The sequence below is a fragment of the Vreelandella titanicae BH1 genome, assembly GCF_000336575.1.
Lineage (GTDB): Bacteria > Pseudomonadota > Gammaproteobacteria > Pseudomonadales > Halomonadaceae > Vreelandella > Vreelandella titanicae.
The window spans coordinates 170481-227864 of the sequence record NZ_AOPO01000006.1 but is presented as its reverse complement, the minus strand read 5'-3'; the positions used below and the strand labels follow the sequence as shown (position 1 = coordinate 227864).

49 protein-coding genes and 2 tRNA genes (2 of these 51 running past the window's edge) are annotated in these 57384 nt (G+C 56.3%); 28 read left to right on the top strand and 23 right to left on the bottom strand.

The window, feature by feature from the left end; genetic code table 11:
- A protein-coding gene (locus tag HALTITAN_RS13480; protein WP_039859434.1) for an acyl-CoA thioesterase crosses the window boundary here: on the bottom strand, window positions 1-597 show its 5' portion. The gene continues 222 nt to the left of window position 1, outside the view; the window shows 597 of its 819 coding nt (coding positions 1-597); the start codon lies at window positions 595-597; its stop codon lies beyond the left edge, outside the window.
- A gap of 113 nt (window positions 598-710) precedes the next feature.
- Here HALTITAN_RS13480 and tadA point away from each other — a divergent pair, with 113 nt between their 5' ends.
- Window positions 711-1181, top strand: a complete 471-nt coding sequence (gene tadA / locus HALTITAN_RS13475) for a tRNA adenosine(34) deaminase TadA (RefSeq protein WP_039859433.1) — start codon at window positions 711-713, stop codon at window positions 1179-1181.
- Between the two features lie 10 nt (window positions 1182-1191).
- Here the strand turns inward: tadA and mltF are convergent, their stop codons facing one another.
- On the bottom strand, window positions 1192-2655 hold the full coding sequence (mltF, locus tag HALTITAN_RS13470) for a membrane-bound lytic murein transglycosylase MltF (protein ID WP_009287436.1): 1464 nt from the start codon (window positions 2653-2655) through the stop codon (window positions 1192-1194).
- Between the two features lie 208 nt (window positions 2656-2863).
- Here mltF and purL point away from each other — a divergent pair, with 208 nt between their 5' ends.
- Window positions 2864-6814, top strand: coding sequence for a phosphoribosylformylglycinamidine synthase (gene purL, locus HALTITAN_RS13465; RefSeq protein WP_009287435.1), 3951 nt, complete (start codon window positions 2864-2866; stop codon window positions 6812-6814).
- Window positions 6815-6912: 98 nt separating this feature from the next.
- On the opposite strand, the gene HALTITAN_RS13460 is transcribed toward purL, so the two are convergent.
- The gene (locus HALTITAN_RS13460; RefSeq protein WP_027958654.1) at window positions 6913-7152 is read right to left on the bottom strand and encodes a hypothetical protein; all 240 of its coding nucleotides are present in this window, start codon (window positions 7150-7152) and stop codon (window positions 6913-6915) included.
- Window positions 7153-7267: 115 nt separating this feature from the next.
- Here HALTITAN_RS13460 and radD point away from each other — a divergent pair, with 115 nt between their 5' ends.
- From radD to nadA, 7 genes are all read left to right on the top strand, one after another.
- The gene (gene radD, locus HALTITAN_RS13455) at window positions 7268-9103 is read left to right on the top strand and encodes a DNA repair helicase RadD (protein WP_009287434.1); all 1836 of its coding nucleotides are present in this window, start codon (window positions 7268-7270) and stop codon (window positions 9101-9103) included.
- A 100-nt stretch (window positions 9104-9203) separates the two neighbouring features.
- On the top strand, window positions 9204-10154 hold the full coding sequence (locus HALTITAN_RS13450) for a segregation and condensation protein A (RefSeq protein ID WP_009287433.1): 951 nt from the start codon (window positions 9204-9206) through the stop codon (window positions 10152-10154).
- Window positions 10151-11002: an SMC-Scp complex subunit ScpB gene (gene scpB / locus HALTITAN_RS13445; RefSeq protein ID WP_009287432.1), complete on the top strand. Its 852-nt coding sequence runs from the start codon at window positions 10151-10153 to the stop codon at window positions 11000-11002. The genes HALTITAN_RS13450 and scpB overlap by 4 nt, the downstream gene beginning before the upstream one ends.
- A complete protein-coding gene (gene rluB, locus HALTITAN_RS13440) occupies window positions 10989-11864 on the top strand; it encodes a 23S rRNA pseudouridine(2605) synthase RluB (RefSeq protein ID WP_009287431.1) in 876 nt (291 codons plus the stop codon). Before scpB ends, rluB begins: the two co-directional genes overlap by 14 nt.
- A gap of 182 nt (window positions 11865-12046) precedes the next feature.
- A tRNA-Lys gene (locus HALTITAN_RS13435) sits at window positions 12047-12122 on the top strand.
- Window positions 12123-12222: 100 nt separating this feature from the next.
- Window positions 12223-12298 (top strand) — tRNA-Lys (locus tag HALTITAN_RS13430).
- 267 nt (window positions 12299-12565) lie between these two features.
- Entirely contained in the window at window positions 12566-13594 is a 1029-nt protein-coding gene (gene nadA / locus HALTITAN_RS13425; RefSeq protein ID WP_027958657.1) for a quinolinate synthase NadA, read from the top strand.
- Between the two features lie 296 nt (window positions 13595-13890).
- Here the strand turns inward: nadA and HALTITAN_RS13420 are convergent, their stop codons facing one another.
- Window positions 13891-15354: a M48 family metalloprotease gene (locus HALTITAN_RS13420; RefSeq protein WP_009287429.1), complete on the bottom strand. Its 1464-nt coding sequence runs from the start codon at window positions 15352-15354 to the stop codon at window positions 13891-13893.
- Between the two features lie 176 nt (window positions 15355-15530).
- Between HALTITAN_RS13420 and HALTITAN_RS13415 the strand changes: the two genes are divergently transcribed.
- Together HALTITAN_RS13415 and HALTITAN_RS13410 are read left to right on the top strand one after the other, a co-directional pair.
- A complete protein-coding gene (locus HALTITAN_RS13415) occupies window positions 15531-15794 on the top strand; it encodes a sulfurtransferase TusA family protein (protein ID WP_022522114.1) in 264 nt (87 codons plus the stop codon).
- On the top strand, window positions 15791-16900 hold the full coding sequence (locus HALTITAN_RS13410) for an AI-2E family transporter (protein WP_009287428.1): 1110 nt from the start codon (window positions 15791-15793) through the stop codon (window positions 16898-16900). Before HALTITAN_RS13415 ends, HALTITAN_RS13410 begins: the two co-directional genes overlap by 4 nt.
- A 71-nt stretch (window positions 16901-16971) precedes the next feature.
- Here HALTITAN_RS13410 and HALTITAN_RS13405 read toward each other — a convergent pair whose 3' ends face one another.
- A complete protein-coding gene (locus HALTITAN_RS13405) occupies window positions 16972-17448 on the bottom strand; it encodes a peroxiredoxin (protein WP_022522116.1) in 477 nt (158 codons plus the stop codon).
- Between the two features lie 270 nt (window positions 17449-17718).
- Between HALTITAN_RS13405 and dapA the strand changes: the two genes are divergently transcribed.
- From dapA to purC, 3 genes are all read left to right on the top strand, one after another.
- Window positions 17719-18603, top strand: coding sequence for a 4-hydroxy-tetrahydrodipicolinate synthase (dapA, locus tag HALTITAN_RS13400; RefSeq protein WP_022522117.1), 885 nt, complete (start codon window positions 17719-17721; stop codon window positions 18601-18603).
- A 77-nt stretch (window positions 18604-18680) separates the two neighbouring features.
- The gene (gene bamC, locus HALTITAN_RS13395) at window positions 18681-19664 is read left to right on the top strand and encodes an NlpB/DapX family lipoprotein (RefSeq protein ID WP_022522118.1); all 984 of its coding nucleotides are present in this window, start codon (window positions 18681-18683) and stop codon (window positions 19662-19664) included.
- Window positions 19665-19696: 32 nt separating this feature from the next.
- On the top strand, window positions 19697-20413 hold the full coding sequence (gene purC, locus HALTITAN_RS13390) for a phosphoribosylaminoimidazolesuccinocarboxamide synthase (protein WP_022522119.1): 717 nt from the start codon (window positions 19697-19699) through the stop codon (window positions 20411-20413).
- 15 nt (window positions 20414-20428) lie between these two features.
- Here the strand turns inward: purC and tsaA are convergent, their stop codons facing one another.
- On the bottom strand, window positions 20429-21166 hold the full coding sequence (gene tsaA / locus HALTITAN_RS13385) for a tRNA (N6-threonylcarbamoyladenosine(37)-N6)-methyltransferase TrmO (protein ID WP_027958660.1): 738 nt from the start codon (window positions 21164-21166) through the stop codon (window positions 20429-20431).
- A gap of 140 nt (window positions 21167-21306) precedes the next feature.
- On the opposite strand from tsaA, the gene HALTITAN_RS13380 reads away from it, so the two are divergent.
- Window positions 21307-21831, top strand: a complete 525-nt coding sequence (locus tag HALTITAN_RS13380) for a GNAT family N-acetyltransferase (protein WP_022522121.1) — start codon at window positions 21307-21309, stop codon at window positions 21829-21831.
- Between the two features lie 3 nt (window positions 21832-21834).
- Here HALTITAN_RS13380 and nadC read toward each other — a convergent pair whose 3' ends face one another.
- Complete coding sequence (gene nadC / locus HALTITAN_RS13375) at window positions 21835-22689, bottom strand: carboxylating nicotinate-nucleotide diphosphorylase (protein ID WP_039859431.1); 855 nt, start codon at window positions 22687-22689, stop codon at window positions 21835-21837.
- Between the two features lie 112 nt (window positions 22690-22801).
- Between nadC and ampD the strand changes: the two genes are divergently transcribed.
- The 7 genes from ampD to HALTITAN_RS13340 all read left to right on the top strand — a co-directional run bounded on the left by ampD (window position 22802) and on the right by HALTITAN_RS13340 (window position 32189).
- Window positions 22802-23383, top strand: coding sequence for a 1,6-anhydro-N-acetylmuramyl-L-alanine amidase AmpD (gene ampD / locus HALTITAN_RS13370; RefSeq protein ID WP_039859430.1), 582 nt, complete (start codon window positions 22802-22804; stop codon window positions 23381-23383).
- 405 nt (window positions 23384-23788) lie between these two features.
- Window positions 23789-26461, top strand: a complete 2673-nt coding sequence (gene aceE / locus HALTITAN_RS13365) for a pyruvate dehydrogenase (acetyl-transferring), homodimeric type (protein ID WP_009287423.1) — start codon at window positions 23789-23791, stop codon at window positions 26459-26461.
- A gap of 58 nt (window positions 26462-26519) precedes the next feature.
- Entirely contained in the window at window positions 26520-28553 is a 2034-nt protein-coding gene (aceF, locus tag HALTITAN_RS13360) for a pyruvate dehydrogenase complex dihydrolipoyllysine-residue acetyltransferase (RefSeq protein WP_009287422.1), read from the top strand.
- Window positions 28554-28825: 272 nt separating this feature from the next.
- Window positions 28826-29479: an adenylate kinase gene (gene adk, locus HALTITAN_RS13355; RefSeq protein WP_009287421.1), complete on the top strand. Its 654-nt coding sequence runs from the start codon at window positions 28826-28828 to the stop codon at window positions 29477-29479.
- Between the two features lie 133 nt (window positions 29480-29612).
- Window positions 29613-30311: a tRNA (adenosine(37)-N6)-threonylcarbamoyltransferase complex dimerization subunit type 1 TsaB gene (gene tsaB, locus HALTITAN_RS13350; protein ID WP_009287420.1), complete on the top strand. Its 699-nt coding sequence runs from the start codon at window positions 29613-29615 to the stop codon at window positions 30309-30311.
- A complete protein-coding gene (locus HALTITAN_RS13345) occupies window positions 30308-31027 on the top strand; it encodes a class I SAM-dependent methyltransferase (RefSeq protein WP_009287419.1) in 720 nt (239 codons plus the stop codon). Before tsaB ends, HALTITAN_RS13345 begins: the two co-directional genes overlap by 4 nt.
- A 40-nt stretch (window positions 31028-31067) precedes the next feature.
- A complete protein-coding gene (locus HALTITAN_RS13340) occupies window positions 31068-32189 on the top strand; it encodes a phospholipase D-like domain-containing protein (RefSeq protein WP_027958147.1) in 1122 nt (373 codons plus the stop codon).
- A 29-nt stretch (window positions 32190-32218) separates the two neighbouring features.
- On the opposite strand, the gene HALTITAN_RS13335 is transcribed toward HALTITAN_RS13340, so the two are convergent.
- Window positions 32219-32878 (bottom strand): YecA/YgfB family protein, encoded by a 660-nt coding sequence (locus HALTITAN_RS13335; RefSeq protein ID WP_022522130.1) that lies wholly within the window; start codon window positions 32876-32878, stop codon window positions 32219-32221.
- Window positions 32879-32941: 63 nt separating this feature from the next.
- Between HALTITAN_RS13335 and HALTITAN_RS13330 the strand changes: the two genes are divergently transcribed.
- The 3 genes from HALTITAN_RS13330 to HALTITAN_RS13320 all read left to right on the top strand — a co-directional run bounded on the left by HALTITAN_RS13330 (window position 32942) and on the right by HALTITAN_RS13320 (window position 36572).
- Entirely contained in the window at window positions 32942-33490 is a 549-nt protein-coding gene (locus HALTITAN_RS13330; RefSeq protein WP_027958146.1) for a SprT family zinc-dependent metalloprotease, read from the top strand.
- Between the two features lie 193 nt (window positions 33491-33683).
- Entirely contained in the window at window positions 33684-35633 is a 1950-nt protein-coding gene (gene acs, locus HALTITAN_RS13325; protein WP_009287416.1) for an acetate--CoA ligase, read from the top strand.
- Window positions 35634-35909: 276 nt separating this feature from the next.
- On the top strand, window positions 35910-36572 hold the full coding sequence (locus HALTITAN_RS13320; RefSeq protein WP_007113812.1) for a response regulator: 663 nt from the start codon (window positions 35910-35912) through the stop codon (window positions 36570-36572).
- A 38-nt stretch (window positions 36573-36610) separates the two neighbouring features.
- Here HALTITAN_RS13320 and HALTITAN_RS13315 read toward each other — a convergent pair whose 3' ends face one another.
- The 4 genes from HALTITAN_RS13315 to HALTITAN_RS13300 form a co-directional block, all read right to left on the bottom strand.
- The gene (locus tag HALTITAN_RS13315) at window positions 36611-40552 is read right to left on the bottom strand and encodes a hybrid sensor histidine kinase/response regulator (protein WP_009287415.1); all 3942 of its coding nucleotides are present in this window, start codon (window positions 40550-40552) and stop codon (window positions 36611-36613) included.
- Between the two features lie 106 nt (window positions 40553-40658).
- Window positions 40659-41168: a hypothetical protein gene (locus HALTITAN_RS13310; RefSeq protein WP_022522135.1), complete on the bottom strand. Its 510-nt coding sequence runs from the start codon at window positions 41166-41168 to the stop codon at window positions 40659-40661.
- A gap of 135 nt (window positions 41169-41303) precedes the next feature.
- Complete coding sequence (locus HALTITAN_RS13305) at window positions 41304-43085, bottom strand: sodium:solute symporter family protein (RefSeq protein ID WP_009287414.1); 1782 nt, start codon at window positions 43083-43085, stop codon at window positions 41304-41306.
- Between the two features lie 6 nt (window positions 43086-43091).
- Window positions 43092-43352, bottom strand: coding sequence for a DUF4212 domain-containing protein (locus tag HALTITAN_RS13300; RefSeq protein WP_007113808.1), 261 nt, complete (start codon window positions 43350-43352; stop codon window positions 43092-43094).
- A gap of 709 nt (window positions 43353-44061) precedes the next feature.
- On the opposite strand from HALTITAN_RS13300, the gene HALTITAN_RS13295 reads away from it, so the two are divergent.
- From HALTITAN_RS13295 to ttcA, 3 genes are all read left to right on the top strand, one after another.
- Complete coding sequence (locus HALTITAN_RS13295) at window positions 44062-45909, top strand: DUF294 nucleotidyltransferase-like domain-containing protein (RefSeq protein ID WP_027958144.1); 1848 nt, start codon at window positions 44062-44064, stop codon at window positions 45907-45909.
- A 5-nt stretch (window positions 45910-45914) separates the two neighbouring features.
- Window positions 45915-46568 carry a 3'-5' exonuclease family protein gene (locus HALTITAN_RS13290; RefSeq protein WP_039859471.1) on the top strand — a complete coding sequence of 218 codons (654 nt, stop codon included), beginning with the start codon at window positions 45915-45917 and terminating at the stop codon, window positions 46566-46568.
- A gap of 110 nt (window positions 46569-46678) precedes the next feature.
- Window positions 46679-47599 carry a tRNA 2-thiocytidine(32) synthetase TtcA gene (gene ttcA / locus HALTITAN_RS13285; RefSeq protein ID WP_009287413.1) on the top strand — a complete coding sequence of 307 codons (921 nt, stop codon included), beginning with the start codon at window positions 46679-46681 and terminating at the stop codon, window positions 47597-47599.
- On the opposite strand, the gene fnr is transcribed toward ttcA, so the two are convergent.
- The 11 genes from fnr to ccoN form a co-directional block, all read right to left on the bottom strand.
- Window positions 47592-48338: a fumarate/nitrate reduction transcriptional regulator Fnr gene (gene fnr / locus HALTITAN_RS13280; RefSeq protein WP_022522221.1), complete on the bottom strand. Its 747-nt coding sequence runs from the start codon at window positions 48336-48338 to the stop codon at window positions 47592-47594. The genes ttcA and fnr overlap by 8 nt on opposite strands.
- 84 nt (window positions 48339-48422) lie before the next feature.
- A complete protein-coding gene (hemN, locus tag HALTITAN_RS13275) occupies window positions 48423-49856 on the bottom strand; it encodes an oxygen-independent coproporphyrinogen III oxidase (RefSeq protein ID WP_009287412.1) in 1434 nt (477 codons plus the stop codon).
- 78 nt (window positions 49857-49934) lie between these two features.
- Window positions 49935-50627, bottom strand: coding sequence for a sulfite exporter TauE/SafE family protein (locus tag HALTITAN_RS13270; RefSeq protein ID WP_009287411.1), 693 nt, complete (start codon window positions 50625-50627; stop codon window positions 49935-49937).
- Window positions 50624-50869, bottom strand: a complete 246-nt coding sequence (ccoS, locus tag HALTITAN_RS13265; protein ID WP_039859428.1) for a cbb3-type cytochrome oxidase assembly protein CcoS — start codon at window positions 50867-50869, stop codon at window positions 50624-50626. The genes HALTITAN_RS13270 and ccoS overlap by 4 nt, the downstream gene beginning before the upstream one ends.
- Window positions 50866-53349: a heavy metal translocating P-type ATPase gene (locus HALTITAN_RS13260; RefSeq protein ID WP_039859426.1), complete on the bottom strand. Its 2484-nt coding sequence runs from the start codon at window positions 53347-53349 to the stop codon at window positions 50866-50868. The genes ccoS and HALTITAN_RS13260 overlap by 4 nt, the downstream gene beginning before the upstream one ends.
- Window positions 53346-53879: a FixH family protein gene (locus HALTITAN_RS13255; protein WP_009287410.1), complete on the bottom strand. Its 534-nt coding sequence runs from the start codon at window positions 53877-53879 to the stop codon at window positions 53346-53348. Before HALTITAN_RS13255 ends, HALTITAN_RS13260 begins: the two co-directional genes overlap by 4 nt.
- A gap of 6 nt (window positions 53880-53885) precedes the next feature.
- On the bottom strand, window positions 53886-55322 hold the full coding sequence (ccoG, locus tag HALTITAN_RS13250) for a cytochrome c oxidase accessory protein CcoG (protein WP_009287409.1): 1437 nt from the start codon (window positions 55320-55322) through the stop codon (window positions 53886-53888).
- Between the two features lie 220 nt (window positions 55323-55542).
- Window positions 55543-56472, bottom strand: a complete 930-nt coding sequence (gene ccoP / locus HALTITAN_RS13245) for a cytochrome-c oxidase, cbb3-type subunit III (protein WP_009287408.1) — start codon at window positions 56470-56472, stop codon at window positions 55543-55545.
- On the bottom strand, window positions 56469-56693 hold the full coding sequence (locus HALTITAN_RS13240) for a CcoQ/FixQ family Cbb3-type cytochrome c oxidase assembly chaperone (protein ID WP_022522227.1): 225 nt from the start codon (window positions 56691-56693) through the stop codon (window positions 56469-56471). The genes ccoP and HALTITAN_RS13240 overlap by 4 nt, the downstream gene beginning before the upstream one ends.
- A gap of 3 nt (window positions 56694-56696) precedes the next feature.
- Window positions 56697-57305, bottom strand: coding sequence for a cytochrome-c oxidase, cbb3-type subunit II (gene ccoO / locus HALTITAN_RS13235; RefSeq protein WP_022522228.1), 609 nt, complete (start codon window positions 57303-57305; stop codon window positions 56697-56699).
- A 19-nt stretch (window positions 57306-57324) separates the two neighbouring features.
- On the bottom strand, window positions 57325-57384 hold the 3' portion of the coding sequence (ccoN, locus tag HALTITAN_RS13230; protein ID WP_039859425.1) for a cytochrome-c oxidase, cbb3-type subunit I. The gene runs 1365 nt beyond the window's last position; only the last 60 of its 1425 coding nucleotides appear in the window; the start codon falls outside the window, past its right edge; it ends in the stop codon at window positions 57325-57327.

The following is a 57384-nucleotide window of genomic DNA, read 5'->3' as shown; positions in this document are numbered from 1 at the left end:
GTGAATCAGGCTGGTGGTCAGCAGATTGAAGTCAGAGGCGTAAGAGAGCAAGTGGCGGTGCAACGCCGGGTCGTCTGGCAGCGTGCCGGAAAGACGAAACCATAAGCATTGGCCAGCAGGTGTACCGTTGTCGGGGTTGCCGGGTAGATGCACAAACTCAATCGGGTGACCGGGAAAGCGGTCATGCTTGGCCTCGCCGTTCTCGATTAACGCTTCGGGTGTCGGCACATCCGGCATGGTGCGCTGATGGCTAAAGCTCGCCTCAGCGCTTTGAAAGGAGGCGCTGCAGAAGAAGATTGGCCGGCCTTTTTGAATGGCAGTGACACGACGGGTCGTGAAGCTGCCGCCATCGCGGATGGTATCCACTTGGTAGACAACGGGGCGATGTGGGTCACCAGGACGCAGAAAGTAGCCGTGCTGAGAGTGCGGGCGGCGCTCAATGGGCACTGTGCGCGCAGCGGCTGCAAGCGCTTGGCCGAGTACCTGACCACCATAGAGCTGAGGAAAGCCTAGATCCTGACTCTGGCCACGATATAGCGTCTCTTCCAGCGTTTCTAGCTCCAGTAACGCTACCAGTTTGTTCAGCGCGTCTGTCATTCTCGGTATCCTTGCGGCTGTCTCAATCGAATGCTGTCGATGAAAGTGAGTTGCTACGGCGGGGGACAACCCTTTCATACGATCGTTTAGCTACCTTAGCGGAGTTTACGTTTATGCGCAGCGATGAATTTTACATGCACCGGGCGCTTGACCAAGCACACTTGGCCGCTGCGGCAGGTGAGGTGCCCGTAGGGGCGGTTGTCGTCGATGCGCAGGGGGAGATCATAGGCGTTGGCTGCAACGCCCCGGTAGCCAGTTGCGACCCCAGCGGCCATGCGGAAGTTCGTGCGCTGCGCGAGGCGGGGCAGCAGCAGGGGAACTATCGGCTTGAGGGCTGCACGCTGTTTGTCACCTTAGAGCCGTGCATGATGTGCGCAGGGGCGATGATACATGCTCGCCTAACCCGTTTGGTTTACGGTGCTGCTGAGCCTCGGGCTGGCATGGTTGAATCAAAGGCTAACCTACTGGCGCAGCCGTGGTTCAACCATCAGGTCGCGGTGACTGGCGGTGTATTAGCAGCACCCTCGCAAAAATTACTGAAGCGTTTTTTCACCGCGCGACGCGATCAGCTTAGCCAGAAATAGTTAAGAAGTGTTAATCAAGCGGCGGCACAAGTTCGAACAATAGCAGTGGATCATCGTTGACTGACGTTTGTTCTAGTTGGAAAAACTGCTGGCGGCTACGTTCAACATACTCAATCATTTCGTAGTAGCGACGGATATTGCGTACGTATATTACTGGCTCGCCACCACGGGCGTAGCCATGCCGCGTTTGGCTGTGCCATTCACGCTGCTGTAGCAGGGGCAGTGCGGCGCGTACATCCGTCCAGCTGTCGGGGTCACCGCCTCGCATCTCGGCAATCTTACGGGCGTCGTATAAATGCCCTAGCCCCACATTATAGGCAGCCATGGCCATAAAAAGCCGGTCATCACCGGTAATGCTTTCCGGTAGGCGGTCTTTGATGCTGCGCAAATAACGGGCACCGCCATCAATGCTTTGGGCCGGGTCGGTGCGGTCGCTGATGCCCATCTCGCTGGCAGTGGGGTTGGTTAGCATCATTAAACCACGCACCCCGGTCGGCGAGACCGCATCTGGATCCCAGTGCGACTCCTGGTAGCCCACGGCCGCGAGTAGCTTCCAATCAAAACCTGTTTCCTGGGCGGATTGCTGGAATAATTCAGTATAGCGGGGCAGGCGTGCATCCAGATGGTCAAGAAAGGTGCGGGTACCGACATACTCCAAGTAGTCGTCATGACCGAAGTAGCGGCTGACTAGCTGATCTAGCGTGCCGCTCTCCTGCAGGTCTTGGAGGAAGCGATTAGCGGCTTCGAGTAACCCCAAACCGCGACCGCTGGGCACTGCCCATGCCATGGAGAGCGGGTCGCCGAGGATAAAGCCACGCTCAACGTTGGGGAAAAACAGCCGGTTTAACCGAAATTGATGCTCAAAAATAACCGCTGCGTCCAGGGTGCCGTTTTCAACCCGGGCCAGCAGTTCGGCGACCTCCAACTCATGGGACTCTTTCCAGCTTAGGGTGGGGTGGCGTTTCTGGAGATCGCGCAGTGCTTCGCTGGTACCCGCTTCGCTAAGCGTACCAAGCTCCAGGCCGACAAGGTCGCTTGGTTCACTAATACCATTAAGCCCGCGCCGGTATACCACTAGCGGCTGCATCTTGATAATCGGACGGGTGTAGTAAACACCAGAGGGGTTAGGCAGCAGGGGTAGCGCTGCCGCGCCCAGGTCGCCGCTCTCACGTACCGCCGGCAGCACGCTTTCAGGGTGATGGCGGGCGTTAAGGTTAAGACTCACCCCCAGATAGTCGGCAAAGCGGTGCATTAGCTCGTACTCAAAGCCGGTAGGGCCCTGGCGACCTTGGTAATAAGTGGTGGGTGTATTACGGGTGTGAACGGTAATAAAATCTTTTGCAGTGATCTGAGTCAGATGCTCGCCGGGAGGAACCAGGGAGAGGGTGGGCACCAGAGTCAGAAGCGTAATCGCTATTAGCGCATAATAAGCGCTGGCACGGGCTACAAAATGTCGGCAAATCAACGTCAGCATGGCGTCTTGTCGGCATGAAACAAGCTGCCACGATACCCAGCCAGGGGCAGGCTGTCACCTTGTTGATTTCGTGTGACGGCTGGTTTCCAGTATCATAGGCGTTTTCCGGTACCACATTATCTGTGTTTTCCGGCACCATAAAAGCACGGCCGCCTAGCGGCCCGGTGATTTCCCTGCTCGAATTTCCCTGCTCTAGAGGCTTCAGGATATGCTCGAACTGCGAGGCGCGCCCGCCCTTTCTGCCTTCCGTCATGCTCGGCTGTTAACGGTGCTGCGTGAACGTGTTCCCGAGGTGGAAGCGCTGTCTGCCCACTATGTTCATTTTATCGATGTTCACTCCCATGAGCGCCGCGAGGAACTGGATGACGCTGCCCGCGAACGTTTGGTGCAGTTACTTGATTACGGTACTCACTCGAGCGTAGAGGTTCCTGAGCGCGCCCAGCGCTTTTTGGTGGTGCCGCGCCTAGGCACCCAGTCGCCCTGGTCATCCAAGGCGACTGATATCGCCCACAACTGCGGCTTGCGCCAAATTAGCCGCATCGAGCGCGGCATCGATTACCGGGTCAGCTTCACCGCGATGCCGGACGAAGAGAGTTTGAGCGCGCTGGCGGCACTGCTACACGACCGTATGACTGAAACCGTGCTAGCCGATGCCTCGGACGCCGCTAAGCTGTTTGCTCAACACGACCCGGCACCGCTGGGCAGTGTGGATATTCTTGAGGGTGGCCGGGATGCGTTGGCAACGGCCAACCAGGCGCTGGGGCTGGCGCTGGCAGAAGATGAAATCGACTATCTTGTCGATGCTTTCAATGAGTTGGGGCGTAACCCCAGCGACGTTGAGCTGATGATGTTTGCTCAGGCCAACTCTGAGCACTGCCGTCACAAAATCTTCAACGCCGATTGGATGATCGACGGCGAGCTGCAGAGCCACTCACTGTTTAAGATGATCAAGAATACCTTTGCGTCGTCGCCGGACAATGTTCTCTCGGCTTACAGCGACAATGCCGCTGTGATCAAAGGCAGTCAGGCTGGGCGCTTCTTTGCCACGCCGCTGACAGGCGTTGACGACGAGCGCGCACTCTACGCCACTCATCAGGAACCCATTCATATCCTGATGAAGGTAGAGACCCATAACCACCCCACAGCGATTGCCCCTTTCCCAGGCGCGGCGACCGGCTCCGGTGGAGAAATCCGTGACGAAGGTGCTACCGGCATTGGGGGCAAGCCCAAAGCGGGTCTTTCAGGTTTTACGGTTTCCAACCTGCGCATTCCAGAATTCGTACAGCCCTGGGAAGCCTTTGATTACGGCAAGCCAGGGCGTATGGAATCGGCGCTCAATATTATGCTCGAGGGCCCCATTGGGGGCGCCGCGTTCAACAATGAATTTGGCCGCCCCAATCTAACCGGCTATTTCCGCACCTACGAGCAGGAGTCACTTAACGACGGCGGTATCGAGCGGCGCGGTTTCCATAAGCCGATTATGCTCGCCGGTGGTTATGGCAATATCCGTGCCCACCATGTTCAGAAGGGTGATATCCCTGTCGGCGGCAAGCTGATTGTGATGGGTGGCCCGGCGATGTTGATTGGCCTGGGCGGCGGTGCAGCCTCCAGCATGGCCTCCGGCACTTCCAGTGCCGATTTGGATTTCGCTTCGGTGCAGCGTGAAAACCCTGAGATTGAGCGCCGTGCTCAAGAGGTGATCGACCGCTGCTGGGCGCTGGGGGATCACAACCCGATTCGCTTTATCCACGATGTTGGCGCGGGTGGGCTCTCCAATGCGTTGCCCGAGCTAGTAAAAGATGGCAACCGTGGTGGTCGTTTTGATCTGCGCGCGGTGCCCAACGCCGAGCCGGGTATGAGCCCGCTGGAGATTTGGTGTAATGAGGCCCAGGAGCGTTACGTGCTTGCGGTTGCACCAGAGGATTTGGATACATTTGATGCCCTGTGCAAGCGCGAGCGCTGCCCCTATGCGGTAGTCGGCGAAGCCTTGGAAGAGCACCATCTTGAAGTGCGCGACGGCCATTTTGAGAGTAAGCCGGTTGACCTACCGATGAGCGTGCTATTCGGCAAAGCACCCAAGATGCAGCGCGAATTTGAGCGCCGCAATCCGGAGCTCTCCGGCATGATGCTGGATAATCTTGACCTGCGCGAAGCACTTGATCGCGTACTGCGCTTACCTACCGTGGCCTCCAAAAGCTTCCTGATCACCATTGGTGACCGCTCGATCACCGGCCAGGTGGCTCGCGACCAAATGGTCGGCCCCTGGCAAGTGCCGGTAGCCGATGTAGCGGTGACCACGGCAAGCTTTGATACCCACACCGGTGAAGCCATGGCCATGGGGGAACGTCCCCCGGTAGCCTTGATCAACCCTGCTGCTAGCGCTCGCTTAGCGGTGGCCGAAGCGATTACCAATTTGGCGGCAGCACCGATTGCCAAACTGAGCGATATCAAGCTCTCCGCTAACTGGATGAGCGCGGCGGATCACCCAGGTGAAAATCAGGCGCTTTACGATGCGGTTTATGCGGTAGGTATGGAAATGTGTCCGGCGCTGGGCATTGCGATTCCGGTGGGCAAAGATTCGATGTCGATGCGTACCGCTTGGCAGGATGAGAACGAGCAGGGCGAATACGAAGAGAAGAGCGTGACGTCGCCCCTTTCACTAGTGGTGACCGGTTTTGCTCCGGTGACCAACGCCCTGGCCACGCTCACGCCGCAGATCAATCTGGATCAAGACGAGTCGGATTTGATTTTGGTCGACCTGGGCAACGGTCAGAATCGGTTGGGCGGCTCCGCTTTGGCGCAGGTGTATGGCCAGGTGGGCAATGACTGCCCCGATGTGGACGACCCGGAAGATATCAAAGCGTTCTTCGAAGTCATTCAAGGCCTGAACCGCGACGGCAAGCTGCTGGCGTATCACGATCGTAGCGATGGTGGCCTGCTGGTCACGCTGCTGGAAATGGCCTTTGCTGCCCACGCCGGGCTTGAGATCAAGCTCGACTGGATGATCGACGAGCCAGTGGAGGCGTTGAACGCGCTGTTCTCGGAAGAGCTGGGTGCCGTGATTCAGGTCAATCGTGAACACACTGAAGAAGTGCTGGCGCAGTTTGCCGTGGCGGGTATCGAAACCTGTGGCGTCATCGCCCGCCCGCGTTACGATGACCAGGTGCGCGTCACGCTGTTTGAAGAGCCTTTGCTGGAAACCACTCGTCAGCTTACCCAGCGTACCTGGACAGAAACCAGTTACCGTATGCAGGCGCTGCGCGACAACCCCGAATGCGCCAAGAACGAATACGACAATCTGCTCGATGGCCGCGACCCGGGGCTATCTGCCACGCCCACCTTTGATATTAATGAAGATATCAGCGCGCCTTATGTCAACACAGCTAAGCCTGCCATGGCGGTGCTGCGTGAGCAGGGCGTCAATGGCCAGGTAGAAATGGCCTGGGCTTTCGATAAGGCCGGGTTTGAGGCGGTGGATGTGCATATGAGCGACATCCTGGCGGGGCGTGTTTCGCTGGAAGAGTTCAAAGGGCTTGTGGCCTGCGGTGGCTTCTCCTACGGCGACGTGCTTGGTGCTGGCGGTGGCTGGGCCAAGTCGGTGCTGTTTAATGAGCGCGCCCAGGAGCAGTTTGCGGCGTTCTTCGCCCGCGACGATAGTTTCTCGCTGGGCGTATGTAACGGTTGCCAAATGCTCTCGCAGTTGAAATCGCTAATTCCTGGCGCTGAAAACTGGCCGACCTTTGTGCGCAATGAGTCCGAGCAATTTGAGGCCCGCGTTTCCATGGTGCGAGTCGAGAAAAGCCCCTCGATTCTGCTCGCCGGTATGGAGGGCTCAAAACTGCCCATCGCCGTTGCTCATGGTGAAGGGCAGGCGGAGTTCCGCGACAGCGCTCATCTGCGCAGCATGCAATCGAGCAACCAAATTGCTCTGCGCTATATCGATAACTACGGCCAGGCGACCACGCGCTACCCGGCAAATCCCAACGGCTCACCGGCGGGCATTACCGGTCTGACCACGCCGGATGGCCGGGTGACCATTATGATGCCCCACCCTGAGCGCGTTGCTCGGGCGGTTACCAACTCCTGGCGCCCGGCAGAGTGGACTGAAGATGGCGCCTGGCTGCGACTATTCCGCAACGCTCGGGTTTGGCTCAACTGATTCCAGTAATGCTCCAGATAGTGCGTTGGGCATAGCGCCCATGTTAACGGCGGATTTTTTTCCGCCGTTAACAGTTACGCGAGTCGTGACAACAGTTATTAAGAGTGCCGCTCGGGAGCGCTAGCCGGTGTTTTATCAGCTCCTTCGGGCGGCAATCCTAGTTTGGCCTCCAGCGTTTCAAGCTCTAACCGGTAGCGCTCAACGAGGTATTCGAAGCGCCCAAAATCATGTCCGCAATCCATGCAGAACACATGGGCTTTACCACGCCGCGTGGCGGGAAGGCGTTTTAAACGACTGCTGCATTCCGGGCACTCAGGGCTGAAATGGTTGGTTGTCATTGCTCACCTCACTAGTATCTTCTCGCTGATAAACGTTGCGATTTCTGGGATTATTTAAACCATCACTACTACGACGCGACTAAAGTCGTAATGGTTCAATAGCGGGCTAATTAATTTGTCGATACCTAGCTCCTCACTAGCCAACTCACCAACGCCCCAGCTTCGCCCTTATCAGCAGGAAGCGGTCAAGCGCGTGGTGAGCCATTTCCGAGCCTCAAGCGAGCCTGCGCTGGTGGTGCTGCCCACGGGCAGTGGTAAATCCCTGGTGATCGCTGAGCTAGCGCGTTTGGCCCGTGGGCGGGTGCTGGTGCTGGCCCATGTGCGTGAGCTGGTGGAGCAGAACCATGCCAAGTACCAGGCTTATGGGCTTGAGGCGGATATTTTTAGCGCCGGTTTAAAGCGCAAAGAGGCGAGTCGGCAAGTGGTATTTGGCTCGGTGCAGTCGGTGGTGCGTAACCTGGAGAGTTTTAACGACGCTAATTTTACCTTGCTGGTCATCGACGAGAGCCATCGTGTATCACTCAACGAAGACGCTAGCTATCGTCAGGTGATTGAGCACCTGCGCCAGCACAATCCACAGCTTAAAATACTCGGCCTCACCGCGACGCCGTACCGTTTGGGGCAGGGGTTTATTTATTACCGCCACCATCACGGCATGGTGCGGGGCAGTGAAGAGAGTTTTTTTCGTGACTGCGTCTTCGAGCAGCCGCTGCGTCTGATGGTGAAGCAGGGCTATCTGGCTGCGCCCAAGCGCCTGGATATGGCGATTGAGGGCTATGACTTCTCCGCACTCAAACCCTCTTCAAGCGGTCTGTTCCAAGAGGAAGAGCTGAATCGCGTGGTGGCGGGCAGTCGAGCGACGCCAGGCATTATCGGGCAAATCGTCGAACGTGCGGTTGATCGCCAGGGCGTGATGATTTTTGCCGCCACCGTGGCCCACGCTGAAGAAATTATCGGTTATTTACCCCGAGCAGAGGCGGCTTTAATTACCGGTGCAACACCTTCCCAAGAGCGCACTGCGCTGATCGATGCTTTTAAAGCGCGGAAACTAAAATACCTGGTGAACGTCGCGGTGCTGACCACCGGTTTCGATGCTCCCCACGTGGATTTGATCGCTATTTTGCGGCCTACCGAATCGGTGAGCCTCTACCAGCAGATGGTGGGCAGAGGGCTGCGCCTGTCGCCGGGCAAGAGCGACTGCCTGATTCTGGATTATGCCGGCAACCCCTGGGATATCTACGCACCGGAAGTGGGTGAGCCGAAGCCGGATAGTGACAGCGAGCCAGTGCAGGTGGAGTGCCCCGCCTGTGGTCATGCCAATGTGTATTGGGGGAAGCGTGATGGCGAGCTAGTGATAGAGCACTTTGGCCGTCGTTGTCAGGGGCTGGTCGAAGACCCTGATTGGACTTCCAGCGTAGCTAACGGCCAGCGCGGCGCGGCTTCGGGCGCCTATAAAAAGCAATGTGAGTTTCGGTTCCGTTTTAAAGTTTGCGAGGAGTGCGGCGCCGAGAATGATATTGCCGCCCGCCGCTGTCACGGCTGTGACAAACTGTTGGTGGACGCGGATGATAAACTCAAAGATGCCCTAAAGCTTAAAGACGCCAAGGTACTGCGGGTAAGCGGTATGCAGCTGGAAGCGACCACCAACGGCCGTGGCCTGCCGCGCTTAAAAGTCACCTATCATGACGAAGATGGCACCCATCTTGCCGAGTGGTACGCGCTGGAAACCCCCGCTCAGCGGCGCGCCTTCTATGCTGCCTTTCTGCGCTACCATCTGCGCGCACCGGGAGGTAAATGGCAGCCGCTAAGCGCCGAGGAAGTCGTCGCCGAACAGCGCCGCCTACGCCACCCGGATTTTGTCGTAGGCCGCAAAGTGGGGCGCCATTTCCAAATCCGTGACAAGCTGTTTGACTATACTGGCCGCTACCGCAAAGCGGTGGAGGCGGGGTAGTACGCTTGTGCTTACTCTCTAATAGAGCAACGCGAATGCTGACGACTTTGCTAAACTGTTCGCTTGTGCCGATTTCCATTTTCCAAGAGAGCCGACCCGCGTGAGCGAGACGCCAAGCGTTACTGTTGATTTAGCAAGCCCTGATTCCGAACCCACCGAGCCAGTGGCAGCTTCGCTTGGGCGTCTGTTTAATGAGCCGATTACGCAAATGCCGGAGGATTTGTATATTCCCCCGGAAGCACTGCGTGTCTTTTTAGAGACCTTTGAAGGCCCGCTGGATCTGCTGCTCTATCTGATTCGCCGCCAAAACCTGGATATTCTGACCATCAACGTGGCGACCATCACCCACCAGTACATCGAGTACGTGGAGCTGATGAAGGCCATGGAGATCGAGCTGGCGGGGGAATACCTGTTGATGGCCGCTATGCTGGCTGAGATCAAGTCGCGCACCTTGTTGCCCCGCCCGCCGAAGGCTGAGGGCGATGACGAGGAGGATCCCCGCGCTGAGCTTATCCGCCGTCTGCAAGAGTACGAACGCCTTAAAGAGGCAGCAGAGACGCTGGACACATTACCGCGTATGGGGCGTGACTGGTTCAGCGTGCAGGCGGGCTTACCGCCACTGGAATCCCGTGTGATTCACCCCGAGGTGGAATTGGATGAATTGCTCAGCGCGCTCTCCGATATCCTCAAGCGTGCCGAGCTGGTGCAGGCCCACCAGATCAGCCGCGAGGTTCTCTCTACCCGCGAGCGCATGCTCAAGATCATGGAGCAGCTAAGTTACGACGACGCCCATCAGCGCTATACCCCCTTTGAAGCGCTATTTACTTTAGAGGAGGGGCGCGCAGGCGTGGTGGTCACGTTTATGGCGATTCTTGAGCTGGCCAAAGAAGCCATGATTGAAATTGTCCAAAATGCGCCGCTGTCGCCAATTCACGTGCGCGCGCGACGCGCTGCCCTTGCTGACGGCGAGGAGAGCGCTTTTGATGAGGGCGAGATAGAAGATGATGCCTATGGCGAGTCCGCTTTTGAACCTGACGAGGAGACGCCATGAGTAACACCGTCACCGCGTTAGATGACATTGTTTTAGATGATATTGTTGAAGCCGCACTGCTGGCCGCTGGCGAACCCTTGCCCCTTGAGCGGTTGGAGACACTCTTTCTTGAGGGCGAATGCCCCCCGCGCAAAGAGCTTCGTGACGTCCTGGAACGTTTGCAGCAGCGACATTCTGGCGGTGCACTGGAGCTCCTGGAAACGGTCTCAGGCTACCAACTGCGCATTCGTCCGCGGCTTTCCCAGTGGGTGTCGCGGTTATGGGATGAACGCCCCCAGCGCTACTCGCGGGCGCTGCTGGAGACACTGGCATTAATTGCCTATCGGCAGCCGGTTACTCGTGGGGACATTGAGGAAGTGCGCGGTGTCAGCGTGAGTAGTTCCATTATGCGCACCTTGGCTGAGCGCGGCTGGATTCGGGTGGTCGGTCATCGTGATGTGCCTGGCCGACCAGCGGTATATGCCACCACACGCAGCTTTTTAGACGATTTTGGGTTAAAAACCCTCGATGCATTGCCGCCCATGCACACCCTGGCAAGCTGGGATGAAAACGAGATATCTGAAGAACCGGGGATGACGATGGATACTGACATTCAGGAAGAAAATGGCCCCGGTACAGACCATGAAGCACTGGACGAAACGATCAAAACGGTGCAGGATGCGCCACCTCAGAAAGAACAGATAACCTCGGCTGAGATAGCCGACACGCACGCCGAGACGGCGTTAACCCAGCCGCTGAGTTTTGCCGACCTACAGGCTCGGCTCGCGGCACGTGCCAAGCGCCAACAAGATGAGCGCGAAAGCACGGAGACTACCGATGTGAGGTCAGACGACCATGAGTCAGAGTAATAACACCACGCCCCCCACCAGCGAAAAGCTGCAAAAAGTCTTGGCCCGTGCAGGCCTTGGCTCGCGTCGTGAGATGGAAACGGCGATTTCCGCCGGCCGTGTTAAAGTGAATAGCCAGGTGGCTAAGCTGGGCGACCGCGTTGAAGCGCGGGATAAAGTCAGTTTTGATGACCGTCCGGTGGCATTGCGCCCAGAAGAAGAAGTGCCACGCCGGGTGATTATGTATAACAAGCCGGAAGGCGAGCTATGCACCCGTAAGGATCCAGAAGGTCGCCGCACGGTGTTTGACCGCTTGCCGCGCCTGAAAGGCGAACGTTGGATTGCGATCGGTCGCCTGGATATCAACACCAGTGGTTTGCTGCTGTTCACTACCGACGGTGAGCTGGCCAACCGTTTGATGCACCCCTCTACCCAGGTGGAGCGCGAGTACGCGGTTCGCGTGATGGGTGAAGTGAAGCGCGAGCATATCCTGGCCATGGTCGATGGGGTCATGCTTGAAGATGGCCCGGCGCGCTTTACCGATGTTCAGGAGTTTGGTGGCGAAGGCATCAACACCTGGTTCCACGTGGTGATTCTCGAAGGGCGCAACCGTGAAGTGCGTCGTCTTTGGGAATCCCAGGCGCTGACGGTTAGTCGTCTTAAACGCGTGCGCTACGGCAATATCTTCCTCGATAAGCGGGCGAAAGCCGGCGAATGGGTCGAACTTACCCAGGATGAGGTGGATGACTTAGCCACGCTGGCTAACTTGGAAACACGTAAAGTGCCCGCGTTGACACCGGATGAGAAGAATCGCTGGAACCGCGATAAGCACAAGCGTAAGCCGGTACAGGCACTGCGCAAACCGAAAAGCAAGGCTCGCTAAGCGCGGCTTGCAGAGCCCGTTGAACCTCTTGGTGCTCAGTCGTTAGCGGTTAGGCTGATAAGCGTGCCTGTCAGCATTGAGTGACGCCAGCGGGCACGCAAATGGTTCATTATTGTAGAGTGAAAGCGAAAAAACGCTTGCTATCAATAAGGTGTAAGCGTAGGATATGCATCCGTTCAGGCGGGTCGTTAGCTCAGTTGGTAGAGCAGTTGACTTTTAATCAATTGGTCGCAGGTTCGAATCCTGCACGACCCACCATTCAAACGACTGATCAGTTTGAATAAAGTCAGTTTGAATGCAGTGGTGAACGTTTAAAGTATGTGTAGTAACGCTGGAAAGTGATCAGCACAGCAAGTTTGGGTCGTTAGCTCAGTTGGTAGAGCAGTTGACTTTTAATCAATTGGTCGCAGGTTCGAATCCTGCACGACCCACCAAATTCAACGCCCCTGGCAGTTTAGCTGCCAGGGGCGTTTTGCTATGTGTCTAGAAAGAACTCTATGTGTGACAATCTGTTTGCAGTCAAACGCTATTTCCCGCCAAAATGGTTTAGAATAAATCTGTCTAGAATAGATTTTAAGCGATGGCCATCGCGAGAGACGCAGCGGCTCATCGCTCCAACGAGCGGTGCATGTGCAAGACGCACTGCGCCGTAGCCCAGTGTTTAACAGGGGGATTCCCTGTTCGTCACAGTGGTAGACACAATGACTATTATGACTACTCAAGCGAAGCTTGAGGCCCCGCTACCCACAGCCTACTGCCCGACCCGCATTCCGGCGGAAGATCAGGCACGGGTTGAAGAGATCAAACGACTGTTGAAGGCCCATAACGCCGTTTTGGTCGCACACTACTACACCGATGATGCCATTCAGCAACTGGCGGAAGAGACCGGTGGCTGTGTCGCTGACTCGCTGGAGATGGCACGCTTTGGTGCTCGCCACGAAGCCACCACGCTGGTCGTCGCCGGTGTCCGCTTTATGGGCGAAACCGCCAAGATCCTTTCGCCTGAAAAACGCGTGCTGATGCCCACCTTGGAAGCCACCTGCTCGCTGGATATTGGCTGCCCCGCCGATGAGTTCAGCGCCTTCTGTGATGCCCATCCTGACCGCACCGTAGTGGTGTATGCCAACACCTCTGCAGCCGTTAAGGCGCGGGCAGACTGGGTGGTGACTTCGTCGATTGCAGTCGAGGTGATTGAGCACCTGCAGGCCAAAGGCGAGAAAATTCTCTGGGCGCCCGATAAGCATTTGGGCGGCTATATCCAGAACAAAACCGGCGCCGATATGCTGATGTGGGACGGCGCCTGTATCGTTCATGAAGAGTTTAAGGCCAAGGGCGTTGAAGATCTGAAGCGCATCTATCCAGATGCCGCAGTACTGGTGCATCCCGAATCGCCTGAGCCAGTAGTGAAGCTGGCGGACGTGGCAGGCTCCACCTCGCAGTTGATCAAGGCCGCGAAAGAGCTGCCCAACGATAAGCTGATCGTGGCAACTGATCGTGGCATCTTCTTCAAGATGCAGCAGGCAGTGCCGGATAAAACGCTGTTTGAAGCGCCGACGGCAGGCAACGGCGCCACTTGTCGTAGCTGTGCACACTGCCCCTGGATGGCCATGAACGCGCTGGATAATCTAGCCGGTGCGTTGCGTGAGGGAAGTGGAGAAATTCAGGTGGATGAAGCGCTGCGTCTGCAGGCTTTAAAGCCCCTTGAGCGCATGCTTAACTTCAATGCTTAGCGAGAAAAGATTAACCGAATGTCATTGCGAACAAAGTGAAGCAATCTCGGGGTGACTGCCACCGCTGGTTAAGATTGCCGCGTCGCTGCGCTCCTCGCAATGACATGTGGTGTGTCATTGCGAACGAAGTGAAGCAATCTCGGGGGTACTGCCACCGCTGGCTGAGATTGCCGCGTCGCTGCGCTCCTAGCAATGACATGTGGTGTGTCATTGCGAACGAAGTGAAGCAATCTCGGGGTGACTGCCACCGCTGGCTGAGATTGCCGCGTCGCTGCGCTCCTCGCAATGACACAGGTTTAGTTAAAATCATCCAGCGCTTCGCGATAGTCAATGAAGTCCTCGCGGCGCTGCTCGATTCTTGCCAGCGCCTGCTGATCATTTTCCCGCTCAGCAGCATCCCGAGCGATAGAAAGTTGGCGAATGCCGCGATCGACGCGGCCGGTCAGTTGAAGATACTCTGCGCGGGCTAAGTGCCCCCAGCTATCATGCCCACTGCGCCCGGCGGCTTCGGCCAGCAGGTTAAAGACCTGCGGGGTTTCCAGGTTTTGGGAAGTGATGTCGCGCAGCAGGTCATAGGCCGCCTGCGGGTCGCGCTGCAGCTGTGCTTCGGCCAAGATTAGTTGGGCAGGTAGGTAGTTGGGCATAAAACGTAGCAATTGCTGACTGCGCTGAATGGCCTGATCGTAGCGGCCAGCTTCCAGGGCGACGCTAGCCGAAGAGGCGGGCAGCATGGCAAAGTCGGGATGCTCGTTGGCAAGCCTATCCAGTTGCTCCAGGGCGCTATCGGTTTGGCCGTTGCGAGCATCGATCAGTGCCGCTAAGTAGTCCTGAGCGGCTTGTTCGGCGCCTTCCTGAGCAAGGCGCGAAGCAGCTTGCTGTGGCGTATTAGTGTAAATGCTTAGCAGCGCTCGGGCGCGCATCATGTCGTAGAGGGTGTCGCTGGTATATGCATCGGCAACATTGAGCTGGGCGGCGCGGGCTTGCGCGGCGCTTAAACGATTGTCGGTGACCGGGTGGGTCAGCAGGAACTCGGGTGGGGTATCGCCCTGAAGGCGCGCCATACGCTGCATGGCTGAGAACATGCGCACCATTGCCTCGGGGTCATAGCCTGCATCGGCCATGGCCTGAAGGCCGATGTTATCGGCTTCCTGTTCAAACAGCCGTGAGTAGCTGAGCTGATCCTGGATCAGCGCCGCCTGTGAGCCCATGGCGGCCGCCATTCCAGCGTCGCCGCCGCCACTGGCGGCAATCAGCATACCTGCCAGCATGGCTGCCATGGCGGGCAGTTGGGTCTGAGCCGCGCGGGCACTGCCTCGGGCATAGTGGCGTTGAGAGAGGTGGCCCAGTTCGTGAGCTAGCACCGAGACAAAGGCGCCTTCATCTTCGGCAAACGCGAAAAGTCCTGAATTGATCCCTACTACGCCGCCAGGGACGGCAAAGGCGTTCAATGAAGCGTTATCGACCATGACGGTGATCGTGCGCAGACCGTTAATATCACTATGCGGGGCCAGCCGGGCAATCAGGCTTTGCAGATAATCATTGGTTATGGGGTCTTGCCACTGGGGGGCTTGGGCACGAAACTGGCGCAACCAGGCGCGGCCCAAGCGGTACTCTTCGTTGCTGACAGAGGTAGACGCCGCCCCTAAGCTCGGCAAGCCGTAATCGCTGGAGGCAATGCTTGGTGGGCTAAACAGTAGGCTGCCACAGGCACAAGCAAACGCACATATCCAGCCTGGGTAAGCGATACGAAGGGTTGGCATGGCATCCTCATAAATAATGAATAAGTACAGTGGTCAGGGTATGGCATTGGTGAAGAGTGTGACATTGATAAACACAGGGAAGTGCCGTTAAATCGACTGCCTAGTGAAATCAATCGCTAAAAAGATAGTTTATGTAACAATGCCGTGAGTATGTAGGTCATTTTGAGGGAGTGTATATGTCTGAGCAATCCGAGGGCTTTCAACCCGACACGGTGCTTGACGCTTGCGGGCTGCATTGCCCGCTGCCTTTGCTGAAGGCTAAGCAGGCCTTGGCAGGTTTGGCGGCTGGTCAGTTACTGGAAGTGCGTTCCACCGATGCGGGTTCGTGGCGTGATATGGCGTCGTTTACCGACCAAAGTGCACATACGCTGGAAGGTCGTGAGCAGCGCGACGAGGTGTATGTTTATTGGATTAGAAAAGCTGGGGATGCGCACTCATGACCCTGCGCACGATTTTAAAAAGCTGGGTTGAACGCTATTTCTCGGATGAGGAGGCGCTGATCCTGCTGATAGTACTGGTGGCGGGCTTTGCCGCGATTATCTGGTTTGGACGCATGCTGGCGCCGTTTTTTACTGCACTGGTGATTGCGTTTCTTTTGCAAGGCGTAGTGAGTGCGTTTACCCGGCGAGGGGTACCGCACCTACTAGCGGTCATCCTGGTCTTTTTGGCCTTTATCAGCGTGCTGCTCACCCTGGCGTTTATTCTGATGCCGTTGATCTGGAATCAGCTAGTGGGGCTGGTGCAAGAGACACCGCGGATGTTCGCCAGTGGCCAGGGCTGGTTGGATGAACTGCAGGCGCGCTACCCGAATATTATTACGCCGGACCAGATGCAAAGCTGGATAGGCGTGGCGAGCCGCGAGATTAGCCAGCTAGGCCAGCGCGCCTTAACGCTTTCGCTGGCTTCGCTCGGCAATATTATGTCGCTGATTATCTACCTGGTACTGGTGCCGATTCTGGTGTTCTTTATGCTCAAGGATCGCGACGTGTTGGTCGGTTTTATTCTTTCGCTGCTGCCTCAAAAGCGTACGCTGCTATCGCGTATTTGGCGCGAAATGGACGATCAGATTGCCAACTATATCCGCGGCAAATTTATTGAAATCATCATCGTTGGCACCGTGGCGTTCTTTACCTTTGCGTTCTTTGGCTTACCGTATACAGCGCTGCTAGCGGTGTTGGTCGGCCTTTCGGTGTTAGTGCCTTATATCGGTGCTGCGGTGGCTACACTACCGGTCGCCGCGGTAGCGGGGTTCTATTTTGGTCTTAGTGAAGATTTTGTCTATGTGCTGGTGGCTTATGGCGTGATTCAAGCCCTGGATGGCAACGTATTGGCACCGGTATTGTTCTCTGAGACCAATAATATTCATCCGGTTTCGATTATTGTGGCGGTACTGTTCTTCGGTGGGATTTGGGGCTTCTGGGGGATCTTCTTTGCGATTCCCTTGGCAACACTGCTCAAGGCATTGATTTACGCCTGGCCACGTAGCATGCATGAGCGGGAGGAGCGTCGGAGTATACCAGCCACGGCTAGCCAGGAAGCCGAATAGCGCTCACCCACTGCCCGCGCAAGTGAATCAGCACGGGCAGTGGGTTGAACTGAAATAGAGCCCTGGTTGAGTTAGTTGGAAGCGTTCAGCTTTTCAGCCGCAGCAAGTACTTCTTCCGCGTGGCCAGGTACTTTAACGCCGCGCCATTCGTTGGCTAGCTTGCCCTCCTTATCAATCAGGAAGGTGCTGCGTTCGATGCCCAGGTGCTCCTTGCCGTACATTTTCTTGAGCTTGATAACATCAAATAGCGTGCAGATGTTTTCGTCTTTATCTGAAATAAGGTCGAAATTAAAATCCTGTTTGGCCTTAAAATTCTCCTGGGCGCGCAAGCCATCTCGAGAAACACCAAGAATTACCGTATTAGCAGCATCGAAGGCGGGTTTGCGGTCACGGAAGTCACCGCCCTCGGTGGTGCAGCCAGGTGTACTGGCTTTGGGATAAAAGTATATGACCACTTGTTTGCCACGCATTTCCGACAGTGTCACGGTGGTATCACCCGTGGCAGTGGCGGAGAAGTCAGCAACGGGTTGACCAATTTCAACAGGCATAAGGCATCCTTTTAAGGGTGGGTGTTAATATTGCTTGTTACGCGTGATTACACGTAAGCCAGCGGCCGTTGTCAAAGCTCAAAACAGGGTGACGACAAACTCACACCGCTTTACGCTGTACAGGCTCGAATCGCCTGAGTACCATTTGGCCTCTGTGCGGTGTCGGCGCTTGATGCAAAATAGCGTGATCGCGCTCGGTTTTGAAAAAAACTCTCGTATTCAAAAACACAGATAGTTGATATCACAATTTGGCTGGTGAGGAATAAACGGATGATCACAGGCAGCATCGTCGCCCTGGCGACGCCTATGAAGGTCAATGGCGACATCGACTGGGAGGCGCTTCGTCGTCTGGTGAACTTCCATCTCGAAAATGGCACTGATGCCATTGTCGCCGCTGGCACCACGGGCGAACCGACTACCATGTCGTTTGCGGAGCACTTTGACGTGATTCGCAGCGTGGTGGAAGAGGTCAATGGCCGTATACCGGTCATAGCCGGTACTGGCTCGAACAACACCACCGAAGCAGTGGAGTTGACCCGCTACGCGAAAGAGGTGGGTGCAGATTACTGTCTGACGGTGGCTCCCTACTACAACAAGCCTACTCAGGAAGGCCTGTTTCAGCACTTCAAGGCCACAGCCGAGGCCAGCGACCTGCCGGTTATTCTTTACAATGTGCCCGGTCGCACCTGCTCGGATATCTACAACGAGACCGTATTACGCCTGGCCGAAGTCGATAATATTATCGGTTTAAAAGACGCCACGGGGAACCTGGAGCGTGCGGAAGATCTAATCACTCGCCTGAAGGGCAGTGGTTTTATGCTCTACTCTGGTGATGATGCGACCGCCTGCGACTTTATGTTGATGGGTGGCCATGGGGATATCTCCGTAACCGCCAACGTTGCCCCCCGAGCGATGCATGAGCTTTGCTCGGCAGCGGTGGCCGGCGACTCCGATAAGGCGCACCAGATTAATACGCTTTTGATGCCGCTGCATACCAACCTGGGTATAGAGTCGAACCCTATTCCAGTGAAGTGGGCGCTGAACCGTATGGGGTACGCGGATGCGGGTATTCGCTTACCGCTAACCTGGCTGTCGGAAAAGTACCACGCCACGGTGAGCGAAGCGCTGCAGTTGGCGGGTGTCGTAGAGGAGTAGTCCGACGCAATACCCTTTGCTACCCAGCTCGCTTACCGTTGAGCTGGGTACCCGAATTGTTGACTTAAGGTGGCTTGATGAGCTCTGTGCTTGAAATACGTGCGCTTAAATGGGTTCCGCTGGCACTCGCAGCGGCTGTCGCGCTCTCTGGTTGTGCGCGGGATGGTTTTTACCACGACCGTAATTTGGACTACACCGAGGCCGCTCCGGCGCCGCCTTTGGTGCTGCCAGAGACCCGCAACACCCAGCGCTATCGCGATGCGCTGCCGGTTCCTCAAGCCGCCACCCAAGGTGCACGGCTTGACGAAGCAGCAGAGATTCGCCCGCCACAGTCATTGGCGATTGGCAGTGGGATGGAACCTGAGTATGTCGAGCGTCGCGAAGTGGGCGATCAAACCTGGCTAGTAGTGGCCGCCGACACCGGTACGGTCTGGCCGCAGTTGGAAGAGTTTGTACGTAGTCGTCAGTTGGAGGTGCAGCAGAGCAGTGCTTCTCAGGGCGTTATCGTCACGCCCCAGGCGGAAATTCGCCTGCAAAGTGCACTACGCGCAGGCAGTAGCGAAGTTCGCTGCGAACGCGGCGGGCAAACCATGGCGAGCTGCCTCGATGCGTTAGAGAGCCATTTAAGCGCGCGCAGTGCATCTGCCAGTGTCTCTTCTTCCTGGACCGCTCAGCGCCTCACCGGTGAGCAAACGCTGCAAATCCGCCAGCAGGACGACGAGTGGGAAGTGGTGATCCCGCAGCCGGTCGATCGGGTATGGGCAGAGTTGAACCACTATCTTGAGCTGGATTTTGCTCAGGAAGGTCAGCGTGATTTGCTGGCCGTCGACCCTGCCAGTCATGAGTTTATGGTTGAGTACATGACTGAAACCGAGCGCAACCGCAACCCGTTGCAAATCGTCTTCAGCCCGGATGTGCGCAAAATGTCCCAGCAGATTCGTCTTGCCCTGCAGCCTAACGGCGACCAGACGATTCTGCGTGCCATCAATGCCAGCGAGCGGGCATTCAGCGCCGATGATCAGCGCGAGCTGCTTGAGCGTGTCTCCGGCTATTTACGTTAATTTGTTGATCTTTGACCCCTTACGGAGCCCCCATGGAAAAGCGCCAAGAACTCTACGCCGGTAAGGCGAAATCTGTGTACACCACCGACGATCCGGATTTGTTGGTGCTCAATTTTCGTGATGACACCAGCGCCTTCGATGGCAAAAAAGTCGAGTCGCTGGCCCGCAAGGGAATGGTCAATAACATCTTTAACGCCTTCATTATGGAGCGGCTGCAGGAAGCGGGCATCCCCACCCACTTTGAAAAACAGCTCTCCAACACCGAGAGTCTGGTCAAAAAGATGCAGATGATCCCGGTGGAGTGTGTGGTGCGCAATATCGCCGCGGGTGGGTTGGTAAAACGTCTCGGCGTTGAAGAGGGGATTGCACTGACGCCACCCACCTTCGAGTTGTTTCTGAAGAACGACGAGAAGGGCGACCCGATGATCAATGAGTCGCTGGCGGAGACTTTCGGTTGGGCAACGCCTGAGCAGTTAGCCAAGATGAAGGTGCTGACCTTCAAGGTTAACCATATCCTCAAAGCGCTGTTTGCTGAGGGCGATATGCTACTGGTGGATTACAAACTTGAGTTTGGTGTATTCAAAGGCGAGGTGGTGCTGGGGGATGAGTTCTCTCCGGATGGTTGCCGTCTTTGGGACGCCAACACCCGTGAGAAGCTCGATAAAGACCGCTTCCGTCAGGGGTTGGGCGGTGTGATTGAGGCGTATGAGGAAGTTGGCCGCCGTTTGGGCATTACCTTTCCTGCTTAAGCCGGCGCGTCAGATTTATTGCTCGGCGTAAGGTTCGATAGCCATCACCTCCAAGGTGGTGGCTTCGCCATTTTGGCGAGGGCAAAACTTAACGTCCACGTCGCGCAGACGTACGCCGTAAAGACGCTCAGAATCCCTGTCCTTTTGTTTATAGGCGGGCCTGGGGTCTTGGCTGAGTACCTGCTCAATTAATGCCAGCAGTGTGGCGCTGTCGTGGCGCTGAGCAAGCGTATCCAGTGCCGCTTGATGAAAGGTGACGTCCATGAGTGGCGGTGTTTCAGGGGCGAAACCGGCCAGTGCGTTAGGCTCGGATTCGGCCCAGGGCAGGTAGGGTTTGATATCAATCACTGGGGTGCCGCTGACTAAATCGCAGCCCTGGAGCTGCAGCGTAACGCCGTGCTGGGTGTCGATACCGACTAATCTCACCAGTGAGAGCCCCAGGCGGTTAGGGCGGTGGGTGCTGCGACTGGCAAAAACCCCCACCTTTTTATTGCCCCCCAAGCGCGGCGGCCTTACCAGCGGCGACCAGCGCTCAGGGCTTTGATGAAAAATAAAGCTCAGCCACAGGTGGCTGAAGTCTTCCAAACCGCGCACCGCGAGTGGGTCGTTGTAGGGCGCAGTGAGTACAAGCCGGGCATCGGCCGCGGGGGCGAGCCCCGGCTGGCGGGGAATACCGAATTTATCGGGGTAGTCGCTAACCACATGACCAATGGGCGTCAGCGTAAAGTGCTCGCTGTTAGGGGCATCGTCCATCACACTGCCTTCTGCTGGGGTTGATTCGCGTAGAATTGATCCAAGTAGTATAAAGCAGGCCAATGGCTTAAGCGTGACCAAATGGGGCGTGATCGAATGTGTCTTGATCAAATGATAGCTGAACAGCTCAGAGGTGACGCATGACCAATACCGAGGAGCAGCAAGCGCCAACCAGTACGCGAATAACCTATCGCGCGGCGCTAGCACGGGATGCCGCCGACCAAGCGGAAGTGTTTTATCACGCTGTTATGCAGGGAGCGGCCACGCATTACACGCTGGATGAGCGGCGTGCGTGGGCCAATGCGTTGCCCCGCGAAGGCAGTGCATGGGGAGTGCGCCAAGCGCTCTACACAACCCTAGTGGCTACCTGTGATGGTCGCTGCGTGGGGTTCCTGGAGTTGGATTTAGTCGCTGGGCGGGTTGAAACACTCTACGTATGGCCCTCATTAGCCGGTCGCGGTATCGGTACCACGCTGCTGGTACATGCCGAACGGCTGCTGCTTGAGCAGGGAAAGGGGCAAATCGAGATAGAGGCGAGTTCAATGCTCTATGAGCGCCTGCTGCGCCGTGGTTGGAAAAACCACGGCGAGGAGTGGGTCGAGCGAAGCGGGGAGCGACTGCTGCGTTATAAACTTTCCAAATCGCTTAATGCTGTTGAAACCTAATCATCAAACGCTATAGCTGCGGGTAATGCGCATGGAAAGATCGATCGAGGCGATGTCCTTGGTCAGTGCGCCGCTCGATATACAGTCAACACCGGTATCGGCAATTGCCCGCAGGGTGGCAGCATCCACATTGCCTGAAGCTTCCAGGGTGGCTCGGCCGCCGTTAATTTCCACGGCAACGTGCAGGTCTTCGATGGCGAAATTGTCGAGCATGACAATATCAGCTCCCGCGGCCAATGCCTGATCCAACTCTTCAAAGGTTTCTACCTCGACTTCCACGGGCAGGTCGTTGGCTAACTTGCGCGCTTGCGCAACCGCCGCTTGAATGCCTCCACAGGCGGCAATATGGTTCTCTTTGATCAAAAACGCGTCCCATAGGCCAATGCGGTGGTTGTGGCCGCCACCGCAGGTGACCGCATATTTCTGCGCTAAGCGCATGCCGGGCAGCGTTTTACGCGTATCAAGCAGGCGAACGCCGGTGTCTTCAATCAGGTCGACATATGCGCGGGTGGCGGTGGCGGTGGCAGACAGCGTTTGCAATACGTTAAGCGCCGCCCGCTCGCCGGTAAGCAGGACACGGGCGGGGCCCTCCAGGGTTAAGAAACACTGTTCAGCCTCTAGCTTATCGCCGTCAGCGGCGTGCCAGGTCAGGCTTACCCGACTATCCAGGCGGCGAAACAGCTCATCTACCCAGGGTGCTCCGCACAGTATGGCGGCTTCACGGGTAATAACGTCGGCGCTGGCCCACTGGTGTTCAGGGATCAATTGCGCGGTAATATCACCCGGGCCAACGTCTTCTGACAGCAAGCGGGCGGCGCTGGCGCGGATTTCTTCAGCAAGAGCGGATTGATAATGCATGGCCGTGGATTCCCTGAACGTCGTCTTCGATGACGGGCATTGTAGTGAAAAACAGCGGTGAAGGTGAAAGAGAACAGAGAAAGAGAGCGCTAACGTAAAGGAGCCCTTGCCAGTGGAAAATAAACAACCCCTTGACGGGTGGTGGGAAAGCGCGCGTAAAGTCGTTTCACCGAACTGTGACCCTCGGCCCACCGGTGAGGTGTCGTTGCTCGTGATTCATGCGATCAGTCTTCCGCCTGGTCAGTTTAGTGGTAATGCTATTGAAGCGCTATTTACCAATCAATTGGCGGTAGACGAACATCCATTTTTCGCCGAAATTGCTCACTTAAGAGTCTCCGCACACCTGCTTATCCGTCGCGATGGTGAGTGCGTGCAGTTTGTTGATACAGATCAGCGTGCTTGGCATGCTGGGCGCTCCAACTGGTGGGATGCCCGCCAGCTAAGCTGGCGAAGGGCGCTCAACGATTTCTCGGTGGGGATTGAGCTTGAAGGGGATGACGTTACCCCCTATCGCAAAGCACAGTATGACACTCTGGTGGAAGCAGTGGTGTGGCTAATGGCGCGCAACCCTCAGCTAGATAGCAGTCGTATTACCAGCCATGCCCATGTGGCGCCGCTGCGCAAAACGGATCCTGGTCCGGCGTTTGATTGGGCGTATTTCCAGCAACTGCTGACATTGCGTGTTGAGCGTTAGCGGTTCGATTACGTTTTTCCCCGTGTGCTAAGTATTTCACTAATAACGCAATAAAACGGTAGTTTAATTACATCGGATGACTATTTGGTCGCAATGGCAAATGCTCTATGAATTGCTTATGTTGCAGTGCAATAGTTTGTTTTCGATAGGCTTTTCCGCTGCGACGGAATTGGCAGCGTGGCGACTTTGAGGTATCTTCGCCTATACAAAAGGCTAACTTCTAACAGAATTGTGTAGCTTTACTACATCAATAGTTACGTAGCTTGTTGAATGTAGAGCTAAAACCCCTATCCGGCGTTTAATCACCGGCTGAATGTTGGCACGTGGTGTAGTACCACGCCGCCGCCCCAGGCCCTTCAGGGTAGCGGGGATTTTTGTCATTTATCGTCATTCGGAGAGACCTCTATGAGTCTGGAGACAAGAGAAGATCTCGATCCGATCGAAACCACGGAATGGATTGATTCCCTGGAATCGGTATTGGATCGTGAGGGCGAAGATCGTGCCCGCTACCTGATGACCCGCCTGGCGGATCGCCTGCGCCGGGACGGCATGAAGGTGCCCTTCTCGGTGACGACCCCGCACCGTAATACGATCCCGGTTCACCGCGAAGCACCGATGCCTGGCGACCTGTTCATGGAGCGCCGTATCCGCTCCTTGATCCGTTACAACGCCATTGCCCAGGTGATTCGTAATAACCGCGCCAAGCCGGGCCTGGGTGGCCACATTGCCAGTTTTATGTCCTCGGCTACCCTGTATGACGTGGGCTTTAACCACTTCTTCCGCGCGCCTCAGGGCGATTTTGCCGGTGACCTGATTTATATTCAGGGCCACGTAGCACCGGGCATCTACGCACGTTCCTATTTGGAAGGGCGTCTATCGGAAGAGCAGATGGACAGGTTCCGCCAGGAAGTCGATGGCGATGGCCTCTCTTCCTACCCGCACCCGTGGTTAATGCCGGACTACTGGCAGTTCCCCACGGTCTCCATGGGGCTGGGCCCGATTCAGGCTATCTATCAAGCGCACGTGATGAAGTACCTGCATCACCGTGAGCTGAAGGATATGTATGACCGCAAGATCTGGTGCTTCATGGGCGACGGCGAGTGTGACGAGCCGGAATCCCTGGGCGCCATTTCACTGGCCGGTCGCGAAAACCTCGACAACCTGATCTTCGTCATCAACTGTAACCTGCAGCGCCTTGACGGCCCTGTGCGCGGCAACTCGCGGGTGATGGACGAGTTCGAAGGCGTCTTCCGTGGTGCGGGCTGGAACGTGATCAAGGTCGTCTGGGGGCGTCACTGGGATCCGCTGTTCGAGAAGGATAAAAAAGGCATCCTTCAGAAACGCATGGACGAAGCGGTCGACGGCGAGTACCAGAACTACAAAGCCAACGGCGGCGCTTACACCCGTGAGCACTTCTTTGGCAAATATCCAGAAACCGAGGCGATGGTCAAAGACCTCTCCGACGAAGATATCTGGAAGCTCAACCGCGGTGGCCACGATCCGTTCAAGGTTTACGCGGCGTATAACGAGGCGGTTAACACCTCCAACGGCAAGCCCACGGTCATCCTGGCGCACACCGTTAAAGGTTACGGTATGGGTAGCGGCGATGGCGAAGCGGCCAACGAAGCGCACCAGGTCAAGAGCATGGAGTATGAAGCGCTCAAGACCTTCCGCGACCGCTTCGGTATTCCGTTAACCGACGAGCAGCTCAAAGACGTGCCGTACTACAAGCCGGAAGACGACTCTCCCGAGCTCAAGTACATGCACCTGCAGCGCGAGCGTCTGGGCGGCTACCTACCCAGCCGTCAAAGCGACTTCGAGGCGCTGGAAATCCCCAGCCTCGAAGACAAGACCTTTGCCTCGCAAATGGGCGGCTCGAAAGGGCGTGAAGTCTCGACCACCATGGCGTTTGTGCGGGTGCTTAACGGCCTGGTCAAAGATAAGACGCTGGGCAAGAAGGTGGTGCCGATTATCCCTGACGAAGCGCGTACCTTCGGTATGGAAGGCATGTTCCGTCAGTTGGGTATCTACACCTCGGAAGGTCAGAAGTACGAGCCGGTGGATAAAGGCCAGATCATGTTCTACCGCGAGGATCAGAAAGGTCAGATTCTCGAAGAGGGCATTACCGAAGCAGGCGCCATGTCGGCCTGGATCGCCGCGGCGACCTCCTACAGCAACAACAACGTCACGCTGCTGCCGTTCTACATCTACTACTCGATGTTTGGCTTCCAGCGTATCGGCGATCTGGCCTGGGCGGCGGGTGACCTGCAAGCCCGTGGCTTTATGGTCGGCGGCACCGCAGGGCGCACCACGCTTAACGGCGAAGGCCTGCAGCACCAGGATGGCCACAGCCTGATTCAGGCCTCCACCATCCCCAACTGCCGCAGCTACGACCCGACCTATGCCCATGAAGTCGCCGTCATTCTGCAGGATGGCCTGAAGCGCATGTTCACCGACAAGGAGAACTGCTTCTACTATCTGACGGTGATGAACGAGAACTACGAACACCCCGCGCTGGAAAACGTCCCCGCCGACGATATCGTTAAAGGCATGTACCTACTGCGCGAAACCAAGGGTGACAAGGGCCGCGTTCAACTGCTGGGCTCTGGCACCATTCTGCGCGAAGTGGAAGCTGCCGCTGAGTTGCTTGAGAACGATTGGGGCATCGGCGCCGACATCTGGAGCGTGACCAGCTTTAACGAGCTGCGTCGTGAAGCGCTGCTGCTGGATCGTGAAGCCTTCCTGAACCCAGACGCCGAGGCCAACAAGCCTCACGTCACACAGTGCCTGGAAGGGCGCGACGGCCCGGTGATCGCGTCGACCGACTACATGAAGCTGTATGCCGATCAAGTGCGTGCCTGGGTACCGGGTGACTACACTGTACTGGGTACCGATGGCTTTGGCCGTTCAGACACCCGCGAGAAGCTGCGCTACTTCTTCGAAGTAGATCGCTACTTCGTGACCGTGGCGGCGCTACGTGCGCTGGCTGAGCGTGGCGAGATAGATCGCAAGCAGGTTGGTGAAGCGCTTAAGAAGTACGGCATTGATGCCCATAAGCCTAACCCGCTGACTAGCTAAACCGCTGACCGGTGGGCGGTGGCCCACCGGCTCGATCCGATTTGGAAGGAGCGCGACCTTGAGTAGCGAAATCATCAAAGTTCCCGATATCGGCGGCGATACCGATGTCGAAATCATCGAGATTGCGGTGTCAGAAGGCGACGTCATTGAAGCGGAAGACACCCTAATCACGCTGGAATCCGACAAAGCCAGCATGGACGTACCGGCCCCGAAAGGCGGCAAGGTACTCAAAGTGCTGGTCAAAGAAGGCGATAGCGTCTCGGAAGGTGACGATATCGTTGAGCTGGAAGTCGAAGGTGGCGGCGACGAGAAACAAGAGAGCTCGTCTGACAGCCAGCCTGAAGAGGCCCCAGCGAAGCAAGAAAAACCCAAAGAGCCGTCTCAAGAGCAGAAGCCCGCAGCTAAAAAGTCAGCCGGCGGTAAGCAGACGGTGGATATCAAAGTGCCCGATCTCGGCGGCTCGGACAGCGTCGAAATTATCGAAGTCGCGGTCAGCGAAGGCGATGAGGTTGAGGCCGAAGACACCTTGATCACGTTGGAGTCTGACAAAGCCTCCATGGACGTGCCCAGCCCCCATAGCGGTAAGATCGTCAGTTTTACCGTGAAAGAGGGTGACACCGTCTCTGAAGGCGATGTCATCGGCCAGATGGAGATCGTCGGCGAGGGCGGCGACAGCGAAGACGCACCGGAAGAGAGCTCTTCTCCAAAACCGTCCTCTAGCCAAGCCAGTAGCGAGCCGGAAGAAACGGCTGAAGATGATCAGGAAGAGGCCGCTAGCGGCGAGCCGGAGCGCAAAGAGATTCGCGTACCGGATCTTTCTGGCTCCTCTGATGTGCCGATTATCGAGATCGGCGTAGCGGCAGGTGACGAAGTCAACGAAGAAGACCCGTTGATCACCCTAGAGTCTGATAAAGCCTCTATGGACGTGCCCAGCCCCTACAAAGGCAAGCTTCTTGAGCTGACCGTTAAAGAGGGCGACACCGTCTCTGAAGGCGATGTGATCGGCTATATGGAAGTGGCGGGTGCCAAAAAAGCGGCACCGAAAAAGGCCGCACCAGAAAAAGCCTCGCAGAGCAGTGACAGCAAGGACAGCGCTAAACCGTCTGAATCTCCGGCCGGTACCCCCAGCCCGGAAGCACAGATGGCTGCCCATAAGCCCCGGGATGGCAAGCTGGTGCACGCCGGCCCTGCGGTACGCATGCTGGCTCGTGAACTAGGCGTCGACTTGGGACTCGTTAAACCCAGCGGCCCGAAAGATCGCGTGCTCAAAGAGGACGTACAGTCCTATGTGAAGCAGGCGATTGCCAATCAGGGTAAAGCCCAGCCAGGTGCGGCAGCCGCGGCTACTGGCGGCGCGGGTATTCCGCCCATTCCGGAAGTCGACTTCAGCCAGTTTGGTGAAGTGGAAGAGAAGCCGATGGGGCGTCTGCTCAAGATGGGCGCGACCAACCTGCATCGTAGCTGGCTCAATGTGCCCCACGTTACGCAATTCGACGAAGCGGACATCACCGAGCTGGAAGCTTTCCGCAAGGCGATGAAGGCGGAAGCGGAAGCCCAGGGCGCCAAGCTAACGCCGCTGCCGTTTATGGTCAAAGCCTGTGCCTTTGCGCTGCGTAAATTCCCGCAGTTCAATGTCAGTCTGAAGGGTGACGGTGAAACCCTGGTATGGAAGAACTACGTCCATATCGGTATTGCCGTGGATACGCCTGACGGTCTGATGGTGCCAGTAGTGCGCAACGCCGATAACAAATCCTTGATCGAGATTGCCAAGGAGATGGCGGAGCTAGGCAAGAAAGCCCAGACCAAAAAGCTCAAGCGTGACGAGATGACCGGTGGCTGCTTCACCATTTCGAGCCTCGGTTCGATTGGTGGCACGGCGTTTACACCGATCGTTAACGCGCCGGAAGTGGCTATTCTGGGCGTGTCCAAAGCGCAGATGAAGCCGGTTTGGGATGGGAGTGCCTTCCAGCCGCGCCTGATGATGCCGCTGTCGCTCTCCTACGATCACCGTGCGATCAACGGCGCCGATGCGGCACGCTTTACCGCCTTCCTGGCCGATGTGCTCACCGACATTCGTCGCTTACTGCTGTAATTGGTAGCGATGTGCTTTCACAAGCGGCGCCCCTAGGGGCGCCGCTTGTGTTTACTAAACGTAAATGCTGCCTAAACCTCTCGCAGGGCGACCAAAGTGGTAGATTTAGGGCATTTGGCTGTTTTAATTTAAAAAAATTGAAACAAAAGCGGGTTTCTCAGGCTTTTGGGGAGTTGTGTCGCTTGAGAGGCGCGGTTATTGTCAGTTAACAGAATTCACATACTCATTTTTCGAACTCTTTTTTCATACCAAGAACTTCAAGGAGCAGTGCCATGCGTTTAATCCTGTTGGGTGCCCCCGGCGCGGGGAAGGGGACTCAAGCTCAGTTTATTTGTGAGCAATTTAAGATTCCTCAGATTTCCACCGGGGATATGCTGCGCACGGCCATTAAAGATGGCACTGAGCTGGGCTTGAAAGTAAAAGAGATCATGAACAGTGGTGGCCTGGTGTCCGACGACATCATCATTGACTTGGTCAAAGAGCGCATCAGTCAGCCTGACTGCGAAAATGGCTTTCTGTTCGATGGTTTCCCACGCACGATCCCCCAGGCCGACGCCATGAAAGAGGGCGGCGTTAAGCTAGATCACGTGGTGGAAATTGCCGTACCCGATGAAGAGATCGTCAGTCGATTGGCGGGACGCCGTGTGCACCAAGCATCGGGCCGGGTTTATCACGTTGAGCACAATCCGCCCAAAGAGCCAGGCAAGGATGATGTGACCGGTGAAACGCTTATTCAGCGTGAAGATGACCAAGAGTCCACGGTGCGTAATCGCCTATCCGTTTACCACGATCAAACGGCCCCGCTGGTCGATTACTATCAGCAGTGGGCCAAGCAGGATCCCCAGAGCGCGCCCCAGTACCACCGCATTGAAGGCGTTGGCAGTGTGACGGATATTACCCGCCAGGTTAAAGAAGCCCTTAGCTGATAAGAGCCCTCAGTTGATAATAACCTTTAGCTGATTTTACGCCTTTGCCGATGGCCCGCCTAATGCGGGTCATCGTCGTATTGGCGTGACAAAGGTATAATGCCGCAACCTTTCTTTCGAGTGGCCACTTGCTATGCCGTTACATCTGCTTGCCCTGGACGCCTCTTCAAGCGCCTGTTCTGCAGCCTTACTGCGCCAGGGTGATTCGGGCACTGAGTGCCTGGCGCGCTTCGAGATGACGCCCCGCGCCCATACCCGCAGGCTGCTGCCGATGGTGGACGAAGTGCTTGCCGAAGCGCAGGTAACCCCTTCCCAGCTTGATGCCGTTGCGTTTGGCCGGGGGCCGGGTTCGTTTACCGGACTGCGTATCGCGGCGGGGGCAGCCCAGGGGTTGGCGTTTGGTTTGGACTGCCCGTTGCTGGGGGTGTCTACTTTAGAGGCGCTGGCCCTTCAGGCCCATCGTCGCTATCACCTCCGCCACGTGGTGACTGCCTTAGATGCCCGCATGGGCGAGGTGTACGCCGCGACGTGGCACTGCCTAAAAGACACTATTACTCCGATGAGCGCCGAGGCGGTGCTGGCCCCTGAGTCGCTGCGTCTGCCAGGCGACGAAACCGACTGGGTAGGTGTAGGCAGCGGCTTTACGCTGTGGGAGCGCTTCACTGTCGATGTACAGCTTAGCATGCCCCAGCATTTGGATGATTTAGAGCCCCGCGCCGAAGAGATGGCGTGGCTGGCGGCGCGTGATTTTGCCGCTGGGTTGGGGCAGGCCGCGCACTTGGTTCAGCCGGTTTATCTGCGCAACGACGTTGCCTGGAAAAAGCCCGCATGAGCGATGTTGAGGCCGATGTTGAGAGCATCGTTCTGCCTGACGGCCTGCGCTTGGTGCAGGGCGATGAGGGGTTGGCGCTGGTCGGTGATGAAAAACGCTACGGCAAGCCGCTCAGCGTTGATTTTGTGGCGGGCAAAGCGGCCCATCGGCGCCGCTTTGGTGGTGGGCGTGGTCAGCTGGTCGCAAAGGCCTGTGGGCTTTCCAAGGGCGTGACGCCCTGCATCGTTGATGCTACGGCAGGGTTGGGGCGGGATGCGTTTGTATTGGCCAGCCTAGGTGCCCAGGTGTTGTTAATTGAGCGGGTTGCAGCGATTGCAGCGCTGCTGGAGGATGGCCTGAAACGTGCCTCCAGGCATAGCGATACAGTGGATATTGTTGCCCGCATGACACTGCGTCATGGGGATGCGGCTCAATTCCTGGCTGAATTGGTTGCCAGTGCTCACTTTTCACCGCAGGTGATACACCTGGATCCGATGTTTCCCCATCGTGAGAAATCAGCGTTGGTGAAAAAAGAGATGCGTCTGTTCCGCGAGTTGGCTGGTGATGATAACGATGCCCCGCGATTACTAGAAGCGGCGTTGGATGTGGCCACTCATCGCGTGGTGGTTAAGCGCCCCCGTAAGGCGCCGCCTATTGCGGGGCCAGTGCCGCAACATACCCTTGAGGGTAAAACCAGCCGCTACGATCTGTATGTACATCGCTCATTAGCACGGTAGCTCGTTAGTGTACTTATCAGTGGCTAAGCAAGGAGCACCCATGCAGAACGCGTGGCGAGAAGGTAATCGATTTACGCTGCTGCCGGAGGCCTCACGCTTTCTGCCCGCTATGTTTGAAGCGGTGCATAATGCGCGGCACTATGTGCTGGTAGAGCTCTACTTGATGGAATCAGGGGAGCTTGCAGATCAAGTCATTGAGGTATTGACTGATGCAGCGCAGCGCGGTGTTCGCGTCTGTTTACTGCTGGATGGCTATGGCTCGATGGGCCTCTCCGGGAGTGATCGCCAGCGCCTGAAGCAGGGCGATGTTCAGCTGCGCTTTTTTAACCCCATTGGTTTCCACTCTTTAGCGCTGAACCTGAGCCGTGACCATCGCAAAATAATGGTTATTGACGGCGAGCTGGCGTTCACCGGTGGCTTTGGCGCGGTGGATGAGTTTTTGAATGCCTGGTACGAAATTGCCCTGCGTATTGAAGGGCCGGTGGTGGCCGATTGGGAACTGCTGTTTCGGCGCCTATGGCATTCGCGGCTGACCCGCGTCGAGAAGGGCGATAGACGCGCGGCGGCTCTCCCAGAGCGTCGTGAGCCTCAGGCGCTTGCCAATGGCGTGCCTGGGCGGGCGATGTCGGCGCGTGGCTATCGTTATCAAGCGATTCGCCACTCATTGCATTATCGGGTCAGCCAGGTAAATGAACGACTCTGGTTATGCACACCCTATTTTGTGCCCACCTTTGCCCTGCGTCGGCGTTTGGTTCGGGCGGCTCGCAGAGGGATAGACGTACGCTTACTGCTACCGGGGGCAAAGCATGATCATCCCAGCGTTCGCTTTGCCGGTCAGCGCTTTTATCACACCATGCTCAAGGCTGGGGTGCGCATTTTTGAGTTTCAGCCGACCTTTATCCACGCTAAATTTGTGCTCGCCGATGAGTGGGTGAGCATTGGTTCGTGTAACTTTGACCACTGGAATCTGCACTGGAACCTAGAGGCAAACCAGGAAGCAATGGATCCGAAGCTCGCGGCGGACGTGCGCGAACTGTTCGAGCGAAACTTTGCCGCCAGCCAGGAGGTAGACGCCGCGGCTTGGGCGGCGCGCCCCTGGAGGCAGCGCGCCCGTGAGTGGATCTATGGCGTGCTGGATGCCATGGTAACGCGGCTTAAATAGTGTCTACGCTAAGTATTTAGCCTAAGCACCTAGCGCTTTTTACCTTTTGCAGGCGTTTTTTTACGCGGTTTGGGTTTGGGCGTTTCCGGTGGCACGCGGTAATGCAGGTAAAGATCCAAAACCAGTTCCGGCAACTGCACTACCAGCGACTCCTGGCGTTCTTGATCTTTAGCCAGCTCGGCCAAGTCCGGCTCATCGTCGAACAGTCCGGAGAGCAGCATAAACGGTAGCAGCAGGGCGGCGGCGGCCTCTTCATCGTCCTGGAACCAAGCGCTCTCGTCGCTGAAGACGCCTTCCATAAAGCCCGCACACCAGTCGCCTATAGGGGTTTCCTCGGCGGGTTCTCCTCCCAACGTTAGTTCAAACGGCAGTTCCGGTAAGCCGCCTTGCTCGAGTACCGCCACCGCGTTGTCGCGTAACAGTGTGAGCAGGGTAATAATCTCATCACGCTCGGCGTCATCGGCGTAGCGAGGCTCACCCTGAAACAGCTCAGTCAGCCACTGGGTCGCCGGTACTTCGCTGGGTGCCACGGCAAGGGCCACTAAAAAGCCATGGGTGGAAATAAGATCCAGGGCGTCTTCATCCACTTGATCCGAGTCAAGGAAGTCGTCCAATCTATCCAACTGCTCATCCTCGAGCAGTGGCTGCGGTGGCGTGTTCGTTTCAGGCGTATCGCTGCGCTCTGCCATGAGTAAAGCCTCGTTAATACAAACGTTCATCAATGGTTACCTATAACGGCTAGTTTATCACTAATGAAGACGTCACCACTGCCTCCTTGGCCTGCCACTGAATTGGCGGCTATGTCGGAAACAGAGTTGCATCAGGCCGCGCGAGTTCGCGTCGAACAAGCGTGGCAGCGCTGCTGTGAAGTGTGCCCAGCGCTGCCAGCCCCAAATGTGTGGTTTAACCTGCGCGGCGCTTCGGCCGGCCAGGCGCATCTTGGCCACGGCGGGTTACGCTTGAACCCGGTGTTACTGAGAGAGAACCGCACGGCGTTTTTTGATGAGGTGATTCCCCACGAAATGGCTCACTGGCTGGTGTTTCATTTGGACAACGGCCCGCGTTTAAAACCCCACGGCCGCGAGTGGAAAACGGTCATGCGCGACCTTTTTGGTTTAGTTCCCAGTGTTACCCATCGGTTTGATATTAAGCAGGCGCAGTCCGCACCTTATCGTTACCAATGCGATTGCCGCTTTCATCAATTTACCCCAAGACGTCATGCTTTAGTGGTAAACGGGCGTCATTATCGTTGCCGACACTGCGCTAAGACCTTGGTCTACAGGCCGGAAGTCGTCTCGTGATTTGTTTATAAATGTTTGTTTTTTAAATAAAAAATGATAATACCAATGTCTAAAGGGAAGCCTGCGCGAGGAGGTTTATGCTAGGGGAACATTAATGGCAGCCGATACGCCCGATAATGGTCAATAAGCCCATAAATAATCGTATCGACTACAGTTTCTTAGAGAGTGCATTTTCACGGACAGAGGCAATTTTATGAGCGATCAACAGAAGGTCTATCCGGTGCGCGACGATTTCGCCGCCAATGCCTGGGCCGATAAAGCCAAATATGAGGCCATGTATCAGCAGTCGATAGACGACCCGGAAGGCTTCTGGGCTGAGCAAGCCAAACGCCTCGACTGGATTAAAGCGCCCAGCAAAATCAAAAACACCTCCTTTGCGCGTGACAATGTCGATATTCGTTGGTTTGAGGATGGCCTGCTTAACGTCAGCGCCAACTGCCTTGACCGCCATCTGGATAAGCGCGGTGACCAGACAGCGATCATTTGGGAAGGCGACAACCCCGATGAGTCCAAACACATTACTTATCGCGAACTCTATGCACGCACGAACCAGCTAGCCAACGCGCTGAAAGAGCTGGGTATCGATAAAGGCGATACCGTTACGCTGTATATGCCGATGATTCCCGAAGCCGCCATGGCTATGTTGGCCTGTTCGCGCATCGGGGCCGTTCACTCGGTTGTCTTTGGTGGCTTCTCGCCGGACGCCGTTGCCCAGCGGGTTATTGGCGCCGACTCCAAGCTGGTGATTACCGCTGATGAGTCGGTGCGCGGTGGTAAGCACGTACCGCTGAAAGAGAACGTGGACGCCGCGCTGACCCGTGACGGCACTGATGTGTGCAAAAACGTCCTGGTGGTGAAGCGCACCGGCGGTGAGATCGAGTGGAAAGAGGGGCGCGATGTCTGGTTTGACGAGCTGGTCGACAAGCAGTCCAACGAGTGTGAACCGGAAGCCATGGGCGCCGAAGACCCGCTATTCATTCTCTACACCTCGGGTTCTACCGGTGCGCCTAAAGGCTTGAAGCACACCACCGGCGGCTACCTGACCTACGCCGCCATGACCCACCAGTACGTGTTTGACTATCAAGAGGGTGAAATCTACTGGTGCACCGCGGACGTTGGCTGGGTTACCGGGCACAGCTATATCGTTTATGGCCCCTTGGCCAACGGTGCGACTACCCTGATGTTTGAGGGTGTTCCCAGCTATCCCACCCATGGCCGTATGGGTGATATCGTTGATAAGCACAACGTTAATATTCTCTATACTGCGCCCACCGCGGTGCGTGCTCTGATGGCCCATGGCGAAAACGTCATGGACTCCAGCAAACGCGATAGCCTGCGGCTATTGGGCTCCGTGGGCGAACCGATTAACCCGGAAGCCTGGGAGTGGTTCTACCGCGTTATCGGCAACGAAAAATGCCCGATTGTAGATACCTGGTGGCAAACCGAAACCGGCGGCATCATGATTGCGCCGCTGCCGGGCGCTACGCCGCTTAAACCTGGCTCTGCGACCGTACCGTTCTTCGGTGTGAAGCCCGCGCTGGTCGATAACGAAGGCAATAAATTGGAAGGCGCCACTGAAGGCAACCTGGTGATCCTTGACGCCTGGCCGGGTCAGGCGCGCTCTATTTGGGGTGACCACGAGCGCTATGTTCAGACTTACTTCTCGACCTACGACGGTATGTACTTCACGGGTGACGGCTGTCGCCGCGATGAGGATGGCTACTACTGGATCACCGGGCGTGTGGACGACGTGCTGAACGTGTCGGGTCACCGCATGGGCACCGCCGAGATTGAGTCCTCTCTGGTAGCGCACAGCGCCGTTGCGGAAGCAGCCGTTGTTGGCTTTCCGCACGATATTAAGGGACAAGGCATCTATATCTATGTCACCCTGAGTGACGGTATCGAGGCGACAGACGAACTCAAAAAAGAGCTGACCCAGTGGGTGCGCAAAGATATTGGCCCGATTGCTTCGCCGGATGTCATCCAGTGGGCGCCAGGTTTGCCGAAAACCCGCTCGGGTAAAATCATGCGCCGCATTTTGCGCAAGATTGCCGCCAATGAGTGTGATGGTTTGGGTGATACCAGTACGCTGGCCGACCCGTCGGTGGTCGATGAGCTGATTGAGCATCGCGCCAACCAATAATGGCGACAACGCGATAGGCTGTTTAGCCCAATAGAGCTTGTTTGCCGACTCAAAGCCGTGCCGACCTGAGTAGGTCGGCACGGTTGTGTTTATAGATGCGCGTTTATAGATAAGCGTTTATAGACACATGTTTCACTTGTGTGAACGATCTATTATAAATTGTGCATGTGATGCTTGGGCATGATGAAGCCCATGGGGTACCATGCTTCACAACCGTAAGAGCCTAGCGTCGCGGCGGCAGACAACCCCGCTGCTCGAGGAACCGGAGGAATATCCATGGCAGTAGCTCATAAGTTTATCGTCGCTGACGATCACCCGCTGTTTCGTGCAGCGCTGACCCAAGCGTTACGCCAGTTGGCCCCCCAGGCGGAAATTGTCGAAGCGGACACCATGGAAGCCACCACTGACGTGGTGAATCGCCACCCAGATGCCGATTTGATTCTGCTGGATCTGCATATGCCGGGAGCCCATGGCTTCTCTGGTTTAATCCAACTGCGTGGTCAAATGCCTGATATCCCCGTTGCGGTAGTGTCTGGTAGTGATGAACCCTACGTGGTTCGTCGTGCTATTGACTACGGCGCGTCGGGTTTTATCCCTAAATCATCGTCTCTACAACTAATTGCTGAAGCCGTCGGCGAAATTCTGCAGGGCGAGGTGTGGTTACCTGAGGCGTTGGCCAACGTGCTGGAAGAGACCAGCGAAGAGGAGTCGCGTTTTGCCGAGGCGATTGCTTCGCTAACGCCCCAGCAATTCCGCGTCTTGAATATGCTGACCGAAGGCCTGCTGAATAAACAGATCGCTTATGAACTGAGCGTCTCTGAAGCCACGATCAAAGCTCACGTGACTGCGATTCTACGCAAGCTGGGCGTACACTCACGTACCCAGGCGGTTATCGCGGCTCAGAAGCTTGAAGTCGAGCCGCCGAAAGTCGTTTCCTAAGCAAGTAGCAAACAACGACTGTGTTAACCGCGGCGCGCTTAGCGCGCCGCACGATTGGCCTGCAGCGTGCGCGTCAGTAGCGCCCGTAGTGCCGCCGGTTTAACGGGCTTCAGCAGCAGTTGATAGCCCGCCCGCTTGATCTCTTCAGCTACCGCTTCGGTACGGTCAGCGGTAATCACAATCCCCGGTACCGCCCCCTCAAAACGTTCGCTGAGTGCTTCCAGCGCCATTAAGCCGGTGACTTCGTTATCCAGGTGGTAGTCCGCCAGAATAGCGTCAGGGTCGCCATCCATATTGCGTAGGATCGATTTGGCCCCGCCGATACTGGTGGCGGTAAACACCTCGCAGCCCCAGCCGCTAAGCATGGCGGTCATGCCTTCCAGAATCAGCGTCTCGTTGTCGATGCATACAATCCGCGTACCGCTCAGCTTATGGCTGCCGCGCCGTGCATGCGGCTCAAGCTCGGTGCTGGTTGACTCGTGGACGGTGACAATCGGTACGCTAACCGAGAAAACCGCGCCTTTGCCTACCGTCGAGCGTACCTTGATAGGATGATCCAGCACCCGGCTCATACGGTCGGCAATGGAGAGCCCTAGCCCCAGCCCTTTCTCGCTCTCTTTGTGGCGGGAGACCTGATCCAATCGGCGGAATTCCTGAAAAATTTCGCTCAATTTAGACTCGGGAATGCCGGGGCCGCTGTCCCACACTTCAATAGAGAGCCAGCCATTTTGGCGACGGCAGCCCAACAGCACGCGCCCCTCTTGAGTGTAGCGAATCGCATTGGATAAGAAGTTTTGCACGATACGGCGCAGCATTTGAGGATCTGAGTCGACCCAAAGCTGGGTAGGCACGACTTCTAAATCTAATCCGCGATCGTCCGCCATCACCTCAAATTCGGCGCGTAACGGGCGGAAGATATCCGCTAGGGCAAAGTGACTGCGGCGGGGCGTTAGGGCGCCTGCGTCCAGCTTGGAGATATCCAGCAGGGTGCTTAGCAGTTCCTCGGCGGCCTGCAGCGAGTTATCGATATGGCCAACGATGCGCTGGGTGTCGGTCGTAGTCACGTTCTGCATCAGCGCGGAGGTAAATAGCCGTGCCGCGTTAAGCGGCTGCAGCAAGTCGTGGCTGGCCGCGGCCAAAAAGCGCGTTTTGGAAGCGTTGGCATCTTCTGCGAGCTGCTTGGCCTGGCGCAGGGCGAGCTCTGCCTCGGCGCGTACCCGGTTCTCCTGGCGCAACGCCGCGTTGGCTTCAGAGAGCGCCTGGGTACGCTCACGCACGCGCTCTTCCAGGGTTTCATTGGTCTCTTTAAGGGCAATTTCAGCCTGACGGCGTTCGGTAATATCCTGATAGAGCGCAAAGAAGCCCAGGATCGCCTGGCTGTCACCAAAGTGCGGCGTGTAAGTGACCAGCATATAGCGCATGGCTTCATTCACCCGCAGCGAGACTTCAAAGCTGACCCGTTCGCCGTTCAAGGCGCGTGCGACCCATGGCGCGCGCTCCTCCGCCTGCTTAATTGGCAACACGTCTTCAAAGCGGCGACCAATGACTGCGTTGCGGTCAATATTGAACGCCTGCTCGTAGGCTCGGTTGGTAAATAGGTAGCGGCACTCTTTGTCGAAGTAGGCAATCAACGCGGGCACGTTATCGGTATAGATACGGATATTGTTTTCCGAGCGAATCAAAGCCTCTTCGATGCGCTTTTGCTGGGTAATATCCTGGTAGGTATACACAAAACCGCCGCCAGGCATGGGATTGCCCTGCACTTCCAGCACGCTGCCATCCTGGCGGTAGCGCACATAGCGGTGGGGTTGGCCTTCGCGAATATTGTCGAGCAGTAGCTGCACGTGCTCTTCCGGGTCACCCGGGCCATACTCGCCGTTGTGGGCGTTGTAGCGGAAGATACGGTCTATGGGGGCGCCAACACGAATCAGGTGGTCAGGGAAGCGGAAGAGCTCAAGATAGCGCTGGTTCCACACCACCAGGCGAAGGTTCTGATCGACCACGCTAATGCCCTGGTTAATGTTTTCAATGGTGGCCTGAAGCAGCGCCCGGTTGAACTCCAGCACTTGGGAGGCTTCATCGACAATCGAAATCACATCCGATATGCCGATACCGCGCCCCTGAAGTGCCGAGTTGACTACAATGCGTGCCGATGAAGCGCCTAGCACCGAGGCCAGAAAGCGTTCGGTGAACTGAATAATATCGATTGAGGCACGAGTGCCGTCGTCCAGTGGTTTACCCACCCGGCGGGCGTAGTCTTCAAAGGCGCGATCGACCTGTCCCGCGCCTAGAAAACGTTCACAAAGGACTTTTAAATCGCCCACGGTGGTCGCCCCGGTCCAGGGGCGGTTGACCGAGGTCTGGCGTGTTTCCACGCTATCCACGAACAGTGAGGCCTGAATACGCTCGACCACTCGCTGTGAGGTAACTTGGGAAACGAAAATGTAGCAGAACAGGTTTACCCCGAGTGACAGCATCACGCCGTGGGTAAAGCTGTCACCTAAGTTGAGGCCGAACAGCGTCGTGGGCGATAGCCAATTGAGCCCCAACGGGCCTCCGTCAAGCCAGCCAGTCGGCAGCACACCAGCATTGATCATCGCGGGCATAAGCAGGCTATAGGCCCAGATGGCGAAGCCCGCATTCATACCGACAATCACCCCAAGCCGGTTGCCGCGCTTCCAGTAGAGGCCGCCAATCAGCGCTGGGGCAAATTGCGAGGCAGCGGCAAACGAGAGCATGCCAATCGAGGCCAGCGAGGTAAATTCGGCAATTAGCTGGTAGAAGCCGTAGGCCATGGCCAGTACGGCAACAATGGTTAAACGCCGCGCACGTAGCACCAAGCGCCCATAATCCCGTGCCTTGGTATCAAACCAGCGCAGCCGGAACAGCGCCGGGATAACGATTTCGTTGGAGATCATGATCGACACGGCCACAGCGGCGACAATCACCATGCCCGTGGCCGCCGAGAAACCGCCGATAAAGGTGAGTAGCGTTAACCATTGGTGGCCCGAGGCCATGGATAGAGCCAGTACGTAGGTATCGGGCTCTACGCCGCTTTCGGAAAACAGCAGCAGACCAGCGGCGGCTAAGGGCACCACAAAAAAGGCAATGGCCAACAGGTAAAGTGGAAACAGCCAGCGCGCTTTCGTGGCGTCGTCAGGGTGAATGTTTTCCACCACTGCCACATGGAACTGGCGGGGAAGACACAGAATCGCCAGCATCGCGAGCAGCGTTTGGGCCCAGAAACTTTGGCCAAAATCCTGGTTGGCCAGCTGGCGCTGGAGTTCGAGCTGGCTTTCGGCATGCCCCATCAGCTCACCCAGGCCATCAAACATACCCCAGGTAACAAAGGCGCCAAGCACCACGAAGGCGAGCAGCTTGACCAGCGATTCGAATGCCACGGCGTGGATTAAGCCTTCGTGGTGTTCGGTGGCATCGGTGTGGCGGGTGCCGAATAGAATCGCGAAAATTGCCATCACAATGGCCACATAGAAGGCCGTGTCGCCAAACAACGGCGTATGGGTCACATCGGTGGCATCGGTAAGAACGCTAAAAGTAGTGGAAACTGCTTTTAGCTGCAGGGCAATGTAGGGCAGGGTACCGACCAGGGCAACCAGACTGGCAAAGGCGGCCAGCGACTGGGTTTTGCCGTAACGGGAGGCAATAAAATCGGCAATCGAGGTGACGTTTTGATGTTTGGCAACGCGGATCATTTTGGCCAGCACCGGCCAGAAGAGTAAAAACGTTAAAATCGGTCCGACGAAGATGCTCGCAAACGACCATCCCGCGGTGGCTGCCTGGCCAACCGCGCCGTAAAACGTCCACGAGGTGCAGTAAATGGCCAGTGCCAAGCTATAGATGATCGGACGCCGACGGGTGGCGCCGTGGGTACGCGCGCGGCGATCACCGTACCAAGCGATACCAAATAGAACGGCAATGTAGAGTAACGAAACCGCTACCAGTAGCCCGCCGTGAAACATGCCTTTCTCCCCGCCAGAGTGTTTAACGTGCGCCAGTCAAAAGGCTTCATTCTAGGCGAAACAACGGGTCGTGTACGACCGTTTGTACCACGGGCTGTTTATTTGTCTAGGCGCATACGTTGTTGAGTAGCGGTGATGTTTCGCGCAGCGTGCGTATCTCTTCGAGGATAGGGTCGCGGGAGTCTTTATCCAGGGGCACTAGCTCACGGCTCTCGCAGTTGAGTAGATAGGGCTGGGTGATCAAAATATCGGTGTGATGGCGCTCAAACTGATAAAGGATAAATTCCGCTAAACGGGTGTCATCCTGCTCGGTAATACGGATGTTCTCGCTGTCCACCATGCTGAATTTGGTGATCATCGGAATGGCAAAAGTCCATGGGCGCCATACCGCCGTGCTGCTTTCGGTTGAAATGACCGTGGCGGTCTCGGGCAGTTGTGCCTGCTTGTGGTCAAACCAGCTGTACTCCACCTGAACTTGATAGCCCAGCATACCCAGTCCGCCACACACCGGGACTATCCATTTGGGCAAACGTTTGCCGCTCAAATTGCGCAGTATCAGGCCAATCCCGGCTGCCGCAAGGCCTGCAAAAACGGCGGCGATCAAGTGCCAAATCATAATTTATCCTTTCAAAAAGCCGTCTATAAAAGCTATCTATAAAAGCCATCGGGCCTCCCTAAGGAAGCCCGATGATGAGGTCGATTCCAAAGCGTTATCGCCGTATGGCGATAACGCATCAGGAAGGAGTATGACTTAGTGGTCTATCGCCATGCCAGCACCTTTCGGATAGCGAACGCTTTCCACCAGATCCTGAATTTCCTGCGGCGGTGCAGCTGTCACTCTGGAAACCGCAAAGGCAACGGCGAAGTTGATCATCGCGCCTACGGCACCGAAGGAGAGCGGCGAGATGCCAAAGATCCAGTTATCCGGCGTGTTTGCCAGCATATTGGTATCCGGCACGAAGAACCAGCCCAGGTAGGTAAAGATGTAAAGCAGGGTGCAAATCAAGCCCGCCAGCATACCGGCGACCGCGCCTGAGCTGTTCATCCGCGTGGAGAAGATACCCATCATCAGCGCGGGGAACAGTGATGCACCGGCGATACCAAAGGCGAGTGCCACCGTTTGTGCCGCAAACCCCGGCGGATTAAGCCCCAGGTAAGTGGCCAACAGGATGGCGCCACCCATGGAGATTCGCGCTGCCAACATCTCGCCTTTCTCGGTGATCTTGGGATTGATCATGGTCTTGATCAAGTCGTGGCTGATCGCCGACGAGATCGCCAGCAGCAAGCCTGCAGCTGTCGAGAGTGCTGCGGCGATACCACCCGCTGCAATCAAACCAATAACCCAGCCGGGAAGATTGGCAATTTCCGGGTTGGCGAGTACCAGTATGTCATTATTGACGGTTAGCTCGTTGCCTTCCCAGCCACGATCAGAGTAGTCGGCAGCATCATTATACATTTGGATACGGCCGTCATTGTTGAGATCGTTGAAGGTGATAAGGCCTGTTTCTTCCCATGTACGAACCCAATCAGGGCGTTCTTCGTACAGAATCGGGTTTTGCGCAGCCTCTTCGTAGTTTTCAACCTGCCCCGCCATCTCTGGGTACACGGTGGTCGCCAGATTCAGACGTGCCATTGAACCGACCGCAGGAGCCGTGAGGTAAAGCAGGGCAATGAACACCAGCGCCCAGCCAGCAGACCAGCGAGCATCGGCTACTTTCGGGACGGTGAAGAAGCGAATGATAACGTGGGGTAGACCGGCAGTACCGACCATCAGCGACAGGGTAAACAGCACCATGTTGAGTTTGTTGTCCACATCGGCGGTGTAGTCGCGGAAGCCAAGTGCGCTAACCACGTCATCCAATTTAGCCAGCAGCGGAATGCCGGATTCAGTATGCGTGCTGAACATACCGAACATCGGAATCGGGTTGCCGGTTAGTTGGAAGGCAATAAACACCGCAGGAATGGTGTAAGCGATGATTAGAACGATGTACTGGGCTACCTGGGTATAGGTAATGCCTTTCATACCACCAAATACGGCGTAGAGGAAAACGATCAGTGCGGCTAACCAAATACCCCAGGTGTTGCTGACTTCAAGGAAGCGAGAGAACGCTACGCCCGCACCGGTCATTTGACCGATAACGTAGGTAACCGACGCCACAATCAAGCAGACGATAGCCACTAAGCGAGCGGTGTTGCTGTAGAAGCGGTCGCCGATAAAGTCAGGCACGGTGAACTTACCAAACTTACGCAGGTAAGGTGCTAGCAGCATCGCGAGGATAACGTAGCCACCAGTCCAGCCCATCAGGAAAGTAGAGTTGGCGTAGCCGCCTGAGGCTAGCAGGCCCGCCATGGAAATGAACGATGCAGCTGACATCCAGTCCGCTGCGGTGGCCATGCCATTGGTGATCGGGTGAACCCCGCCCCCCGCGACATAGAAGTCTTTCGTTGAGCCGGCGCGCGCCCAAATCGCAATGCCTATATACAAGGCAAAAGAGGCGCCGACGAACAGTAAGTTAATTGCAAACTGGCTCATACCGGCTTACTCCCCAAGGCCAAATTTTTGATCGAGCTTGTTCATCTTCCAGGCATAGAAGAAGATCAGCACGATAAACGTTAGGATTGAGCCCTGTTGTGCAAACCAGAAGCCAAGATCGGTACCGCCAACCGGAATACCGGCGAGCAGCGGGCGAAAAAGGATAGCGCATCCGTAAGAAACAAATGCCCAAACAGCCAGGCATCCGAAAATTAAGCGGACGTTTGCTTTCCAGTATTCAGCAGCGTTGGTTTTGTCATCTGCCATTGTGTTGCTCTCCACTTGTGATTTTTAAGGTTGGGAAAGTTCACGAGGAATAGCGTGTGACCCATCAGGGCAATCGCACGTCTAAAGCCACCCTATCGATAGGAGTGGTGAGTCAGCTTCTGTTAGCACATCACCTTATTATTCGATATGAAATGTCGAGTTAGTTAGTGACGTGCGATTACCCTGCATGACTCATTGTTAATACTGGGCAATAAACGTCAAAAAATAAATCCCAGACTTTGGTATCAATAAACGACGAATTGGCTTTTGGTAAGATGCATGTTATTGAAAATACGAGTTTTTAGAGGCTGTTTAAGCGAATTTTGTAGGCGTTTGAAGAGCTATAGGACGATAGTCTAGTGAGCAAATAAAAGCAGTTATTGGCTACTTTAAATACATGTCCTGGGTTTTGCCGGAAGCACGGTTAGTAAGTGTCGATACTTTGGTCGTGTATCAAAAGTCGCTTCGACTTTAGCGTGATAGCTAAAGGTATAACAAGGTTATACTTGCTACTTGGGAAGTGAATCCTTTATACCCGTACAGCCACCTTCATATAATAATCGATAACAGTTTTTTTGAAGCGCTGGTGTGGGCCAATTTATGTGGGCCAGTATCGAGTCACGACGTTTATTTATTTTTGCTTATGTCTGCTAGCGCGCCTTAAGACACAACCCGGTTAGTCGCAGCCTGTTTAATGAGGTTATACCCCATGGTCGATGTGGATCTATCCCAACTGCCGTTTACGCTCCTTGACGATGAGGGGCGTGACCATATTCGTCGTGGCATTGACCTGGCCTATTTTGATCGTGACGAAATCATTTTAGAGACTGGCCAAGCGGGTGAGTTCGTTTATCTGATCCATAAAGGCGAAGTGGCGGAAATCGATCCTACATTGCCCTCATCTACCGCGCGTATTGGTCACTACACGGCAGGGGACCTGTTTGGCGCGATCAGTATTCTCAACGGTAAAAGCCGCTACCGCTTTAAGGCTGAACAGGAGTGCCTGTGTTACCTAATGCCTAAAGCACTGTTTCAGCAGCTGTGTCGCCACTATCCTGATTTCAGCAGTTTTTTTCGCCAATCGCTGACCCATAAGGCGCGCCTGATGACCGAAAAGCGCGCCGAAGGTGGCGTCACCATGGCAGGCTTTATGCTGGCCAAGGTAAGCGAGTGCATGCGTGCGCCACTGCTGATGGCAGCGACGACCGATATCGCTAGCGCTGTAAAACAGCTCAACGAAAGTCACGCCGACAGCCTGCTGGTGTCGACCCAGGACGACACCCTCGGCATGGTGACCAAAACCGATCTGCTCAACGCCTTAGTGCTAAAGGGCAGCGCGGTAACATCATCGGTGGATAAGATCGCCCATTTTAACTTGGTGACCGTCGCACCGGATCAGTACTTATTTGAAGTATTGGTGCTGATGACCCGCCATAAAGTGGCGCGGGTGGTAGTGATGGAGCAAAACGTCTTGAAAGGCGTTGTAGAGCTCACCGACGTGCTTAGCTACTTCTCAAGCCGCAGCTATGTGGTGAGCCTGCAGATCGAGCAGGCGACCAACTTAGAGGCGCTTTCAGCTGCCAGTCAGCGCACCCCGGAGCTGGTCAAAGCGCTGATGGCCCAGGGCGTTAAGCTGCGCTTTGCGATGGATCTGCTTGCGGCACTAAACGGCCGTATTATTAGCAAGGCCTGGGAGTTCACTGTCGATAAGCGCTATCACGAGCAGAGCTGCATGATGGTGATGGGCAGCGAAGGGCGCGGTGAGCAGATTCTAAAAACGGATCAGGATAACGGCTTGATTCTTGCCGATGAAACCCAGTGGCCTGATCTTGCCAGCCATATGCAAACGCTCACCGATACCCTGATTCAGCTTGGTTACCCGCCGTGCCCCGGCAACATTATGGTGTCTAACCCCGAGTGGGTGGCCACGGTATCCCAATGGAAAGGTAATATTGCCAAGTGGGCCAGGGAGCGTGATGGCGATAGCCTGATGAAGCTGGCCATTATGCTCGATGCTCATGGCGTGGCGGGCAACCCGAGCTTGCTTGAGAGCGTGCGCGATGAGCTGTTTGAACGCTGCTCGGGCGATGAGCTGCTGCTTTCCTATTTTGCCCGCACGGCGCTGCGCTTTTCGACGCCGCTGACGCTGTTTGGTTCGCTGAAAAAGCCTCAGCACGGTATCGATATCAAGAAAGGCGGTATTTTCCCTATCGTGCACGGTGTGCGCACCATGGCGCTTGAGCGGCGCATCAAAGCCACCTCGACGTTTGATCGCTTGGATGCCCTGGTTACTGACGGCCGGTTGGATCGCCGTTTTGCCGATGACCTGGGCGAAGCGTTGGCGCTCTTTTCTGAGCTGCGCCTCAAGCAGCAGCTAAGTACGCTGGAAACTTCTGCGGATGCGAAAGAAACTAACGCCCAAAGCAGCAGACGCGCTAACCGTGTCGTGGTGCAGAACCTCTCTTCCCTGGAGCGCGACCTACTGCGCGAAGCGATGCATATTGTCAAAGACTTTAAGCAGCGGCTTTCCCACCGTTACCATTTGGAGTATTCGTGAGCGGAATGCGGCTGTTAGATCGACATGTGACGCTATTTAGCGGCTCGCTGCGCACCTTGTTAAGGCGTGAAAGTGACCGGCGTCGTTGTGCAGACTCCCCCTATGCCTGGCTGTTTCAGCCCTATATGGGCGAAGAGCTGGTGGCGCTCGCCTGCACAGCAACGCCCACGCAATCATCACCTGTGATCAGCGTGGCGGCAGTGGTGCTGAGCCATCAGCAGGTGCATACCAGTCGTGCTTTTGTGATCACCCTTGGTAGCGCAAAGCAGCCCGAGAGCGCAACGCTGCGCCGTCATCACTTGCTGTGCGAGGCGGGGGAGATACTGCCACCAAATAGTGATAACTTGAGCGCGCTAGTAGAATTTATCGGCAATCGGCCCATCGTTGGCTGGCAGTTAGAGAGGCGCATTGGAGCATTGAATGCACTGCTCAGTAAGCGGCTGAATTTTGCCCTGCCCAACGCCCAGGTCGATGTGGCAAAACTGCATCAGCGCCAACTGCGCCGTTTGCACCCGGAGGTCGAAGCGCCCAGCAGCTTCGCCCAGGCGTTGGCATGCTGGCAAGTACCCGTCACGGGCATGCAGAGTGTGCTGGGAGAGGCCACCGCCAGCGCACTGCTGTATATGCGCCTGCAGCGTATTATGGCGCAGGCTGCTTAGGGAGGAGCGACGAGTAGTTGGGTCAAGGCGAAGAGTGTTGTTAGAATAGCGCCCAATTATTTCTTTGTAGCGCCTCTTCTCTTCACCATACCCTCGGCAGTGCTTATACCATGCAATCTCTTGATCACTTTGATCCTGCTCACCTTGATACGGTTGGAGCCACCCCAGCTAACGCTGAGCACGACCAGCCTGAGCTGGCTGATGCGAAGCAGAAGCGTGAATTTAACAAGCTGCAAAAGCGTCTGCGCCGAGAAGTGGGCAATGCGATCATTGATTATCAAATGATCAATGAAGGTGATCGCGTAATGGTCTGCCTCTCCGGTGGAAAGGACAGCTACACGATGCTGGAGATTTTGCGCAATTTGCAGCGCAATGCGCCGGTCAATTTTTCGCTGGTAGCGGTCAATCTGGATCAAAAACAGCCGGGTTTTCCCGAGCACGTATTGCCTGCGTATCTGGATAAGCAGGGCGTGGAGTACCACATTGTTGAGCGCGATACTTACTCGGTGGTAAAAGAGAAAACCCCGGAAGGTAAAACCACCTGCGCGCTTTGTTCACGGCTGCGGCGCGGCTCGTTGTATGGCTTTGCCGAAGAGATTGGCGCCAATAAGATAGCCTTGGGCCATCACCGGGAAGATATTCTCGAAACACTGTTTCTCAATATGTTCTTTGGCGGCAACCTGAAAGCGATGCCGCCAAAGCTGCTATCCGATGATGGGAAGAATATCGTTATTCGGCCGTTGGCCTACTGCAAAGAAGCGGATATCGCTGAGTTTTCGCGGCTGATGGAGTTCCCAATCATTCCCTGCAACCTGTGCGGCTCCCAGCCTAATATGCAGCGTCAGGTGGTCAAAGAGATGCTCGCCGAGTGGGACAAAAAGTTTCCTGGCCGCCTGGAGAGCATGTTCAAGGCTGTCACCAACATTGCCCCTTCCCAGTTGGCCGACCGCAGCCTGTTCGATTTTGAAGGCCTTGAGGCCAAGCAAGCAGAGCTACTGGCGGGGCGTATCCAAGCCTTTAACGTCAGCTAACTGTTTGCTCTTCCTCTTCGGCGAGGGTAATCAAGCGCGGCATATCGAGAATGTTGACCTCTCGCCCGGAGACCGCCACCACGCTCTGCTGCTGAAAGCGGCTTAGTATGCGGCTGACCGTTTCCACCGCTAAGCCCAGGTAGTTGCCGATATCAGCCCTGGGCATTGAGAGGCGAAAGCTGTAAGGCGAGTAGCCCCGGCGACGAAAACGATCCGAGAGGGTAATCAAAAAACTTGCTAGCCGCTGATCGGCGGTTTTACGCGAAAGTAGCCGCATCATACGCCGGTCATCGCGCAACTCTTTGCTCATGCTACGATAAAGCTGGCCACGCAGTTCGGGTAGCTCCTCCGAGAGTAAGTCCAGGCGGTCAAAAGGAATCTCGCAGACGGTGGTCGTTTCCAGGGCGATAACGCTACCGGGGTAATGCTCTTCGTCAATGCCATCCAACCCCACCAATTCACTGGGCAGGTAGAAATTGGTCAACTGCTCGCTGCCGTTACCTTCGGCGGTGATCTGTTTCAAACTGCCCGAACGGACTGCGTAAACGCTGGTAAAGGTGTCGCCCTGACGAAACAGCGGTTCGCCTTTTTTCAGCGGCGCGCGACGACGAATAATGGCGTCGAACTGCCCCACGTCGTCCAGCTCAAGGGCAAGTGGCAGGCACAGTGAGCTCAAACTGCAGGTTTGGCAGCGAGCTTCATGGAGTAGCGAGCGCCGACGGCTCATGGGTTCCAACATGCTTTGCTCCTTGAGAGGGTCCCGCTTATCAATTAGAAAATCCTTACTTATTATAGTCGCTTTAGCATGCCTGCAATAAGGTGATTAAACAATCTTAGAATACTGTTGTCCCGTTTGCCCGGAAAGATGGGTATCAAACGCCATTGCTATATGGCGAATCAGCAGCCGCCCCGTCGGCGTGGCGTTAAGCTGATCACCGCGGCGGGTCAGCAGGCCATCCTGTTCGGCGCTCTGCAGGCGCTCAAGCGCTGGCGCAAAGTAGCGGGGGGCATCGATGTTCCAGCGTTGACTAACGGCGGCCAGGTCAATGCCCATATCGCACATCAGCCGCTCAATCACGTCCCGCCGGATCAGGTCGTCATCACTTAAGCGTATGCCACGCACGGTGGCAAGCTGCCCCTGATCCAGCGCCGCTTCGTAGCTTGCCAGATCGCTCGGGTTCTGCGCATAGACGTCATCAATGCGCGAAATCGCCGATACGCCAAGCCCGATTAAGTCGCACTGAGCATGGCTGGAGTAGCCCTGGAAGTTGCGCTGCAGCGAGCCTTCGCGCTGGGCAATAGCCAGGCTATCGTCAGGGCGGGCAAAGTGATCCATACCGATATGCACATAGCCAGCTGCGGTGAGCATTTCGATGGTGGTGCGCAGAATCGCTAGCTTCTCTTCTCCGCCTGGCAAGTCATCGACATTAATGCGCCGCTGCGGGGCAAAACGCTCGGGCATATGCGCGTAATTAAACACAGAAAGGCGCGCCGGGTTGAGCTCGATCACCTGGCGTAGGGTGTTGGCAAAGCTCTTTTCAGTCTGAAATGGCAAGCCATAAATTAGGTCGAGATTGAGCGAGCGAAAGCCCAGGCGATGCGCCTCCTCCATCAGCGTTTCGGTAAGTACCCGAGGCTGAATACGGTTAATCGCTTTCTGCACCAGCGGGCTTAAATCCTGCACGCCCAGGCTGATGCGATTAAAGCCGAGGGATTCGAGATGGCGCAGCGTAAACACATCCGCTTCGCGAGGATCTATTTCAATTGCGTAATCGCGATCAGCAGACGATGAAAGACCAAAACGTGCATCCAGTCGATCAATCAGGTCGCCCATCTGGTTCAAACTGAGAAATGTCGGCGTGCCGCCGCCCCAATGCAACTGCTCCACCGGTCGTGATGTATCCAAGTGGCGTGCGGTCAGCACCATTTCACGGTCAAGCCGGGCTATATAGGGCTCGGCAAGGGCAGTGTTTTTGGTAGCGATTTTATTACACGCGCAGTAGAAGCAGATCTTGCGGCAGAAGGGCACATGAACGTACAGAGAGAGCGGACGCTTACTGGCATTGCTGCGCTCCAATGCCTGGGTCAGGTCGCCAGGGGTAAATTGGTCGTGAAACGACAGCGCCGTGGGGTAGGAGGTGTAGCGTGGGCCGTTGGTGTCGTAGCGACGCAGTAACGCTTCGTCCCACACCGGCTGCATAGGGGCTGCGGCAGCAGCGGGTGCAAGAGGCAAGGCAGCAGGGGTATGAACGGGCATGAAGGGGCGCTCCGACGTTAGGAAATGCCGCTAGCCTAACCCGTGGTTAGGAGGTAAATGTTGAGCCACGTCATGCTATTAGAGGTTGTGTACCGAAAGCGTCCACAGTTGCCACAGTGCAAAAGCGATAATTGTCAGCGCTGCCACGCTGCGGGTCACGGGGTGACGTATCAAATGGCTGAGCTGGCGGGCAGCCAGGCCAGTGGCAAGCAGCGCAGGTAGGGTGCCAAGCCCAAAGGCGCCCATGAGTAGAGCGCCCTGAAGCGGGTCGGCAATCGCTAAGCTCCAGGCCAACATGGAGTAGACCAACCCGCAGGGGAGCCAGCCCCAGAGCGCTCCCAGGGCGAAGGCTTGGGGAATATGCACTACGGGCATCAAGCGACGCCCCACGGGTTCGATAAAGCGCCATAGTCGCCGGCCAACGGCCTCCACTTTGAGCAGCCCTTTCCACCAGTTGGCGATATACAGTGCCATTAAGATCAGCATCAGTGCGGCAAATACCTGGAGTAGCAGGCGTGCCGTAGCAGAAAGGGAAAACAGCGTGCCTAGCAGTGCCACCAGCGCGCCTGCGCTCATATAGCTAACAATGCGGCCTGTGTTGTAGCTGAGCAGCAGGCCTCCCATGCGCGCCGGATGACGCATGCTGGGGGGGACTGCAAAGGTGAGCGCGCTCATAATGCCGCCACACATACCAATGCAGTGGGCGCCGCCCATCAAGCCAAACACAAACGCCGCCATTAGCGGCGGCAGATCAAGCCCCGTTGGATTCATGGCCGAGACTCTTGGTCGTCGGGTGTGTCTGCCGCTGATGGTTCGGAAGATTTTTGCTTTGCCTGCTGATGCTGGCGGCGCTGCTCAGGGCTAAGGTCGTTTTCATCCTCATCAAATAGAATGCGGTGCGCTGGGCCTTCTAGGTCATCGAATTGATCATTTTTCACCGCCCAGAAAAACGCCCAGACGGCGAGGCCCAGCAAAATCAGGGAAAGCGGGATCAGCAGATAAAGAATCGTCATGCGGCCACCGGTGTTGAAGTGTCGAGCGTTGGCGCGGGCTGAGGTCGCCAGCGCGACAGTCGCAGGGCATTACCCACCACTACTAGCGAGCTAAGCGACATTCCAATCGCGGCTAGCCAGGGCGGCACCAGACCCATTGCCGCCAGCGGCAGCGCCGAAAAGTTGTAGCACACTGACCAAATCATGTTCTGGCGCATGATACGCCGGGTGGCGCGGGAAATCTCGATGGCCTCAAAAACCCGCATCAGACGTGGGCTGAGCAGCACTGCGTCGGCGCGGGTGCGGGCTAGATCCGTTGCGCCATTCATGGCAATCGCCACATCGGCACCGGCTAACACCGGCACGTCGTTAATGCCGTCACCAATCATCGCCACGGTTTCGCCTGCGGCTTGGAGCTCTTTCATCCGGGCTAGCTTGCCTTCCGGGCTGGTGCCCGCATGCCAGATGGCAATATTGAGCTGATCGGCCAGGCTTTCCACGGCATCTTCGGTGTCACCAGATAGCAACTCCACGCTTAACCCCAGAGTCTGGAGGGCTTTGATCGTGGCGGCAGCGTCGTCGCGAACGCCATCGTGCAGGCCAAACCAGGCGCGGGGTGCACCGTTTTCACTAAGCAGCAGCCACTGACCTTTGGCCGGCGCCGCTATGACGTCATCCTCGGTGCTATCTATTGTGCTATACATTGCGCTATCTATTGCAAACCTGGGCTTGCCCAACCGCCAACGAGCGCCGTTTAGGCTCCCTTCGAGCCCTTGCCCGGTGTGGCTGTGAATATCTTTGGCTTGCAGGGTCGCATCCCGGAACGGCCTAAAGGCGCGGGCGATCGGGTGTTCCGAGTGGGCTTCAAGGGCGGCGGCAATGGCCCGTGCACGCTCGGCGGTTAATTCACCAGAGGGCTGGGTTTGGGTAAGGTGCATTTCGCCACGGGTCAGGGTGCCGGTTTTATCAAAAATCACCCGGGTAACGTTAGAGAGCGTCTCCATGGCATCGGCGCGGGTGATCAAGACGCCGCGCTTTCGCAGTTGGCCATGGCCAGCTGCCAGTGCCGCGGGAGTGGCCAGCGCCAAGGCACAGGGGCAGGTCACCACTAGCACCGAAAGTAGTACCCAGAGCATCCGTGAAGGGTCGATAAACCACCAAGCGAGGGTCACGCAAGCCGTTACTACCAGCAGGCGCAGCACGAATAGGTGTGCCATGCGCGCAGCCATCTGGGCCAGCCGTGGGCGGCTGGCAAAGGCACGGTCGGTCAGATCGACGATACCCGCTACACGGGCATCGCGCCCTGCGTGGGTAACCCTTATCACCAGCGGGTTTTCCATGTTTTGGCTACCGCCGGTAATGCGGTCGCCCACTCGGCGGGTTACTGGTAGGTATTCGCCGGTCAGCATTGATTCGTCCAGGCTCGATTCACCCTCCTCGATGATGCCATCGGCAGGCACGCCATGGCCGGGCTTGATCAATACGCGATCGTCGGGAGTGAGTTCGCTGGCGGGCAGAATGCGCTCGCTGCCGTCACTTTCCAGCCGTGTGGCCGAAATCGGCAGCACGCCGCTCAGCGCATTGCCGCTATGCCCGCTGCGGCGCCTGGCGCGACTCTCCACGTAGCGGCCAAACAGCAAAAAGAAGGTGAACATGGTCACCGAGTCAAAATAGACCTCGCCCACGTCAAACAGCACTGCATAGCTGCTGGCAAGATACGCCCCGCCGATTGCCAGTGACACCGGCACATCCATGCCCAGTACGCCGGTGCGCAGGTCGCGCAGGGCGTTGCGGAAAAACGGCTGGGCGGAGAAAAACACCACTGGCGTGGCCAGGGCAAAGGAGAGCCAGTGGAACAGTGCGTAGAAGTCGTCGCTGATTTCACCGGGGCCGGAGACATAGATCGGGATCGAGAACATCATCACCTGCATCATGCCGACGGCGGCAATAATCAGCCGACGTACGTTCATGCGCTCTTCATGCTGCAGGCGCGCCTGGGCCTGGTCTGGCTCGTAGGGCTGGGCCTCGTAGCCAATCGCAGCCAGTTCGGCCAACAGTTGCGAGAGCTTCAGCTGCTGAGGATCCCAGCTCACCCGCAGGCGGTGGTGAGTTAAGTTCACTGCGCTGGTGGCAATTCCCGTTAAGGCATTCAGGCGGTGCTCGATCAGCCAGGCGCAGGCAGCACAGGTAATGCCTTCGATGGCGAGGGTCGCTTTGACGTTGCCCTCATCGCCGTCGGGGTGAACAAACTGTGCCTGAAGTCCGGGGTCGTCAAACACCGACCAGGTATCGGCTTTGGCAGCCTGATGTTCATCAGGGCGTTCGGGCAGTTCGGTACGGTAGCGGTAGTAGCTTTCAAGGCCCCCATCCACGATGGCATGGGCCACCGCTTCGCAGCCAGGGCAGCAGAGCGGATGGGCATGATCATCAAGGGTAATCGACCAGGGAGCCCCAGCAGGCACCGGGTTACCACAGTGATAGCAGGGCGCGGCGTTGCTCATTCGCTTGCTTTGCGTCCTCCCGGCAGTAGTGTGACGCTGTCTTCATCGGGGAATGTGGCTTCACCGGTAAGGCGCCAATCGGCATTTTCCAGCGCGGGCTGAATCTGCAGATACCAGCGGTAACGCAGGTTGTCAGGGCCTTGTGTGATATAGCGGCCGTCACGGACATGCTCAAGTACGAAGGATTGATCACGATCATCTTCGGTAGGGAAGATAAAATCCAAATAGAGTTTGTCGGGACGCGCATCGCCGCTTAAATCAATCACAATATCGCTGGTAAGCGGATCAAGGCGTAAATCTGCGCTTAGGTTTAACTCTCTGGCACGGTCTTGCTTGGCAAGCACCATATTGATGGCTTTGCCATGCTTGTAATAATCCTCCTGAACAACCATGCCATCGAAGCTTTTAACCGACATAACGGCAAAGGTAATACTAAACATAATGGATGAGAGCAGAATGCCGATTAAAAACCACGGCCAAAACTGCTTATACCAAGGCGTTACCTTATCGCCAGAGGGTAGGGATGACATAGTTGCTTATCTCCTAATATTGCCCAGGAAGCTGGTTTCGCGCTCGATACGAATATCCGCATCCTGTTGAGCCTGCAGCGTGAATACAATGGGGTGGCTGGGTTGCTGTAAATCGTCGGGATCGGCGGTCACGGTGACGGCTTCGAAGCGCGACTCCCCCGCGGGTACGCTAATAGTACTGCTGTCTAGAGTGAGGCTGGGCAATCCAGCAACGCTTAGCTGGTAGGTGTGGTCTTGATCATCCAGGTTGCGAATGGTCAGGCTAAATACATTGCTAATCTGACCGTCGCGGGTCATTTGGTAGAGCTGGGTGCGCTCGCGCTCAGCATCAAAATTGAGCGGCATACGGTCGTTAATGGCCCAGGCAAAGGTGCCCACCATCAGCACCAGGGCGGCGAAATAACCGAGCAGGCGTGGGCGCATGATATGGCTCTTTTTGCCCTCCAGGGCATTTTCGGTGGTGTAGCGCACCAAACCCCGCGGGTAGCCCATTTTATCCATCACGCTATCGCAGGCATCGATACAGGCGGCGCAGGTAATACACTCGTACTGCAGTCCATCGCGGATATCGATGCCGGTAGGACAGACCTGCACGCAAAGGTCACAATCGATACAGTCGCCATAGCCTGCCTCGCGGGCTTCTAAATGGCTTAGGTTTTTTTTGCGATGACCACGGGGTTCGCCACGTGATTCATCGTAGGAGACGATCAATGTGTCGCGGTCAAACATGACCGATTGGAAACGCGCATAGGGGCACATGTAGATGCACACCTGTTCGCGCAGCCAGCCCGCGTTGAGGTAAGTAAATACCAGGAAAAAACCAACCCAGAAGTAGGACCAGCCGTGAGCTTCAAGGGTGGGGAGCTCTGTCACTAAATCACGAATCGGCGTGAAGTAACCCACAAAGGTAATGCCGGTGGCGAGGGCAATGAGCAGCCAGGCCGTGTGTTTAGCCCCCTTGCGCCAAGCTTTGTCGGCGGTCATCGGTTGGTTATCGAGTTTGATGCGCCGATTGCGCGAGCCCTCGATACGGTGTTCAAGCCAAATGAATAGAAATGTCCAAACGCTTTGCGGACAGGTGTAGCCACACCAGACCCGACCCGCAAAAACGGTAATAAAAAATAGCCCAAAGGCGCAGATAATCAGCAGCCATGACAGCAGGATGAACTCCTGCGGGTAAAACGTGGCGCTAAAAATATGGAATTCACGGTTAGGCAGGTCGAATAGAATTAACGGCCGACCACCGATGTTAATCCACGGTAAAAGAAAAAATGCCAGCATTAACGCCCAGTTGGCACTGCGCCGTAGCTTTTGGAAAACGCCTTTAATTTCGCGCACGTAAATGTGTCGCCGCTTGGCGTACATTTCTTGGGTAACCGTTTCAGAGGGAACGTGATGTCCCACCGGATTCGGCGTGACGTCTTGGCTTGGTATCTTTTCCATGGCGATATTCCCGGCTCAGAAGGCAGGAGAGGTGGCACCTTTCTTCAACTAGACGAAATGCTCAATTAAAGGAAGTGCTTTGTTAAATATGATGCTTAGTCGCGGTCTAGGTGTTTCGTTAATATTGTATCGGGTTGGGTATAAAGAAAGGGTGCGGTTTGGGGCCGCACCCTTGCTTGGCTAGCGTTGCTGACGGTAACTGCTATCTGTCAGCGGTCAATCAGTCCGCTAAGCGCAGGCTATACACATAGGCGGCAACCAGATGAACACGCTCTTCACCAATATAGGCCGCTTGCGCAGGCATATGACCGTTACGGCCGTTACGCAGCGTTTGACGGATAGAGTCACCGACTTCCTGGCCGGGTGCCAAATAAAGCCAAGTGTTATCGGTCAGGTTGGGTGCGCCGAGAGCCGTGTTACCCGTGCCGCTGGGGCCGTGGCAGGCAGCACACACCGCCATAAAGGTGCTTTCGCCCTGTTCAGCCTGCGCCTCGTCATGTTCTTCATTAGACAGCGAAAGTACGTATTGCGTCAGGTTCTCAATATTCTCCTGACCCAGTTGCTGCCAGGAGGGCATTAGGCCGTTACGGCCATTATTGAGAGTGGTCAAAATATTTTCTGGCTCACCGCCGTATAGCCAATCGTCATCGGTCAGGTTGGGAAAGCCATAACCGCCCTGAGCGTTGGAGCCGTGACACACTGCGCAGTTGTTTTGGTAGATACGTTCAGCGACCTGCATCGCCTCCGGATCTTCGGCAAGCTCAGGAATGGGCACCTCCTGATACTGGGCAAAAATCGGCGTGAAGCGCTCTTCGGCTTGAGCCACTTCCTCTTCCCATTGACCCTCTTGCGACCAACCAAAGATACCTGCGTAGTTGCCCAGGCCGGGATAGAGTACCAAATAGACCAGTGCAAAAATTACTGTTATGACGAAAAGCTGGAACCACCACTTTGGCAGCGGGTTGTCATACTCTTCAATGCCATCGGCGGCGTGGCCGGTGGTTTCAACGTTACCGTCCGCGTCAGGTGTTTTATCGGTACGGCGGTTGGCCAGCAGTATCCATACGCTCAGCGCGATCGTGCCCAGCGTAATGATAATGATCCAGGCGCTCCAGAAGCCGGATAGGGAGTCACCCCATAGATTACTCATATATTCTTATCTCCCCTGTCGTCGCGGGAATGCGCTTCGCTGTCGCGTTCACGCGAAGCGTGCTTGTCACTGGTCGGTTGCTCATCGTCGTCTGCAAAGGGCAAATTAGCCGCTTCGTCGAAATCTGGCTTGCGTCGCTTGGAGTACGCCCAGAGGGCAATGCCGATAAACGCGAAAATCAAGATCAGCGTGATGAGGCCGCGAAAAGTTCCCGTATCCATAACTTAGCGAGTGCCCTCGAGCACGGTTCCGAGCTGCTGTAAGTACGCGACCAGGGCGGTGATTTCCTGGGTGCCGCGTACGTCGTCAGTAGCGTTGGCGATATCTTCGTCGGTATAGGGCACGCCCAGTTGACGCAGCGTACGCATCTTTTGGGGAGTGGCATCACCATCGAGGGTGTTTTCAAACAGCCAGGGGTAAGCCGGCATTACCGATTCAGGGACTACATCCCGGGGATTGTAGAGGTGAGCACGGTGCCAGTCATCGCTATAGCGGCCGCCAACACGTGCCAGGTCTGGACCGGTGCGCTTGGAGCCCCATAGGAAGTTGTGCTCATACACCTGCTCGCCCGCTACATTGTAGTGGCCATAGCGCTCGGTTTCCGCACGGAACGGGCGCACCATTTGCGAGTGACAGCCCACGCAACCTTCGCGGCGATAGATGTCACGGCCTTCCAGCTCCAGGGCTGACAGCGGCTCCAGGCCTTCAACCGGCTCGGTGGTCTGCTTCTGGAAAAACAGTGGAACCACCTCCGCCAAGCCGCCGAAACTGATCACGACAAGGATCAACACGGCAAGCAGGCCAACGTTCTTTTCGACAATCTCGTGTTTCATTGGTCTCAACTTCCCCGGTTTAAGCAGCTTGTGGCGCTGAATGGCTGATGGCCTCACGACGCTTAACGGTCATGTAAAC

What these genes read in the sequence shown, in the direction of transcription:
- tadA (WP_039859433.1), top strand. Translation starts at nt 711, where the DNA reads ATGCGCAGCGATGAATTTTACATGCACCGGGCGCTTGACCAAGCACAC.
- mltF (WP_009287436.1), bottom strand. Translation starts at nt 2,655, where the DNA reads ATGCTGACGTTGATTTGCCGACATTTTGTAGCCCGTGCCAGCGCTTAT.
- purL (WP_009287435.1), top strand. Translation starts at nt 2,864, where the DNA reads ATGCTCGAACTGCGAGGCGCGCCCGCCCTTTCTGCCTTCCGTCATGCT.
- HALTITAN_RS13460 (WP_027958654.1), bottom strand. Translation starts at nt 7,152, where the DNA reads ATGACAACCAACCATTTCAGCCCTGAGTGCCCGGAATGCAGCAGTCGT.
- scpB (WP_009287432.1), top strand. Translation starts at nt 10,151, where the DNA reads ATGAGTAACACCGTCACCGCGTTAGATGACATTGTTTTAGATGATATT.
- rluB (WP_009287431.1), top strand. Translation starts at nt 10,989, where the DNA reads ATGAGTCAGAGTAATAACACCACGCCCCCCACCAGCGAAAAGCTGCAA.
- nadA (WP_027958657.1), top strand. Translation starts at nt 12,566, where the DNA reads ATGACTATTATGACTACTCAAGCGAAGCTTGAGGCCCCGCTACCCACA.
- HALTITAN_RS13420 (WP_009287429.1), bottom strand. Translation starts at nt 15,354, where the DNA reads ATGCCAACCCTTCGTATCGCTTACCCAGGCTGGATATGTGCGTTTGCT.
- HALTITAN_RS13415 (WP_022522114.1), top strand. Translation starts at nt 15,531, where the DNA reads ATGTCTGAGCAATCCGAGGGCTTTCAACCCGACACGGTGCTTGACGCT.
- HALTITAN_RS13410 (WP_009287428.1), top strand. Translation starts at nt 15,791, where the DNA reads ATGACCCTGCGCACGATTTTAAAAAGCTGGGTTGAACGCTATTTCTCG.
- HALTITAN_RS13405 (WP_022522116.1), bottom strand. Translation starts at nt 17,448, where the DNA reads ATGCCTGTTGAAATTGGTCAACCCGTTGCTGACTTCTCCGCCACTGCC.
- dapA (WP_022522117.1), top strand. Translation starts at nt 17,719, where the DNA reads ATGATCACAGGCAGCATCGTCGCCCTGGCGACGCCTATGAAGGTCAAT.
- bamC (WP_022522118.1), top strand. Translation starts at nt 18,681, where the DNA reads ATGAGCTCTGTGCTTGAAATACGTGCGCTTAAATGGGTTCCGCTGGCA.
- purC (WP_022522119.1), top strand. Translation starts at nt 19,697, where the DNA reads ATGGAAAAGCGCCAAGAACTCTACGCCGGTAAGGCGAAATCTGTGTAC.
- tsaA (WP_027958660.1), bottom strand. Translation starts at nt 21,166, where the DNA reads ATGGACGATGCCCCTAACAGCGAGCACTTTACGCTGACGCCCATTGGT.
- HALTITAN_RS13380 (WP_022522121.1), top strand. Translation starts at nt 21,307, where the DNA reads ATGACCAATACCGAGGAGCAGCAAGCGCCAACCAGTACGCGAATAACC.
- nadC (WP_039859431.1), bottom strand. Translation starts at nt 22,689, where the DNA reads ATGCATTATCAATCCGCTCTTGCTGAAGAAATCCGCGCCAGCGCCGCC.
- aceE (WP_009287423.1), top strand. Translation starts at nt 23,789, where the DNA reads ATGAGTCTGGAGACAAGAGAAGATCTCGATCCGATCGAAACCACGGAA.
- adk (WP_009287421.1), top strand. Translation starts at nt 28,826, where the DNA reads ATGCGTTTAATCCTGTTGGGTGCCCCCGGCGCGGGGAAGGGGACTCAA.
- tsaB (WP_009287420.1), top strand. Translation starts at nt 29,613, where the DNA reads ATGCCGTTACATCTGCTTGCCCTGGACGCCTCTTCAAGCGCCTGTTCT.
- HALTITAN_RS13345 (WP_009287419.1), top strand. Translation starts at nt 30,308, where the DNA reads ATGAGCGATGTTGAGGCCGATGTTGAGAGCATCGTTCTGCCTGACGGC.
- HALTITAN_RS13340 (WP_027958147.1), top strand. Translation starts at nt 31,068, where the DNA reads ATGCAGAACGCGTGGCGAGAAGGTAATCGATTTACGCTGCTGCCGGAG.
- HALTITAN_RS13335 (WP_022522130.1), bottom strand. Translation starts at nt 32,878, where the DNA reads ATGGCAGAGCGCAGCGATACGCCTGAAACGAACACGCCACCGCAGCCA.
- HALTITAN_RS13330 (WP_027958146.1), top strand. Translation starts at nt 32,942, where the DNA reads ATGAAGACGTCACCACTGCCTCCTTGGCCTGCCACTGAATTGGCGGCT.
- acs (WP_009287416.1), top strand. Translation starts at nt 33,684, where the DNA reads ATGAGCGATCAACAGAAGGTCTATCCGGTGCGCGACGATTTCGCCGCC.
- HALTITAN_RS13320 (WP_007113812.1), top strand. Translation starts at nt 35,910, where the DNA reads ATGGCAGTAGCTCATAAGTTTATCGTCGCTGACGATCACCCGCTGTTT.
- HALTITAN_RS13315 (WP_009287415.1), bottom strand. Translation starts at nt 40,552, where the DNA reads ATGTTTCACGGCGGGCTACTGGTAGCGGTTTCGTTACTCTACATTGCC.
- HALTITAN_RS13310 (WP_022522135.1), bottom strand. Translation starts at nt 41,168, where the DNA reads ATGATTTGGCACTTGATCGCCGCCGTTTTTGCAGGCCTTGCGGCAGCC.
- HALTITAN_RS13305 (WP_009287414.1), bottom strand. Translation starts at nt 43,085, where the DNA reads ATGAGCCAGTTTGCAATTAACTTACTGTTCGTCGGCGCCTCTTTTGCC.
- HALTITAN_RS13300 (WP_007113808.1), bottom strand. Translation starts at nt 43,352, where the DNA reads ATGGCAGATGACAAAACCAACGCTGCTGAATACTGGAAAGCAAACGTC.
- HALTITAN_RS13295 (WP_027958144.1), top strand. Translation starts at nt 44,062, where the DNA reads ATGGTCGATGTGGATCTATCCCAACTGCCGTTTACGCTCCTTGACGAT.
- HALTITAN_RS13290 (WP_039859471.1), top strand. Translation starts at nt 45,915, where the DNA reads ATGCGGCTGTTAGATCGACATGTGACGCTATTTAGCGGCTCGCTGCGC.
- ttcA (WP_009287413.1), top strand. Translation starts at nt 46,679, where the DNA reads ATGCAATCTCTTGATCACTTTGATCCTGCTCACCTTGATACGGTTGGA.
- fnr (WP_022522221.1), bottom strand. Translation starts at nt 48,338, where the DNA reads ATGTTGGAACCCATGAGCCGTCGGCGCTCGCTACTCCATGAAGCTCGC.
- hemN (WP_009287412.1), bottom strand. Translation starts at nt 49,856, where the DNA reads ATGCCCGTTCATACCCCTGCTGCCTTGCCTCTTGCACCCGCTGCTGCC.
- HALTITAN_RS13270 (WP_009287411.1), bottom strand. Translation starts at nt 50,627, where the DNA reads ATGAATCCAACGGGGCTTGATCTGCCGCCGCTAATGGCGGCGTTTGTG.
- ccoS (WP_039859428.1), bottom strand. Translation starts at nt 50,869, where the DNA reads ATGACGATTCTTTATCTGCTGATCCCGCTTTCCCTGATTTTGCTGGGC.
- HALTITAN_RS13260 (WP_039859426.1), bottom strand. Translation starts at nt 53,349, where the DNA reads ATGAGCAACGCCGCGCCCTGCTATCACTGTGGTAACCCGGTGCCTGCT.
- HALTITAN_RS13255 (WP_009287410.1), bottom strand. Translation starts at nt 53,879, where the DNA reads ATGTCATCCCTACCCTCTGGCGATAAGGTAACGCCTTGGTATAAGCAG.
- ccoG (WP_009287409.1), bottom strand. Translation starts at nt 55,322, where the DNA reads ATGGAAAAGATACCAAGCCAAGACGTCACGCCGAATCCGGTGGGACAT.
- ccoP (WP_009287408.1), bottom strand. Translation starts at nt 56,472, where the DNA reads ATGAGTAATCTATGGGGTGACTCCCTATCCGGCTTCTGGAGCGCCTGG.
- HALTITAN_RS13240 (WP_022522227.1), bottom strand. Translation starts at nt 56,693, where the DNA reads ATGGATACGGGAACTTTTCGCGGCCTCATCACGCTGATCTTGATTTTC.
- ccoO (WP_022522228.1), bottom strand. Translation starts at nt 57,305, where the DNA reads ATGAAACACGAGATTGTCGAAAAGAACGTTGGCCTGCTTGCCGTGTTG.